Source organism: Candidatus Accumulibacter sp. ACC007 (assembly GCF_907163205.1).
Lineage (GTDB): Bacteria > Pseudomonadota > Gammaproteobacteria > Burkholderiales > Rhodocyclaceae > Accumulibacter > Accumulibacter regalis.
Genome location: NZ_CAJQUD010000001.1, coordinates 687,910 through 744,757 on the forward strand (window position 1 = coordinate 687,910; position 56,848 = coordinate 744,757).

General features: G+C 63.0%; 48 protein-coding genes, 2 tRNA genes and 3 pseudogenes (1 of these 53 cut by a window edge). 34 read left to right on the plus strand and 19 right to left on the minus strand.

The window, feature by feature from the left end; all coding sequences use genetic code 11:
* The first annotated feature begins 85 nt into the window (after positions 1–85).
* Both QZ634_RS02920 and QZ634_RS02925 read left to right on the plus strand, forming a co-directional pair.
* Positions 86–161, plus strand: a tRNA-Gly gene (locus QZ634_RS02920).
* Positions 162–223: 62 nt separating this feature from the next.
* Positions 224–297: transfer RNA gene (locus tag QZ634_RS02925), tRNA-Cys, on the plus strand.
* Between the two features lie 506 nt (positions 298–803).
* Here QZ634_RS02925 and QZ634_RS02930 read toward each other — a convergent pair.
* From QZ634_RS02930 to QZ634_RS02965, 8 genes are all read right to left on the minus strand, one after another.
* Complete coding sequence (locus tag QZ634_RS02930) at positions 804–2,492, minus strand: AMP-binding protein (RefSeq protein ID WP_291985433.1); 1,689 nt, start codon at positions 2,490–2,492, stop codon at positions 804–806.
* 239 nt (positions 2,493–2,731) lie between these two features.
* A complete protein-coding gene (locus QZ634_RS02935) occupies positions 2,732–3,301 on the minus strand; it encodes a GNAT family N-acetyltransferase (RefSeq protein ID WP_291985435.1) in 570 nt (189 codons plus the stop codon).
* A 1,043-nt stretch (positions 3,302–4,344) separates the two neighbouring features.
* Entirely contained in the window at positions 4,345–5,613 is a 1,269-nt protein-coding gene (locus QZ634_RS02940; protein ID WP_291985437.1) for a hypothetical protein, read from the minus strand.
* The gene (locus QZ634_RS02945; protein WP_291985439.1) at positions 5,610–6,182 is read right to left on the minus strand and encodes a sigma-70 family RNA polymerase sigma factor; all 573 of its coding nucleotides are present in this window, start codon (positions 6,180–6,182) and stop codon (positions 5,610–5,612) included. Before QZ634_RS02945 ends, QZ634_RS02940 begins: the two co-directional genes overlap by 4 nt.
* A gap of 129 nt (positions 6,183–6,311) precedes the next feature.
* Positions 6,312–7,790, minus strand: a complete 1,479-nt coding sequence (locus tag QZ634_RS02950) for a VWA domain-containing protein (RefSeq protein WP_291987971.1) — start codon at positions 7,788–7,790, stop codon at positions 6,312–6,314.
* Positions 7,791–8,463: 673 nt separating this feature from the next.
* On the minus strand, positions 8,464–8,643 hold the full coding sequence (locus tag QZ634_RS02955) for a hypothetical protein (protein ID WP_291985442.1): 180 nt from the start codon (positions 8,641–8,643) through the stop codon (positions 8,464–8,466).
* A 330-nt stretch (positions 8,644–8,973) separates the two neighbouring features.
* Positions 8,974–9,348 carry an Hsp20/alpha crystallin family protein gene (locus QZ634_RS02960; protein ID WP_043568652.1) on the minus strand — a complete coding sequence of 125 codons (375 nt, stop codon included), beginning with the start codon at positions 9,346–9,348 and terminating at the stop codon, positions 8,974–8,976.
* A gap of 11 nt (positions 9,349–9,359) precedes the next feature.
* On the minus strand, positions 9,360–9,794 hold the full coding sequence (locus tag QZ634_RS02965) for an Hsp20/alpha crystallin family protein (protein WP_291985443.1): 435 nt from the start codon (positions 9,792–9,794) through the stop codon (positions 9,360–9,362).
* Between the two features lie 155 nt (positions 9,795–9,949).
* Here QZ634_RS02965 and QZ634_RS02970 point away from each other — a divergent pair, with 155 nt between their 5' ends.
* The 8 genes from QZ634_RS02970 to QZ634_RS03005 all read left to right on the plus strand — a co-directional run bounded on the left by QZ634_RS02970 (position 9,950) and on the right by QZ634_RS03005 (position 16,901).
* Positions 9,950–10,903, plus strand: a complete 954-nt coding sequence (locus QZ634_RS02970) for a DnaJ C-terminal domain-containing protein (RefSeq protein WP_291985445.1) — start codon at positions 9,950–9,952, stop codon at positions 10,901–10,903.
* A gap of 3 nt (positions 10,904–10,906) precedes the next feature.
* A complete protein-coding gene (locus tag QZ634_RS02975) occupies positions 10,907–11,215 on the plus strand; it encodes a chaperone modulator CbpM (RefSeq protein WP_291985447.1) in 309 nt (102 codons plus the stop codon).
* A 170-nt stretch (positions 11,216–11,385) separates the two neighbouring features.
* Positions 11,386–11,949 (plus strand): hypothetical protein, encoded by a 564-nt coding sequence (locus QZ634_RS02980; protein WP_291985450.1) that lies wholly within the window; start codon positions 11,386–11,388, stop codon positions 11,947–11,949.
* Positions 11,950–12,074: 125 nt separating this feature from the next.
* On the plus strand, positions 12,075–12,404 hold the full coding sequence (locus QZ634_RS02985; RefSeq protein ID WP_291985452.1) for a PepSY domain-containing protein: 330 nt from the start codon (positions 12,075–12,077) through the stop codon (positions 12,402–12,404).
* Positions 12,405–12,485: 81 nt separating this feature from the next.
* Positions 12,486–13,088: a cytochrome b/b6 domain-containing protein gene (locus tag QZ634_RS02990; RefSeq protein ID WP_291985454.1), complete on the plus strand. Its 603-nt coding sequence runs from the start codon at positions 12,486–12,488 to the stop codon at positions 13,086–13,088.
* Between the two features lie 489 nt (positions 13,089–13,577).
* Positions 13,578–14,513: an alpha/beta hydrolase gene (locus tag QZ634_RS02995; protein ID WP_291985456.1), complete on the plus strand. Its 936-nt coding sequence runs from the start codon at positions 13,578–13,580 to the stop codon at positions 14,511–14,513.
* A gap of 28 nt (positions 14,514–14,541) precedes the next feature.
* Positions 14,542–16,101 (plus strand): AMP-binding protein, encoded by a 1,560-nt coding sequence (locus QZ634_RS03000; RefSeq protein WP_291985458.1) that lies wholly within the window; start codon positions 14,542–14,544, stop codon positions 16,099–16,101.
* The gene (locus QZ634_RS03005) at positions 16,098–16,901 is read left to right on the plus strand and encodes an SDR family NAD(P)-dependent oxidoreductase (RefSeq protein ID WP_291985460.1); all 804 of its coding nucleotides are present in this window, start codon (positions 16,098–16,100) and stop codon (positions 16,899–16,901) included. Before QZ634_RS03000 ends, QZ634_RS03005 begins: the two co-directional genes overlap by 4 nt.
* A gap of 54 nt (positions 16,902–16,955) precedes the next feature.
* On the opposite strand, the gene QZ634_RS03010 is transcribed toward QZ634_RS03005, so the two are convergent.
* Both QZ634_RS03010 and QZ634_RS03015 read right to left on the minus strand, forming a co-directional pair.
* A complete protein-coding gene (locus QZ634_RS03010; RefSeq protein WP_291985462.1) occupies positions 16,956–17,210 on the minus strand; it encodes a hypothetical protein in 255 nt (84 codons plus the stop codon).
* Between the two features lie 574 nt (positions 17,211–17,784).
* Complete coding sequence (locus QZ634_RS03015) at positions 17,785–18,420, minus strand: hypothetical protein (RefSeq protein WP_291985464.1); 636 nt, start codon at positions 18,418–18,420, stop codon at positions 17,785–17,787.
* A 314-nt stretch (positions 18,421–18,734) separates the two neighbouring features.
* Here QZ634_RS03015 and egtD point away from each other — a divergent pair, with 314 nt between their 5' ends.
* Positions 18,735–19,688, plus strand: a complete 954-nt coding sequence (gene egtD / locus QZ634_RS03020; protein WP_291987973.1) for an L-histidine N(alpha)-methyltransferase — start codon at positions 18,735–18,737, stop codon at positions 19,686–19,688.
* 126 nt (positions 19,689–19,814) lie between these two features.
* Here egtD and senA read toward each other — a convergent pair whose 3' ends face one another.
* Positions 19,815–21,110 (minus strand): selenoneine synthase SenA, encoded by a 1,296-nt coding sequence (gene senA, locus QZ634_RS03025; RefSeq protein ID WP_291985466.1) that lies wholly within the window; start codon positions 21,108–21,110, stop codon positions 19,815–19,817.
* A 56-nt stretch (positions 21,111–21,166) separates the two neighbouring features.
* Between senA and senB the strand changes: the two genes are divergently transcribed.
* From senB to QZ634_RS03045, 4 genes are all read left to right on the plus strand, one after another.
* Positions 21,167–22,120 carry a selenoneine biosynthesis selenosugar synthase SenB gene (senB, locus tag QZ634_RS03030; protein WP_291985468.1) on the plus strand — a complete coding sequence of 318 codons (954 nt, stop codon included), beginning with the start codon at positions 21,167–21,169 and terminating at the stop codon, positions 22,118–22,120.
* Between the two features lie 15 nt (positions 22,121–22,135).
* Positions 22,136–24,418, plus strand: a complete 2,283-nt coding sequence (gene selD, locus QZ634_RS03035; protein ID WP_291985470.1) for a selenide, water dikinase SelD — start codon at positions 22,136–22,138, stop codon at positions 24,416–24,418.
* 459 nt (positions 24,419–24,877) lie between these two features.
* Positions 24,878–25,441, plus strand: coding sequence for an acetate uptake transporter (locus QZ634_RS03040; RefSeq protein WP_291985472.1), 564 nt, complete (start codon positions 24,878–24,880; stop codon positions 25,439–25,441).
* A gap of 67 nt (positions 25,442–25,508) precedes the next feature.
* Entirely contained in the window at positions 25,509–26,081 is a 573-nt protein-coding gene (locus tag QZ634_RS03045) for a cache domain-containing protein (RefSeq protein ID WP_291985474.1), read from the plus strand.
* Between the two features lie 203 nt (positions 26,082–26,284).
* Here QZ634_RS03045 and QZ634_RS03050 read toward each other — a convergent pair whose 3' ends face one another.
* The 5 genes from QZ634_RS03050 to pyk form a co-directional block, all read right to left on the minus strand.
* Positions 26,285–27,124 carry an ABC transporter permease subunit gene (locus QZ634_RS03050; protein ID WP_291985476.1) on the minus strand — a complete coding sequence of 280 codons (840 nt, stop codon included), beginning with the start codon at positions 27,122–27,124 and terminating at the stop codon, positions 26,285–26,287.
* A complete protein-coding gene (locus QZ634_RS03055) occupies positions 27,121–28,035 on the minus strand; it encodes an ABC transporter permease subunit (RefSeq protein ID WP_291987975.1) in 915 nt (304 codons plus the stop codon). The genes QZ634_RS03050 and QZ634_RS03055 overlap by 4 nt, the downstream gene beginning before the upstream one ends.
* A 107-nt stretch (positions 28,036–28,142) precedes the next feature.
* Complete coding sequence (gene potA, locus QZ634_RS03060; protein WP_291985478.1) at positions 28,143–29,288, minus strand: polyamine ABC transporter ATP-binding protein; 1,146 nt, start codon at positions 29,286–29,288, stop codon at positions 28,143–28,145.
* 98 nt (positions 29,289–29,386) lie between these two features.
* Entirely contained in the window at positions 29,387–30,559 is a 1,173-nt protein-coding gene (locus QZ634_RS03065) for a polyamine ABC transporter substrate-binding protein (RefSeq protein WP_291985480.1), read from the minus strand.
* A gap of 103 nt (positions 30,560–30,662) precedes the next feature.
* Positions 30,663–32,078: a pyruvate kinase gene (pyk, locus tag QZ634_RS03070; protein WP_291985482.1), complete on the minus strand. Its 1,416-nt coding sequence runs from the start codon at positions 32,076–32,078 to the stop codon at positions 30,663–30,665.
* An 809-nt stretch (positions 32,079–32,887) separates the two neighbouring features.
* Between pyk and QZ634_RS03075 the strand changes: the two genes are divergently transcribed.
* From QZ634_RS03075 to QZ634_RS03085, 3 genes and pseudogenes are all read left to right on the plus strand, one after another.
* Positions 32,888–33,877: a DctP family TRAP transporter solute-binding subunit gene (locus QZ634_RS03075; RefSeq protein ID WP_291987977.1), complete on the plus strand. Its 990-nt coding sequence runs from the start codon at positions 32,888–32,890 to the stop codon at positions 33,875–33,877.
* A gap of 177 nt (positions 33,878–34,054) precedes the next feature.
* A complete protein-coding gene (locus QZ634_RS03080; RefSeq protein ID WP_291985484.1) occupies positions 34,055–34,735 on the plus strand; it encodes a TRAP transporter small permease subunit in 681 nt (226 codons plus the stop codon).
* A gap of 18 nt (positions 34,736–34,753) precedes the next feature.
* A pseudogene (locus QZ634_RS03085) lies at positions 34,754–34,969 on the plus strand (TRAP transporter large permease subunit); the annotation flags it as partial.
* 88 nt (positions 34,970–35,057) lie between these two features.
* Here the strand turns inward: QZ634_RS03085 and QZ634_RS03090 are convergent.
* Positions 35,058–37,289 carry an IS4 family transposase gene (locus tag QZ634_RS03090; protein WP_291984831.1) on the minus strand — a complete coding sequence of 744 codons (2,232 nt, stop codon included), beginning with the start codon at positions 37,287–37,289 and terminating at the stop codon, positions 35,058–35,060.
* A gap of 60 nt (positions 37,290–37,349) precedes the next feature.
* Here QZ634_RS03090 and QZ634_RS03095 point away from each other — a divergent pair.
* The 4 genes and pseudogenes from QZ634_RS03095 to tilS all read left to right on the plus strand — a co-directional run.
* Positions 37,350–38,753: pseudogene (locus tag QZ634_RS03095) on the plus strand (TRAP transporter large permease); the annotation flags it as partial.
* Between the two features lie 221 nt (positions 38,754–38,974).
* A complete protein-coding gene (locus QZ634_RS03100; RefSeq protein ID WP_291985486.1) occupies positions 38,975–39,592 on the plus strand; it encodes a DNA-3-methyladenine glycosylase in 618 nt (205 codons plus the stop codon).
* Between the two features lie 100 nt (positions 39,593–39,692).
* Entirely contained in the window at positions 39,693–40,661 is a 969-nt protein-coding gene (locus QZ634_RS03105; protein ID WP_291985488.1) for an acetyl-CoA carboxylase carboxyltransferase subunit alpha, read from the plus strand.
* A complete protein-coding gene (gene tilS / locus QZ634_RS03110) occupies positions 40,630–42,024 on the plus strand; it encodes a tRNA lysidine(34) synthetase TilS (protein ID WP_291985490.1) in 1,395 nt (464 codons plus the stop codon). The genes QZ634_RS03105 and tilS overlap by 32 nt, the downstream gene beginning before the upstream one ends.
* A 60-nt stretch (positions 42,025–42,084) precedes the next feature.
* On the opposite strand, the gene QZ634_RS03115 is transcribed toward tilS, so the two are convergent.
* Both QZ634_RS03115 and QZ634_RS03120 read right to left on the minus strand, forming a co-directional pair.
* Positions 42,085–42,684, minus strand: a complete 600-nt coding sequence (locus tag QZ634_RS03115; RefSeq protein WP_291985492.1) for a response regulator — start codon at positions 42,682–42,684, stop codon at positions 42,085–42,087.
* Positions 42,681–44,675, minus strand: a complete 1,995-nt coding sequence (locus tag QZ634_RS03120) for an ATP-binding protein (RefSeq protein ID WP_291985494.1) — start codon at positions 44,673–44,675, stop codon at positions 42,681–42,683. The genes QZ634_RS03115 and QZ634_RS03120 overlap by 4 nt, the downstream gene beginning before the upstream one ends.
* Before the next feature lie 323 nt (positions 44,676–44,998).
* Between QZ634_RS03120 and QZ634_RS03125 the strand changes: the two genes are divergently transcribed.
* The 12 genes and pseudogenes from QZ634_RS03125 to bamB all read left to right on the plus strand — a co-directional run.
* Entirely contained in the window at positions 44,999–46,012 is a 1,014-nt protein-coding gene (locus QZ634_RS03125; protein ID WP_291985497.1) for a TRAP transporter substrate-binding protein, read from the plus strand.
* A gap of 79 nt (positions 46,013–46,091) precedes the next feature.
* The gene (locus tag QZ634_RS03130) at positions 46,092–46,796 is read left to right on the plus strand and encodes a TRAP transporter small permease (RefSeq protein ID WP_291985499.1); all 705 of its coding nucleotides are present in this window, start codon (positions 46,092–46,094) and stop codon (positions 46,794–46,796) included.
* A gap of 407 nt (positions 46,797–47,203) precedes the next feature.
* Positions 47,204–48,049: pseudogene (locus tag QZ634_RS03135) on the plus strand (TRAP transporter large permease subunit); the annotation flags it as partial.
* A 228-nt stretch (positions 48,050–48,277) separates the two neighbouring features.
* Positions 48,278–49,291: a TRAP transporter substrate-binding protein gene (locus QZ634_RS03140; RefSeq protein ID WP_291985501.1), complete on the plus strand. Its 1,014-nt coding sequence runs from the start codon at positions 48,278–48,280 to the stop codon at positions 49,289–49,291.
* 349 nt (positions 49,292–49,640) lie between these two features.
* Positions 49,641–50,069, plus strand: a complete 429-nt coding sequence (gene ndk, locus QZ634_RS03145) for a nucleoside-diphosphate kinase (RefSeq protein WP_291985503.1) — start codon at positions 49,641–49,643, stop codon at positions 50,067–50,069.
* Between the two features lie 22 nt (positions 50,070–50,091).
* Positions 50,092–51,207, plus strand: coding sequence for a 23S rRNA (adenine(2503)-C(2))-methyltransferase RlmN (rlmN, locus tag QZ634_RS03150; protein ID WP_291985505.1), 1,116 nt, complete (start codon positions 50,092–50,094; stop codon positions 51,205–51,207).
* A complete protein-coding gene (gene pilW / locus QZ634_RS03155) occupies positions 51,204–52,016 on the plus strand; it encodes a type IV pilus biogenesis/stability protein PilW (RefSeq protein WP_291985507.1) in 813 nt (270 codons plus the stop codon). The genes rlmN and pilW overlap by 4 nt, the downstream gene beginning before the upstream one ends.
* A complete protein-coding gene (locus tag QZ634_RS03160) occupies positions 52,013–53,023 on the plus strand; it encodes a RodZ domain-containing protein (protein WP_291985510.1) in 1,011 nt (336 codons plus the stop codon). The genes pilW and QZ634_RS03160 overlap by 4 nt, the downstream gene beginning before the upstream one ends.
* Positions 53,024–53,069: 46 nt before the next feature.
* A complete protein-coding gene (gene ispG, locus QZ634_RS03165; protein WP_291987979.1) occupies positions 53,070–54,293 on the plus strand; it encodes a flavodoxin-dependent (E)-4-hydroxy-3-methylbut-2-enyl-diphosphate synthase in 1,224 nt (407 codons plus the stop codon).
* Complete coding sequence (hisS, locus tag QZ634_RS03170) at positions 54,293–55,588, plus strand: histidine--tRNA ligase (protein ID WP_291987981.1); 1,296 nt, start codon at positions 54,293–54,295, stop codon at positions 55,586–55,588. The genes ispG and hisS overlap by 1 nt, the downstream gene beginning before the upstream one ends.
* Positions 55,588–56,271 (plus strand): tetratricopeptide repeat protein, encoded by a 684-nt coding sequence (locus QZ634_RS03175; RefSeq protein WP_291985511.1) that lies wholly within the window; start codon positions 55,588–55,590, stop codon positions 56,269–56,271. The genes hisS and QZ634_RS03175 overlap by 1 nt, the downstream gene beginning before the upstream one ends.
* A protein-coding gene (gene bamB, locus QZ634_RS03180; protein WP_291985513.1) for an outer membrane protein assembly factor BamB crosses the window boundary here: on the plus strand, positions 56,271–56,848 show its 5' portion. 562 nt of this gene lie beyond the right edge of the window; only the first 578 of its 1,140 coding nucleotides appear in the window; it begins with the start codon at positions 56,271–56,273; the stop codon falls past the right edge of the window. The genes QZ634_RS03175 and bamB overlap by 1 nt, the downstream gene beginning before the upstream one ends.

Below are 56,848 nucleotides of genomic sequence, written 5' to 3' on the forward strand. Positions count from 1 at the left end.
GGCCAGGGTACCTGTGACGACGGGCGAATTGCGCTCCAGGCATTGACAGGTTCGGGCAGGCCTTTATAATGCGCCTTCGCTTCATGCGGGAGTAGCTCAGTTGGTAGAGCGATACCTTGCCAAGGTATAGGTCGAGAGTTCGAGACTCTTCTCCCGCTCCACATTCCTGCCGAGTGGCCAGTTTTTCCGCCCTCAACGGCAGTTCCTGCCATCAGGCAGGCACGGCGCGATAGCAAAGCGGTTATGCACCGGATTGCAAATCCGTTCAGCCCAGTTCGACTCTGGGTCGCGCCTCCATAAAAATCAAACGCTTAGCCCGGCTCAAAAGGTCGGGCTTTTTGCTGGGCTAGCACCAGGCTAGCATCAGCTCGAAATCGCTCACAAGAAAGAGCGTGCGGGCCTTTGGCTTGGTCTCCGAGAATCCGGCGCCATTCAGGCGTCAGGCGGCTTTCGGACCGGCCAAACACAGGTAAGTCGGCGCCGACGGCCCGGTATCAGCCATTCGTCATCGATGGCCAGTGTGGCAGGCGCCGGAAGGCAGGCGGCGCGCAAGGTCGGCAAGCGTTGGACGCGCCCGGGCGGTTTCGCCCCATGCGCTTGGTCACGAGAGGGGGCCGGCACTGGTCACCAGTCGTCGGCCATCTCTTTTCGGCGGGCGCTCGTTGCCGGTGTTGGTGCTTCGGCCAGCGGTGGGAGCCCGGCGGCGCCGGCTCGGTATCCGGCATCCTTCATCAATGGACAGATCGACGAAGCGACTTGCCCCGGGATCCGTGGTCAGCGACGCGCCGTTCCAATGGTTCAAGCTAGCCAGACGGTGCGTCCCTCAATTCACGACGCAAGATCTTGCCGATGGGTGTCTTCGGCAAGCTGTCGCGGAACTCGACATGGCGCGGGCGCTTGTAACCGGTCAATTGCGTGTGGCAATACTTGACGACGTCGTCTTTGCTCAGCTTGGGGTCTTTCCTGACGATGATCAGCTTGACCGCCTCGCCGCATTTTTCATCGGGCACGCCGATGACGGCGCATTCCTCGACGCCCGGATGCATCATCACGATGTTCTCGATCTCATTGGGATAGACGTTGAAGCCGGACACCAGAATCATGTCTTTCTTGCGGTCTGTGAGGGTGATGTAGCCGCGGGCGTTCATGTGACCAACATCACCCGTTTTCAGCCAGCCGTCCTGGATGACCTTCGCCGTCTCCTCCGGCTTGTTCCAGTAGCCGCGCATCACTTGCGGGCCGCGAACGCAGATTTCGCCGGTGTGTTGAGCGATATCGCCTTCGCCTGTCCACAGCGGCAACTTCTTGAAGTGTTCGTCGCGGATGCTGACTTCGGTCGAAGTGACCGGCAGGCCAATGCTGCCATTCCAGGGGTCGCCAAGCGGTGTGCAGCAAACGCCCGGTGAGGTTTCCGTCAGGCCATAGGCTTCGGTCAGGTGGGTGCCGGTCACTTCTTGCCAACGTTTGGCGACGCTTTCCTGCACCGCTGCGCCGCCGCCGACCACCACTTTCAGCGCGGAAAAATCGAGCTTGCCGAAGCCGGGGGTATTCAGCAGCGCATTGAACAGCGTATTGACGCCGGTCAGGACGCTGAACTTCCATCGGCCGAGTTCCTTGACCAGGCCCGGGAGATCACGCGGATTGGCGATCAAGACGATCAGGCTTCCCCACTTCATGAAACCCAGCGTCGAGGTGAGACAGAAGATGTGGTACATCGGCAAGGGGGCAATGGCTATCTCGCGGCCTTCCTTGAAGCTCGCCGAGATCCACAGGCTGACCTGCTCCAGATTGGCCAGCAGGTTGCCGTGGGTGAGCATTGCCCCCTTCGCGATGCCGGTGGTGCCGCCGGTGTATTGCAGGAAGGCGAGGTCCTCCGGTCCGATTTTCACGGGCGAGAATTCCGACTTGGCCCCATCGGCGAGCGCCTGGTTGAAGGAGCAGGCCTTGTCGATCCGCCAGTCGGGCACCATTTTCTTCACATATTTGATAAGGAAGTTAACGACCCAGCGTTTTGGCGCCGGCAACAGGTCGCCGATCTGCGTCGTGACGACGTGCTCGATCGCCAGGCCGGGCAAGGCTTCCTGCAGCGTCCGTGCAAAGTTTTCGACGACGACAATCGCTTTGGCGCCTGAATCCTTCAACTGAACTCGCAGTTCGCGTGCCGTGTACAGCGGATTGACGTTGACCACGGTCATGCCGGCGCGAAGGATTCCGAAAAGCGCAACCGGATATTGCAGAAGGTTGGGCAACATGATGGCAACGCGATCGCCTTGCGAGACGCCGGGGAGTCCTTGCAGAAACGCAGCAAAATCGCGCGACAGGCGATCCAGTTCGCCGAAGCTCAGTGTCTGGCCAAGGTTGCTGAAGGCCGGCTTGTCGGCGAACTTGCGAACCGTGTTATCGATCAGTTCGGGTAACGATGAAAAAGGGGAGCTGTCAATTTCTGCGGGAATATTTTCCGGATAGCTGTCAAGCCAGACATTTTCGCTCATGGTCGGGTCGCCTGTGGTTATTGAGATCATTGATTCGGAGTCGATACCCTCTTGCGGCCTGGAACCTCCCTCTGCTTGTTGCGGATGAATGCTCCGTGCCTGGTTTTCAGATCACCCCACAGTGCGTCGATGGCGGCTAAAGACGCGAGCGTGCCGGCGATCTTGCTGCACAAAGCAGCGGCCAATTCTGCCTCTCATAATGAACACGCCGCTGTCTCCGGTGGCCTCCTGCGGCGCTGCTATTTCCTCAAGACTTTGCGAACGACGCTTCGCCAGCGAGTAGACGCCGCACCAGGAAGCTCGCGAACGAGCTGCACCACGCCGTCGCCCTGCTCGCCGTCGATCAGCGCAAAGTGTAGCGAACGCGCCAGCTGCAACATCGGTCGGTTGTCGGCGAGGACGTCGCCACGCATCGTCCGCAGACCGCGCAGCGACGCCTCGCGAAGAAGTGCCTTCAAGAGCCGCCGGCCGATACCCTGGCCTTGCCAGGCGTCACCGATGAGCAGCGAAAAGCTGCACTCCGCTTGCTCATCGTGTTCGACAACGCGACCACCGGCGATCGGAACCTCGACCTCGACCTCGCGTCGGACGACGACCAGCAGGTATTTCTTGTGCGGGTCGATGGCGAGCAAGCGGTGCACGGCGGCGTCCGAAAACTCGGCGATCGCGCCAAAAAAACGGTTGCGCCTGGCGTTGGCCGACAGCGTATTCAAGGCCTGCTTGACCCGTGCCTCGTCGTCCGGCCGCATGTGCCGCATGTCGAGCCAAGTGCCATCAGCGGCCTGCCAGCGGTCGATAGTGTCGTTCATCGTTGCTCCTGATCAGTAAGCCGCCATTAAGCCAGAAGGCCCTGATCTTTCTTTGCCTCTTTCAGCAAGAGCTCGTATACGCGCCGGTCTTCCTTGCCCTTTCGTTCCTTCGTACTCTGCAAGGGAGTGATCTTTATCCAGCCCTCGATGCTTGGATTTGCACCAGCGCCGACCAGCAACTCAGCGACCTCGTATAGTAATCCGACGCAACATCACCCAGCGGCGTTTCGCCGATTTGCTCCTCGTCATGGGCACCGTTGAGCAACGCGTCAATAGCTACCACAACCAGTAATGACCGAGCTCGCCGCTTGTCCCGGGCGAGGACGCGATGCCTTCGGACCGTTGGATGGTCAGCCTGCCCTCGGGGAGAGTCGATGAAAGCAGCCCTGGAAGCCCTTACGATAGCGCTGTCCGTGCTTGCTCTGCTGGGAAGCAGAGATGTTGTTGCTGCGCATTTGAATCCGCAACTGATCGCGCCCATCGATGTTCTGAGAAATCGTGGAAGCTGTCGCCGCCCTAGGTTCGGTGACCCTGGTGGCTATCGGCAGCTTCAATTCAGAGCCGTGAGCGGAGCCTGAAGGCAAGAACCGGAAAGTTGGCGCGCGACTCAACACGCACTTGCTATGTGCGAGTCGGCGCATTCAAGAGCTCTCGTTGGCGAGCAAGGCGGAAAAAAAGCAGTGAAAATCAGCGTTATTGGTAGCGGTCTCGTAACTATATGGTTTTAAATATAAATTGCGGATTGCAAATCCGTTCAACCCAGTTCGACTCCGGGTCGCGCCTCCATATGGAACAAACCCTTAGCCCGGCTCACAAGGTCGGGCTTTTTGCTGGGCCAGCAAGAGGCGAGTGTCGTGCGGCCTTCCTCACGGGGCTTTCAGCAAGGCTGAAAGCAGTGCGAAACCCCTGTGGCGGCCGAAATGCGCATTTGCCACACCGCATGCTCCATGCACTCTGCCGTTCGTTGCCATTTTGGCAACGAACGAGACCGTTGCTCGCCCAACGCGACCTTGGACACTGATTCGCTGGGGCTGAGCGGGAAGCTATCGTCTCTCGGGCAGTGCCGGCGGCACGATGCGCAGATCGTTCGGGCCGCCGCTGGCGTCATCCTGGATCAGCTCGAAACGCGCCGGACGGCTGGTTTCCGGTATCTGCCGGCGCAGCGCTTCAAGCCAGCGCTCGAGTTCAGGCTGGCCGATCCGGCTGCTGTAGACTGTCCACACCACGCCCGCCGGGCGGGCCGGCAGCCGGCTGGCGATGCGCGCCGGGTCGTCGGCGAGCGTCGCGCTGGTGCTGGTCTCGGCCGCGTGCTGGCGGGCCATCGGCGTCGGGGCCGGGGCCACTTTCGGCGAAGCGGCCAGCATGGCCGGCCGCGGCTTGCCTGCTGCAGTGCTCACAGCGTCTTCAGCGGCTGCTTTGCGCTCGGCCGGAGCGGCTTCCGGCAGGGCGATATTGTCGCTGGCGAGAGTGCCCGGCCCGGTGGCCTTGCCGTCGAACGGACGTGCGGGTGCCTCGACGGCGTCGGCGAATGTGCGCGGGGCTGGCGGTGACGAGCTGTCGGGCGGTGGGCTGTTTGCCGAGGCGGCAGGGCGTGGGTGTGGCGGCAAAGCGGCTGCCGTGTTTTTTTTGAGCGGGGACGGCGCAGCCTCGGGCTCGCGTGCGGCGAACTCTGTTTTGCTCGGCACGTCTTTCGTTACCATTGCCGTCTGGAAAGCCGCTTGCCCGGCGACCTGCTGCGCGTCGGGATAGTGCGTGAGCACGAGTTGGGTGCCGATTACCGCCAAAAGGCAAGCCAGCGCGGCCAGACGAAGATCGAACCAGCGAAAGCCGAGGAAGGCGCGTTTCTTGACGGCGGGCGATGGCGGGGCGGGCTCGGCCGGCGCCACGGCGGCTGCCTGTGCGCGCAGCCATTCTTCGCTCGCGGGCGCAATCGCGGTGCCCAGCAGGGCCTGCGGGCTACCCCCTTTGGCGACGCCGCTCAGGACGGCCTCGCGCCGGGGCGCCTGCGCAGAGTCAATGCTCGCGGCCATCTCCAGGAAGCTGGCTTCCAGACTGGCGGGCGGTTCAAAAGCCGACGCGATGGCCTCGCGAGGCGCGGCTCCTGGCGCGGCAGGACGCGTGGTCGATTCCGTTTGCGTGGCGGTCCCTGCAGTCTGCGTCGCCATGCGCGCGCCCTGTGCAGCCTGCGCGGCACGTGCCGCGCGCGCAAAAGCGGCCTCGAATTCGGCCGATGGGCTGTAGACGGGCAACTCGCACAGCAGACGGGCCAGGCGGTCGTCGCCGTGCAGGAACTTTTCGAAGGCCTGGCTCACGCCTGAGTTTCCAGTTCTCGGCGCAGGCGCGCGAAAGCGTAGCGCAGGCGGCTTTTTACGGTTTCGAAACCTTCGCCGACGGTGTGGGCGATTTCTTCCAGACTCATTTCGCTGAAAAAACGCAGCACCACCACTTCGCGCTGGTTGGCGGGAAGGGCGAGCAAGGCCTGGTGCACCCGGTCGAGGTTCTGGCGCAGGGAGAGTTCGGCTTCCGGCGCAAGATCCTCGCTGGGCGTTTCGGGGCGGGTTTCATCGACTTCAGCGCGCTGGCTTTCGGGCGAAGAGCGGCGCAAGTCGAGCCACAGGTTGCGGGCAATCTGGAACAGGAAGGTTCTGAAAGCCGCTTGCGGTTGGTAATCGGCGCAGCGCGTCATGAGCTTCTCCCAGGTGCGCTGGGCGATGTCTTCGGCCTGGGCGGTATTGCCCTGGCACTGCCAGGCGATGAAGTTGAACAGCGCCCGGTTGTGGCGGCGGAAGAGCTCGGTAGCGGGTTTCTCGACGAGGCCGTTGGCGACCAGCAGCATCAGGTCTTCGTCGGGCAGCGCGGCAAGTTCGGCGGCAGTGTTCATGGCGCGCAGTATAGACCGGCGGCCCCGCCCGGGGGGCGGCTGCCCCCGTCTCCCGCTTGCCGCCAGAGTGCGCGCGGAGCGGGGAAAACCGGGGCCAACGGGGGCGAAGCCCGGGCCGACGACGCTGGCTCAGCCCCCGGGTCTGGTCGCCAGGGCTGCCGCCAGGTCGACCAGGCGCAGGAACTCGCCGCGGTAGCCGTACCGGTCGCCGCCGGCGTTAGCCAGCGCCAGCTTGCGGACGTCGCCATAGCCCCAGGTGCCGGTGTATTTCCCGCCGCGCAGAAGCTGGCCGTAAGCGGCGACGGCGGTGGCGAAGCGAAATTCGCTGCTCGCCGCGTCGAGCGGTTTGATCGCCTGGCGTCGCAGCGTGAAGTCGATGAGCTGGCTGGTGCTGGCGTCGGGCTCTTTGTAGCGCAGCTTGAGGTGGCCGACTTCATCGCCGCGCGGGCCTTTGCCGCCGGTGTGCGAGGCATAACGCAGCGGGTCGACGCTCGCCTTGCTGCCGGCCAGGGTCAGCTCGTAGAGCGCGGTGACGGTGTGGCCTGCTCCAATGTCGCCGGCATCGACCTGGTCGTTGTTGAAATCCTCGCGCGCCAGTTGGCGGTTCTCGTAGCCGATCAGGCGATACTCCTTGACCGCGGCGGGGTTGAATTCGATCTGCACTTTCACGTCGCGGGCGATGGTCGCCAGGGTCGAGGTCATCTCATTGACCAGTACCTTGTGGCCTTCCATCAGGTTGTCGATGTACGAATAGGCGCCGTCGCCGACGTCGGCAATCTGCTCCATCATCGCTTCGTTATAGTTGCCGGTACCGAAGCCGAGGGTCGACAGCGAGATGCCGGACTTGCGCTTCTCGTCGATCATGCTCTTGAGCTCGCGCGTGTCGGCGATGCCGACGTTGAAATCGCCGTCGGTGGCCAGCAGGATGCGGTTGATGCCACCCTTGATGAAGCTTTGCTGGGCGGCCGCGTAGGCCAGTTGTATCCCGGAGGCTCCGGCCGTGCTGCCGCCGGCCTGCAGGGCGTCGATCGCGGCGCTGATGGTGGCTCTTTCCGTGCCTGGCGTCGGTGGCAGGATCACCCGTGTCCCCGAGGCGTAGGTCACCAGCGAGATTCGATCCTGCGCACGCATCTCGGCGACCAGCAGCTTGAGCGAGGACTTAAGCAGCGGCAGCTTGTCAGCGCTGTTCATCGAGCCGGAGACGTCGACCAGAAAGACCACGTTGGCCGGCGGCAGCGCTTGCTTGGCGACGTCCTGCCCCTTGATGCCGACGCGCAGCAGCACACGATCGGCGTTCCACGGCGCGGGTGCCATTTCGCTATGCACGGCAAACGGACGACCGTTTTTCGGTAGGGCGTAGTCGTACGGGAAGTAGTTGATCAACTCCTCGACGCGTACCGCGTCGGCGGGCGGCAAATGGCCGGCGTTGAGCATGCGCCGCACGTTGCTGTAGCTGCCGGTATCGACGTCGATGCTGAAAGTGGACACCGGCGCTTCGGCGACCTGTTTAACCGGGTTGGCGGTGAGCTGCGTGTAGCGCTCGCGCGCCTCCGGCGGCATGGAGGGAAGCGGATAGGCAGCCGGCTGCGGCAGCACGGCGACGGACATCGTGTCGGCGGCCACCCTGGTGTTTGCCTCACGCTTCGCCTCGTTCTTCCCGATCGCCTTCCCGGACGGACCGTTTGTCGCCATCGTCTCGGCGAGTGGTGGCGCTACCTTGGCCAGCGTCTGGGGCACGTTCGGGGCGACTGCGGCGCCTTGCGCGGTCGGGCGTGCTTCGCTTTCGGCTACGCGTCCGGGCGCAGCCTGCTCGCTGCGTGGCTGAGACTGCTGGGCGGGCGTGCCGTGCTGTTGCGTCGGTGAGCAGGCGGCGAGCAGGCCGGCCAGCAGGGTGGCCAGCAGGGTGGCCAGCAGGGTGGCCAGCAGGCGGGATGGGGTGCGATGTTTCATGATCAGGCTCCTGTATCCGGGTCCAAGTTTCGGTGCGCATTGAGGCGCGATCTCTTGACGCATTCCCGCTCTTTTCTTGGCGCTAAAGGCGGATGCGTGAGAGTGAAACGGACGAGAACAGAAAACCGGGTCAAGTCGAGCCTGATTTCTTTGTCGGTCGACAAGCTGGCGTCTGCACGGGCTCGGGAAGAGAGAGGCTGCCTTTCACCTGCTGGTCTTGGGAGGTCAGCGACGTGCAGAGGCCAGTAAAGGGCAGATATTGCCCATGTCGGCGGCTGGCAGGGCCGCTATGCTGCCAGGTGCGGCCGTAGTGGCCGGAGCGCACCGGTGTTCAGTGGCTGGTGAAGGCCTCGATCGGCGGGAACGTTGCCGCGTGGCGTGTGATCCACTCCAGCGCGGCAGTATCGTCGTCGAGTACCCGTCCTTCGACGAGCAGCACTTCCTGGCGATAGTGCTTGATATGCTGGACCTGCTCGACCATGCGAGTGGCAAATGCGGCTTCGGCTTCCATGTGGCTCCTACCTTTGCGAGTGCTGCACGCAGGTATCGTTAGCAAGATCCGAGCCGAAGCCGTCTGTGTGAATAGAAACAGTATGTTAGGGATTTTTGCCGAGAAGGGGCGGGAAAAGATGTAAAGAACGTCGACAGTTGTCGGCGACGCCGCCGTTGCGGCGGGCGACGACCCTTGTTACAAGGCGGAGGCGGCGCCCGGCGCCCAAGCCGGCGTCTGCGAAGCCCTCCCTGGCTGCCGGTTTCGTCGAACGCCGGAGCGTTGCCTGCACCGCTACGCGCACATGCCGTTCGTCGCCGGGGCGGGGGCGCGAACCCCCGCCCGCGAGGGTCACAAGACCTTGACCTGCACCTTGCGCGGTTGCGCGTGCTCGGCCTTGGGGATGCTGAGCTTCAGGACGCCGTTCTTGAACTCGGCGCCGACCTTGCTCGAGTCGAGTTCCTTGGACAGGGTGAACACGCGCCGGTAGCGCGCCAGGCTGACTTCAGCGTGGTTGCTCTCCATGCCGGCCGGTATTTCCAGGTCGACATCGCCTTCGATGGTCAGCGCGTCGCCTTCGACGTGCAGATGCAGCTTGTCTTTCGGGACCCCGGCGAGATCAGCGTAGAGGGTGATCCCCGAGGCATCCTCAATGACGTCGACCGGCGGCAGCAGGGCGGCGTCGTCACGGGTGTCGGGTTTGCTGACCGCAGTGTTTTCGGACATTTCGATCCTCCTTACTGAATGGTGATGCGGCGTGGTTGGGCGTCGGCCTTGCGGGCGATGGTGATGCGCAGCACGCCGTCGCGGTACTTTGCTTCGACGGCGTTCGGGTCAATGTCGTCGGGCAGGGTGACGACGCGGCGGAAGCGGCCGGCGAAACGCTCGTCGATATGCACGGTTGCCTTTTCGCCGGGTGGCTCGAGCTTGCGCTCGCCGGCCACCGTCAGCACGCCTTTTTCGATTTGCACGTCCAGTGTCGCCGGGTCGATTCCCGGTGCGAAAGCATAGATTTCGACGGACTTGGCGGTGCCACCGACGTTCATCGCCGGAAAGCCGCCGCGGGCTATGCCGCGAATGCTTGGGGAAAAGTGCAGACCCTGCTGCATCTCACGTTGCAGCCGATCGAGTTCCGATAACACATCGCGGGGAAACAGAGAGCGGTACATCATCTTCAATCCTCCATACGGTTGCTTCTAGGGCGCCGGGTTTGGCGCTTCCCCACCTAACTGGGGATTTTTTTGCGCACTTCAATAGCTTGATTTCAGCGCCAATCGTCTCCATTTGCTATGGTTATTCGACCACCGCTGCAGATCGAGGAACAGGTATGGAATTCAAGGACTATTACAAGATTCTCGGCGTCTCGCGCGATGCGACGGCTGACGAGATCAAGAAGGCGTACCGAAAACTGGCGCGCAAGTATCACCCGGACGTTTCCAAGGAAGCCGACGCCGAAGCGCACATGAAAGAGGTCAACGAGGCGAACGCGGTGCTTTCGGACCCCGAGAAGCGCGTGGCCTACGATCAGTTGGGACGCGGTTACCAGCCGGGCCAGGATTTTCGTCCGCCACCGGACTGGGATGCCGGTTTCGAGTTTTCTGGACGGGGTGCTTCGCCGGGAGAAGCCGCCGATTTCTCCGACTTCTTCGCCGAGCTGTTTGGCCGCATGGGCGGTGCACGGGGCTTCGCTGGCGGTCAGCGGACGCAATTCCAGGTCCGCGGCGAAGACCATCACGCCAAGGTGCTACTGGATATCGAAGACGCTTTCAGTGGTGCCACGCGGCAGATTTCGCTGCGCGCGCCGAAGAGCGACGCGCAGGGTCGGGTGACGCTGGAAACGCGGACGCTGAACGTCAGAATCCCGCAAGGCGTGCATGCCGGCCAGATCATTCGTTTGGCGGGGCAGGGCGAGCCGGGGTTCGGCGGCGCGCCCGCCGGCGACCTGATGCTTGAGGTGCAGTTTCGACCCCATCCGCGTTTCCGCGCGCAGGGGCGCGACCTTCACCTGAGCTTGCCGGTTGCGCCCTGGGAGGCGGCCCTGGGAGCGGTGGTGCAGGTCGATCTCCCGCAAGGGGGCGTCAAACTGCGCATTCCCGAAGGGACGCAGAGCGGACGGCAGTTGCGGGTGCGCGGCAAGGGGATTCCCGGTACTTCACCGGGCGATCTACTGCTCGACATCCAGGTGCTGCTGCCGCCTGCCGACACGGCCAAGGCACGGGAAATCTATCAAACCATGGCGCGGGAGCTGGCCTTCGACCCGCGTTCGCAGCAGAGGACATGAGCAATGCGTGACGACGAGATCCTGACTGGAAGCCCGCTTGAAGAGAGCTGGCTGACGCTAGAACAACTTGCCGCCGCGTGCCCCGTCGAACCCGCCTGGCTGCGCCACCATCTCGAGGAGGGGCTGATCCCGCACGCTGGAAGCGTTGCCGGCGTATGGTGTTTTACCAGCACCAGCCTGGTGCGGGCAAGACGCATGCGGCAACTGGAACGCGACTTCGACGCGGTTCCCGAGTTGGCGGCACTGGTTGCCGACCTGCTCGAGGAGCTCGACGAACTGCGTGCCCGCGTCGGCAGCACCGGTCCGGGGTGATCTGGTAGCGACACGCCGATAGCAACCGGCTGCGAGCCGTTGCTGCTGCTTGCCACTGTGCTGGCCGAAGGCGCTGCAATCGCGGAGGCTGCTGGAGCTGATGGCTGGCCCCCGACCGGCTCCGCCTTCCGGCTGATGAGCACGATTTGCCGGAGTAAGGAGGAGGGTGAGTGAAGGGAATCGCCGGGAACAACGAGGTCCAGCGTGCTGACACGGTAGGCCAGGGTTCTCCCTGGCAGCCGCTTGCCGGCTGGCAGGTGATCGCCGTCGTCGTCGTCGGGATGCTGATTCTTTACCTGGGCAATACCGGCGAGCGCTGGATTCCCGTCCTCGACTCGGCCAACCTTGCTTTTCACGAGGCCGGGCACCCGCTCTTCTGGCTGCTCAACAGCCGCCTGGGTGTCTACGGCGGGACGCTCGGCCAGCTCGCGCTGCCGCTGGTCGTTGCGGCGAGTTTCTGGCGCCGTGGCGATGTCTTCGCCACCTCGTTCGCGCTGCTCTGGTTGTTCCAGAACTTCTTCAACATCGCTCGTTACATGGCTGATGCACGGGCGCAGATGCTGCCGCTGGTCGGCGGCGATCACGACTGGACCGAGATCTTCACGCGCTGGCAGGTGCTTCATCTCGATACACGCCTGGCCGGGCTGGTCAGTCTGCTCGGGTGGGCTGGCGTGCTTCTCGTCTGTTGTGCACTGGCGCGGATTTGGTGGCGGGGGCGTGGCCAGGGCTCCTAAGACTGAATTAAGGATGCCACTCTAGACTGGCGCCCGCGCCTGCCGATCTGGCACGCAGGCCGTTGCAGGCCGCAAGCAGCGGTTTCTTCCGAAAATCCGACAATTCCTATCGAGAGATCAAGCGTATGAAAAAGCCTATCGCGTTGTCCGCCGCCGCCCTGGTGGCGATTTTCAGCACCTTCTCCGGCGCTGCCATGGCTGCCGACACCGCCAGCCCGGCCCCGGCAGCCGTGCCGATGAGTACCGGCGCGCGCGCGCCGGCGACTGAAATCAGCAAGGAGCAGGCGGTCGAGATGGCGCTCAAGGCGCATCCGGGCGAAGTCATCAAGGTCTACCAGGACACCAAGAAAGGCAAGAAGACCTGGGAGGTGAAGGTCCTCGGCAAGGATGGCAAGAAGTGGGAGCTGCACTACGAGATCAAGAGCGGCGCCCTGGTGTCCGAAGAAAGCAAGTAGGCCACCCGCGATCGCTTGATCCATGCACAACCAGTCGCCTGCCGTCGGCAGGCTTGCCACAGGGGTAGCCGCATGCGGGCCATGAAGGCGAAAGAAATCAAGGTCTGGGATCCGTTGCTGCGGCTTTTTCACTGGACTTTGCTCGGCAGCTTCTGTGCTGCCTGGTTTTCACAAGGCGAGCTGTTCGAAAGCCTCCAGGACCGCCTGAGCGGCGAGTTGCTGCAAGAGTTGCACGTCTGGGCCGGCTATGCGATCGCCGCGCTCCTGCTCTTTCGCCTGTTTTGGGGCTTCGTCGGTCCGCGTTACGCGCGCTTCAGTGACTTCGTGCGCCGCCCGGGGGAGACTCTCGCGTATCTCAAAGCAGTGCTGTCCTGGCGTGCGCCGCGCCACCTCGGCCACAATCCGGCGGGCGGCGCGATGATCGTCGTCCTCTTGCTCAGCCTGTCGGTGACCATCGTTTCGGGGCTGGCACTGTACGCTGCCGACAAGGGGCTCGGACCCCTGGCCGGCTGGCTCGCCGACGCCGGCGACGGGATGATCGACGCCATCAAGGAGACGCACGAGCTGGCGACAAACTTCACCCTGTTGCTGGTGGTCGGACACTTGCTCGGCGTCCTCTGGGAAAGCCTGTTGCACCGCGAGAACCTCGTCCGGGCGATGTTTACCGGGCGCAAGCGCGCCTGAAACGCGGCGTCGCATTCGCTCTGGCTGCCTGCGCGCGCGTTTGCAGGCAGGGCGCTATTTGACTTCCCCTGCCGCTTGCGTGGATACTCGCACGGATACCGTTCAAGCTTCGCTTGCCGCCTGAGCGCGGGATCGAATCGGCCGTCGAGGTCGATCGATTGATCGATTCCTCGATTAGCCGGCGGCGACGCTTGCCGATGACGGCAGGCGCTGACGACGATGTCGCAGCGAGCGCCGCGGGCAGGAAGGGGCAAACACGAGTCGCTGTGGGAGCCTCCGCGGGGCATGGGGTCATGTTCTCGGCGCAAGGCGGGTGCCATTTCCGCAGGGCTTCGCTCGGCGGGGTGAACATTCCGCCAATCTGGCCAGCGTGCTGGCGCCAGAGTTCGTCGTCAAGGCCCGCTCGCCGCCGGCTGGTCGTCGGCTAGTCGTCGACGTTTGTCACGGCGTTTCTTCGCTCTACATAATCAACGAGATCGGGGTTCAATCATGGTGATACTCAAGGAATTCGACGAACTGCTCGTCACATCGCGGCCCGGGCAATCTGGCGGTGTGCGCGTAAACGAGATGCGCGAGAACGCGGTGCGTTGTCTTGGGCCGCATGGCCTGCACACGATGGCCTATACCGAGTGGGGCGATGCGGCCAATCCGCGCGTCCTGGTCTGCGTACACGGCCTGACCCGCAACGGGCGCGATTTCGACGTCCTGGCCAACGCCCTGGCCAGCGACTACCGGGTGATCTGTCCGGACATCGTCGGCCGCGGGCGCAGCGATCGCCTCTTCTTCCCCGACGACTACGCCTTGCCCACCTACGCCAACGACATCATCACGCTGATTGCCCGCCTCGGTGTCGAGTCTGTGCACTGGCTGGGGACTTCGATGGGCGGGCTGATCGGCATGTTCCTGTCGAGCCTGCCGGGTTCGCCGATCGCGCGCATGGTGCTCAACGACGTCGGGCCGCTGATCGCCCTCGATGCGTTGCAAAGGATCGGTGAGTATCTCGGCAAGGCCCCCGACTTCGCCAATCTCAGAGAGGCGGAAGCGTACGTGCGTACCGTCTGCGCGCCGTTTGGCAGGCTTTCCGACGCGCAGTGGCGGTTCATGACCGTCGTCGGCACGCGTCCAAAAGCGGAGGGCGGTTTCGAGATGAACTACGACCGTGCGCTTGCGCAGCCGTACCAGAAGGCTTTCCTCGAAGCCAAGGAAATCAGCCTGTGGCCGATGTACGACGCCATTCGCTGCCCGACGCTGGTGCTGCGCGGCGCTCAATCAGACATCCTGCTGCACGACACGGCGGTCGAGATGACCCTGCGTGGACCAAAGGCAAAGCTCGTCGAACTGCCTGACGTTGGCCATGCGCCGATGTTTCTCGACGAACCGCAGGTACGTGCAGTCCAGGACTTCCTCCTCGCCGATCGAGGCTGACGCGCCGGCCGTGTAGCGTTTCCCGGCGATGAATCTCGCTCACCTGCTTGCCCGCACGGCGCGCGTTTTTCCGCAGCGCAACGCGGTCACGCTCGCCAAGCGCGAGCTCTGGTCTTACGGCGAGTTGTCGCGCCGCGCGGCGGCGATCGCCGGCTCGCTGCGCGGCGTTCACGGCCTGCAGGCGGGTGACCGGGTCGCCCTGTGCATGGCCAATTGCCCGCAGTACCTCGAACTGCTCTACGGCGTCTGGCACGCCGGGCTGGTCGCGGTGCCGATCAACCACAAGCTGCACCCGCGCGAAGTCGCTTTCATTGTCGACAATTCGGCGGCGTCGCTGCTTGTTGTCGCCAGCGAGCCGGTTGGGCCGTGTGGGCCGGGCGGCGATCAGGCATTTTGCGCCGGCGGCAGGGGCGGGCCGCGTGTGCTGTCAATCGACTCGCGCGAATATCGGCAACTTGCCGACGGCGAGACGATCGACGTCGTTGCGCGCGCGCCCGACGATCTGGCCTGGTTGTTCTATACCTCGGGAACTACCGGCCAACCGAAAGGCGTGATGCTTTCGCAGCGCAACCTGCTGGCCATGACCCTCTGCTATTTCACCGATGTGGACCAGGCGACGCCAGCGGACAGCATCCTCTACGCGGCGCCGATGTCGCACGGCGCCGGGATGTACAATTTCGCGCACGTGCTGGTCGGTGCGCGGCACGTCGTTCCCGAGTCGGGTGGCTTTGACGTCGGTGAGATTCTGTCGCTGGCGCAGCATTTCGGCCAGGTTTCGCTGTTCGCCGCGCCGACGATGGTGCGGCGTCTGGTCGAGCACGTCGCCGCGCGCGGCGCCGACTGCAGCGGCATCAAGACCATCGTCTACGGGGGTGGGCCGATGTATCTCGAGGACATCCGGCGCGCGCTCGACGTGCTCGGCGATCGGCTGGTGCAGATCTACGGCCAGGGCGAGAGCCCGATGACGATCACCGCGCTGGCGCGGCGGCACCTCGCCGATCGCGCCCATCCCCGCTATCTGGAACGTATTGTCTCGGTCGGCGTTGCGCACAGCGTCGTCGAAGTCGTCGTCGCCGATGGCGACGGTCAACCGCTTCCCGCTGGCGTCGCCGGTGAAGTGCTGGTGCGCGGCGAGACCGTGATGCAGGGCTACTGGCAGAACCCCGAAGCGACAGCAGCGACGCTGCGCGACGGCTGGCTATACACCGGCGACGTTGGCGTTCTCGACGACGACGGCTTCCTGACGCTCAAGGACCGCTCGAAGGACGTGATCATCAGCGGCGGGTCCAACATTTATCCACGCGAGGTAGAGGAAGTGCTGCTCCAGCACGCGGCGGTCGACGAAGTGTCGGTGGTCGGGCGGCCGAGCGCCGAGTGGGGCGAGGAGGTCGTCGCTTTCGTCGTCTGCCGGCCGGGGCTGGCTGCGCCAACTGCGGAGCTCGATCAACTGTGCCTGCAATCGATGGCGCGCTTCAAGCGGCCGAAGGACTACGTTTTAGTCGCGGCCTTGCCGAAAAACAACTACGGCAAGGTGCTGAAGACCGAGCTGCGGCGCAGCTGGGCTGAACAAGGGGAGAAGGGGAAATGAGCGGACGTTTGCAGGGCAAGGTGGCGATCGTCACCGGTAGCGGCTCGGTAGGGCCGGGTTGGGGCAACGGCAAAGCGATTTCGGTGCTCTTCGCACGCGAAGGCGCCAAGGTTGTTGGCGCCGACATCAACGCCGACGCCGCCGCGGCGACACAGGCGATCATCCGCGACGAAGGCGGTGAAAGCGTTGCCGTGGTTGCCGACGTGAGCCTTGCCGCCGACGTCGAGCGGCTGGTGGCGGCTGCACTGGATGCTTACGGAAGGATCGACATCCTGGTCAACAACGTTGGCATGGCCATCGTTGGCGGTCCGGCCGAACTCGACGAGGCGACCTGGGACCGGGTGATGGCGGTCAACGTCAAGAGCGCCTACCTCACCTGCCATCATGTGCTGCCGGTGATGACGCGCCAGCAGTCGGGGGCGATCGTCAATAACGCCTCGGTCGCGGTGCGCGGCTGGGCGGGGGTCAACTACGGTTTCTACGCCGCCAGCAAGGGGGCGATGGTGGCCATGACGCGGACCATGGCCATCCGCCACGCGCCAGAAGGCATCCGCGCCAACTGTGTACTGCCGGGACTGATGAACACGCCGCTGGTGCATGCTGCGCTGACCCGCGTCTATGGCGAGGAAGGCGATATCGCGAATCTTATTCGTACGCGCGACGCGCAATGCCCGATGGGCCACATGGGCGACGCCTGGGATACCGCGTATGCGACGCTGTTTCTGGCCTCCGACGAGGCCAAGTACATTACCGCCACCGAACTTCTCGTCGATGGCGGCTTGTCGGCGCGCTTCGCCTGAGCACGCTTCGAACCGCGACTTCCTCTGACTGCCGCCGGCGCGAGCAGCGGATGTTCAGGCGAAGGGAATGATCAGCTTGTCCCAGCCCGAACCATTGCCTTCAAGGTGATCGCCTTGCTGGCGAATGGCCGCGGCGACGCGCCTCTCGAGTTCGCTGATCAAGGCTTCGCTGTCGACGGTTCTGCGGCGCTCGGCAGTGTGGCGTCGGTCGCTACCTGCACGTCGATCAGGCACCGACCGGCGATCAGCCACTCCCAGCGACGGTAGTGCCGCTTTATGGCGAAGCTCTGGCCGGCTGTCGTTGACCATGGGGTATCTCCTTGAATTCTGGCGGCCTGGACAGGTCGGCATGCCGTCATTCTGCCATGGGGACGCTGCTTGCGCCGCTGGCAGAAACCCTTTCAGGGAGAGTGCTCCAGGCGTCAGAACGTCGACCAGTTGGGAAATCCGGTATGCCACCATGATCCACCAGACCTTTGCTTGTTGGCGTCGAAGAGTGGGTCGTCCGCAGGCTCTGGCTGCCGCTGGCCAATGGTCTGGCTTGAATGGCCTTGGTTGAGGCCGGAAAACAGGAGCCTGAGACGAGGGACGTCGGCGAACGGTCGCTGGCGACCGGGTTTCCTCGGCGTACCACACATCAGGTAGTCGAGGGTGCGCCAAGCCTTCAGCTTGCGAGGTGCCGGAAACCGCAATGTGCTCATGTGAAACCTCGGAAGTGGTCATCAAGAAGGCGATTGACGGTGTTCATGGTAAATAGCAGCCGTCAGCCGCACAACAAGCGTTACACAGCTTTTACAAATCGCTGTGACGTATTTCACGATGTCGCTTTTCTTGCCCAGCCAGGTCACGGTGAGCGTGCGCAAGGACGCGTTGCTGCCGCGGCTCAGCGCATCAGCAGCCCGGCGGGTGCCAGCAACTGTTCGCCGGGCTGCGCGCAGCGGATCTGTGCCGGGTCGGCCGTGCCCGTCTCGGCCCGAACCGGTTTCGCCTGCCGGGAAGCGGGCGCGGTCGCGCGTGCGGACTGCGTGGGGATGGTAAAAGCCGGAACGATCTCGACCCTGATCACGCGTACCGTTTCATCAACCTCGCTGGCCCTCAGGTAGCCAATCGCTCCGGGCGTCGAAGCAACTCGGCGCAGCATCTCCTGCGCCGAAGCCAGCTGCTCGGGGTAGGCACTGTTGCCGGACAGGACGCCGCGCTCCCAGGCGTGGCGCAACTGATGCGGAAAGACCCGGAGCACACCCTTGCTGAACTGGCGATGGTCGACCGTGCCATCGGCCAGAACGAACACCTTGACCGGCGTGCCGGCTGGCCATTTTCGCTGGACCATACCGAAGATGGCACGCAGTGTGGTCAGTGAAATCGTCGCTTCGCTGGTCGCAGGGAAGCCGACAGCGACCATCTCCGGCGGGCCAGGCGCTGCATGAGCGGTGCTGGTCAGGAGGGCAAGCGCCAGCATGCTAAGCGCAAAGGCTCGCGCAAGGGAGGTTCCGAAGTTGCCTGCTGCAGGCTTGTTCATTGGGGCGTATCCCGAGGGATAGCGTGGCTGCGAAAACACTCTTGTTTGGCGGCCGGAGGCACGGCCTCGGTGGCGTAGCCATTTGCAGCGGAAGCGATGAGCATGCTGGTGCGAGCCGGTCCGTGACCGTGCTCGCGATCAGGCGGTATCATGGGGACATCCAGGGAGTGGGTCCTTGGCCAGGTTTTGATTGATGATCATCATAGGGAGCGGCGGCAGCGCCAGCCAAGAACCGTGATCAGGCTTTTACAATCCATTCGCTATGGTATTGCGGTGAGCACTCGCAACCGGCAGGCGCGGCGGGGGTGCTGACGGTGCGCTCGCCGCGACTGATCGAGATCGATCGGCAGGACCCGACGACTGCGGTTCGCGACGACTTGTTGCGCGGACTGTCGGCATGTCCGGCACGCGTGTCGCCGAAGTACTTCTACGATGAGCTGGGTTCACGTCTCTTCGCCGCGATCACCCGCTTGCCCGAGTACTACCCGACGCGCACCGAAGCGGCGATCTTCGCGCGCCATGTCGATGACATCGCCGCGCAGCTTGCGCAGGGCTTGACGCTGGTCGACATCGGAGCGGGCAATTGCGAAAAAGCGGCAGGTCTCCTGATACCGTTGAGGGTGGGCTGCTACGTGGCCGTCGATATCTCGGTGGACTTCCTGGGCGATTCGCTCACCCGCCTGCAGCTGCAGCACCCGGACCTGGCAATGCTCGGCGTCGGCACCGACTTCTCGCAGCGCCTGCTTTTGCCCGCGGAGGTCGGTGACGGACAGCGCCTGCTTTTCTATCCGGGTTCGAGTATCGGTAACTTCACGCCAGCGCAGGCGCTCGACTTCCTGCGCCAGCTGCGCGACGCGGCGCAGGGTGGTGTGCTGTTGATCGGCGTCGACCTGTGCAAGCCGGTCGCGGTGCTCGAAGCGGCTTACGACGATCCACTCGGGGTCACCGCCGCGTTCAACCGCAATCTGCTGCGCAACCTCAATCATCTGATCGGCAGCGATTTTTCCCTGGCCGATTGGCGGCATGTGGCCTTCTTCGACGAGGCACAGTCACGTATCGAGATGCACCTCGAAGCGCTGCGCCCGCTCTGCGTGCGCTGGCCTGGTGGCGAGCGGGGGTTCGCCGCCGGCGAACGCATTCATACGGAGAATTCCTACAAGTGGCGTGGCGACGACTTCACGGCCCTGCTCAGCGAGGCGGGCTTTTCGGAAATTCGGCAGTGGACCGACGAGCGTTGCTGGTTTGCCGTTTTTCTGGCGCAGGCGTAGGGAGCGGCGATGCTCGAGCATCGCCATGAGCTGTCAGTTGCCGAGCATCCTGCCGGCGTTCGCCGCCTTGGGCCGGGCTCGGCAGGCGAGAAAGCGGGACTGCCGGCGGCGCTTGGCCAACCGCGCTCAGCAGGCGATCGCACAGCTACGGAAGCCGCTGAAAATGTCGTTGCGTTCCGGCGTAAAGTAGTTTCGGTAGCGTGGGTGTACCATTTCCGGCGCCGTCGCCAGGCTGGCGCCGCGCAGGACCTGGCGGCTGGCGAACCATGGCGCCGAGTAGTCGCGGTAGGGGTGGGCGCGAAAAGCGGGGAAGGGCAGGAAGGGGCTGGCCGTCCATTCCCAGACCTGGCCCCATTCGTAGCTGCCGCTGCCCGTGGCAGCGGGCAAGGCGCTCGTGACGAGCGCCGGGAGTTCGGTAAGCGCTGCGTACTCCCATTCGGCTTCCGTCGGCAGCCGCCGTCCCGCCCAGCGACACCAGGCATCGGCCTCGAAGTAGCTGAGATGAACGGCCGGGGCAGCGATCGACAGCGGCCGCCACTGACCGAAACGGCGCTGCTGCCACTGTCCGCCGCGCTGGCGCAGATAACGCGGTGCGGCGATCTTCCCGGCTTCGCGCCAGTGCCAGCCGGCGGGGGACCAGTAACGCGCGTCACGGTAGCCGTCGGCGGCGACGAACGGCAGGTAGCGCTCCCAGGTGACCGGCCGGGCGTCGATCTCGAACGCCGGCAAGCTGACCTCATGCGCTGTCAGCTCGTTGTCGAAGGCAAAGCCTGGCCGCTCGTAGCCCAACCGCCACGCGCCACCCGGCAGGTGCAGCGGCGGCGCATCCTGGGCTCGTCTCGCGGCGTGTGGCAAGCCCCTGCGCGCCGCGCCTGGCAGCGCCTCCGGCAGTGCAATTCCAAGTGCCTGCGCCATGTAGGTCGCCGCTTCGGCGTGCATCTGTTCGTGGAACAGGACCAGACGGAAGAAATACAGATCGGCTGCCGCCGCAGTGGTCTGTGCCAGCAGCACCAGGGTCTCCCCCAGACCTTCCTCGAGGTAGGCTCGGGTTGCGGTCAGATCGGGCAGTGGCAGCTGCCAGCGCGTCGGCTGGGCAACGGCGCTGGAGTTGTAGAGCGCGTCTTCTTCGGGCAGGCGCCCGGCTGGGCGGGGCGCTTCCGCATCGGCTCGATCGCCGTGCGGGCGCTGCGCGTTGCGCGCGATCCAGTAGTCCTGAAACCAGCCAATATGTCCGACTTCCCACAGCGGTGGATTCAGCTGCGGCGAAAATGGGACCTGCAGCGCCGGCCCCAGCGCCTGTTCGTAGGCGGTCAACAAGGCCAGGGTGCGCTGACGCGCCGCCAGCAAAGCCGCGAGCAGTGGCTGCCGATCGCCTTCGCGGGCGGCGTCGGCCGCTGCCCACTGCCCGGCTGGTTTCATCATCCTGGTTCGCCTCGGTGAAAGAAGACAGGTCGCAGCAAGTTCCTCAGGTGGTCATTGTGAGCCCGGCGCTCGCCGCTGCCAACAACGGCAACTGGCAGACCGCGCGGCGCTGGCAGCGCTTTCTGTCCTTGCCGACGCGGATCATCAAGCAATGGCCGGACGAGTTTTCCGATCGGGATCGCGTCATGCTCGCCTTGCATGCGCGCCGCTCGTCGCCGTCGATTATCGCCTGGCGGGAAATGCGTCGCTCAGCGGGTCTGGCTGTGATTCTTACCGGCACCGACCTCTACCGCGACATCGAAAGTGACGTCGGCGCGCAGCGCTCGCTGCACCTGGCCGATGCGCTGGTGGTGTTGCAGGAACGCGGTCCCTTGGCCTTGCCCGGAGCAGTGCACGCCAAGACGCGGGTGATCTTCCAATCGACCGGCCGTCGGACAACTCTGGCGAAGAGCCAAAGGCGCCTGCGTGCGCTGATGGTCGGCCACCTGCGCGCCGAGAAGGATCCCGAAACGCTCTTCGCTGCCGCCCGGCTGCTCGCCGGGCGCGACGACATCCGCATCGATCATATCGGAGACCCACTCGATGCGTGGCTCGGCCAAGCGGCAAGGGCGACGATGGCCGCGTCGGCCAGCTATCGCTGGCTTGGCGGTCAGCCGCACGCGGCCACCCGGCAGCGCATCCAGCGCGCCGACCTGCTGATTCACGCCAGCCGCATGGAAGGCGGCGCGCACGTGGTGATGGAAGCGGTGTGCAGTGGCACGCCGGTGATCGCCTCAGCGATCGACGGCAACATCGGCATGCTCGGCGATGCTTACGCGGGCTATTTTAGCTGTGGCGACGCGCCGGGCCTGCTTGAACTGCTCGTCCGGTGTCGGGCCAGCCAGGGCCGCAGCGACGGTCTTCTGGCCCACCTCGCCGACCAGTGCCGGCAGCGCGCCGCCCTGTTTGCGCCGGCTGCCGAACGCGCCGCCGTACGACGACTGGTCGCCGACCTCATCGCCACAGCCTAGAAAGGAGTCTTCGCGATGCATGCTGCAGAACAAGCGGTGTTCAGGGATATCGTCCTTGTCGGCGGGGGGCACAGCCACGTCGTGGTGCTCCGGCGCTTTGCCATGCGACCGTTGCCCGGCGTTCGCGTGACACTGATCTGCAGCGATACCCACACCCCATATTCGGGCATGCTGCCGGGTTACATCGCCGGGCATTACAGCTACGACGAAGTGCACATCGATCTGCGCCGCCTGGCCGAGTTCGCGGGCGCACGCTACTTTCGCGAGCAGGTGATCGGTCTCGACCGGGAGCAGCGCAAGGTGCTCTGCGCGCGTCGCCCTCCGGTCGCTTACGACCGCTTGTCGATCAACATCGGCTCGATGCCGGCGGTGAACCAGGTCGAAGGTGCGGCCGAGCACGCCATTCCGGTCAAGCCGATCCGCCGCTTCAACGAGCGCTGGCTGGCCTTGCTGGAGCGCGTTCGCCAGCACCGCGGGGCGAAGACCATCGCCATCGTCGGCGCCGGTGCCGGTGGTGTCGAGCTGACGCTGGCGATGCACCATCGCCTGCGCAACGAGCTTCGCCTGCTCGGGCGCGACCCCGACGAACTGTGTTTTCACCTCTTTTCCGCCGAGCACGAGATTCTGCCGACGCACAATGCCCGCGTGCGGCGTACCTTCGAGCAGGTGCTGGCCGAGCGCGCCGTCGTCGTCCACCGTGGTGCCGAAGTGAGCGCGGTGACCAGCGGGCAACTGCGCACCGCTGGCGGCGAAACGCTGGCCGCCGACGAGATCGTGTGGGTGACGCAGGCCGCTGCTGCGCAGTGGCTGCGCGACACCGGTCTGACGCTCGACGGCAGCGGCTTCATCCAGGTGCGTGACAGCCTGCAGACACTTAGCGACGCGCACATCTTTGCGGCTGGCGACTGCGCGGCGATGGTCGATCGAGCGCTGGAGAAAGCCGGCGTTTTTGCCGTTCGCCAGGGCCGGCCGCTGGCCGACAACCTGCGGCGCTCGGTGCTCGAGCAGCCGCTGCGCGCTTACCGCCCACAAGCGCGCTGGCTGGCCTTGATCAGCACCGGCGACCGCTACGCCATCGCCTCGCGCGGCGTGCTGCATACGGCAGGCGCCTGGGTGTGGCGCTGGAAGGACTGGATCGACCGTCGCTTCATGCAGAGGTTCAACGATCTGCCGGCGCAGCGCATGGTGATCGCCAGGCCGCTGGGCCAGGAAAGTGCCGTCCCGCTTGACGCGGCCGAATCGGTGCAAGCCATTTCCGCGCTGGCCATGCGTTGCGGCGGCTGTGGCGCCAAGGTCGGCGCGACGGTGCTGTCGCGCGCGCTGGCGAGCGTGCACCCGGTCGAGCGCGATGACGTGCTGATCGGCTTGCACGCACCCGACGACGCCGCCGTCGTACGCGTGCCGCCGGGCAGGGCGATGGTTCATACGGTCGATTTCTTCCGTGCTCTTATCGACGACCCCTGGCTGTTCGGCCGCATCGCCGCCAACCACGCGCTCGGCGACATCTTCGCCATGGGCGGCGAAGCGCAGTCGGCGACGGCGATCGCCACCGTGCCGCCGGGGCTCGAAAGCCAGGTCGAGGAGACACTGTTGCAGATGATGTCGGGTGCCGTCGAAGTGCTCAATGAAGCCGGCTGCGCGCTGGTCGGCGGGCACAGCGGCGAGGGCCGCGAACTGGCACTGGGTTTTGCCATCAATGGCCTGGTCGACGAAGGGCTGGCGGGCGTGATGTGCAAGGGGGGCATGCGCCCCGGCGACGAGCTGATTCTCGGCAAGCCGATCGGCACCGGCACGCTGTTCGCCGCGCACGCCCGCCTGCAGGCAAAAGGCCGCTGGATCGACGATGCCCTGGCGTCGATGGAGCAATCGAATCGGCTTGCCGCCAGTTGCCTGCGCGAGCACGGCGCGACGGCGTGCACCGATCTCACCGGCTTTGGCCTGCTCGGTCACCTGGTCGAAATGACCCGTGCGTCCGGCGTCGACGCCGAGATCGATCTGGCCGCCTTGCCGGTTCTCGATGGTGCCGCCGAAACCAGCGCGGCGGGAATCCTCAGTTCGCTGCAGCCGGCGAACCTGCGCCTGCGCCGCGCCCTGCGTGACCAGGAGCAGGCGCGCAGTCATCCCAACTATGCGCTGCTCTTCGATCCGCAAACCGCGGGCGGGTTGCTGGCCAGTGTGCCGGCAGGACGGGCGACTGCCTGCATTGCTGCTCTGCGCTCGCTGGGCTACGGAAAAGCCGCGTGCATTGGTCGGGTGCTACCGCACGCTGATGATCTGGCGCCGATTCACCTGAAATGATAGGGCTGGCGCGGCTGGCCGGTGTCAGCGCTGAGCCCGCCACCGTGGTGCACCGGTGGCCCGCGGGATCAGCGTTGCAGAGCATCGCCGGTGGCTGGCCGCGGTCTTCCGCTGGTGTCGGATGCGTTCACTTTCCCTGCCCTGCGGGGTGCCGCTCGTCCTTCGGTGTGCCGTTGATTTTCTTCGGGAAACCAAGCCGTGGGCAGTACGCCATTCGGGAGAGACTGTTCGCAACGCCGTATCGTGATGGCCAATCGCTGATTCCTGGAGGGCCTGTATTTACCATGCGAAAAGGATAATGGCCGGCGGATTGGCGGGCTCTTGTGCGGCCACGGTGAGCGTATATAATCCCGCCCCGTTGCCATCGCTGGAAACGGCATGGCACGACAGGCTTGTTATAGCGAGCGGTCGGGTGGCAGACCCGACCGCCCTTTCTTATGTCTTTTCAGGGGGTAGGATATGGCGGAGCAGAAGCTGGGCAATCCAGCGGTTGTCGGTCTGGCGGGTTTCGGGTTGACGACTATGATCTTGCAGTTTCACAACGTTGGCTGGATGGGCCTGGGCCCGGTGATCTGGGTGGGGCTCATTTTCGGTGGCCTGGCGCAAATGATTGCCGGCCTGCAGGAGATGAAAACGGGGAATAATTTCGGCTATTGCGCGTTCACCGCCTACGGTTGTTTCTGGCTCGCCCTGACCCTGCTCCTGATCGGCAACCACTACGATATCTACACTTCAAGCAAGACCGACATCGGCTGGTTTCTCGTCGCCTGGACGGCGTTCACGGCCATCCTGTGGGTCGGGTCGATGCGCATTCACGGCGCACTGGCGCTGACCTTCACGCTGCTGTTGATTGGCTTCATTCTGCTCGATCTCGCGCACTTCGGTTATCCGGCCCTGACCGTTGTCGCCGGCTTTGAGCTGATGGCGACGGCAGCGATGGCGTGGTACATCATGGCGCACATCATCTATGCGGACGTCTTTGGCCGGGATATCCTTCCGGTTGGCAAGCCCTGGATCAACTGAAACCCGCGCGGCATGTGTCTGGCACGACGATTCGGTCAGAGCAGCGCTGCGTACCTGAGCAAAACTGATGACGGAGCAAGATGTTATGAAAGCTGGGAAGACAATTGGCTGGCTGGTGGTCCTGCTTGCCTGTAGCACTGGCCGCGTAGCGATGGCGGCAGAATCAGGTACGGCTACGGCCGAAGAAGCAATCAGCAAAGTGCGGGCGGCAGCGCGCTTTCTGCACAACAAGGGAACTTCCGGCTATGCCGAGTTCAACAACAGGGACGGCAACTGGGTGTGGAAGGATAGTTATGTCTTTGTCTATGATTGCCGGCAGGACAGGATGATCGCCCACCCGATGCGGCCGGATCTGGTCGGCAAGCCGATCATGCAGATTACCGATAACTCGGGCAAGTACATCTTCAAGGAGCTGTGCAAGGCTGGCAACGAAGCTCATGGCAACTGGGTGGAGTACGCGTGGTCGAAGCCGGGCGCGGGTGCGCTGTCGCGGAAGATCTCCTATGCTCTGGCCGCGGATATTTCCTTCGCCAGTGGCATTCAGGTAAGCGCCGGCATCTATGACGAAACAATGACCGTCAAGCAATTGGACGCGGTCCTCGAAAAGATGTCGGATCCGTCCAGGTATCAGGCGCTCTGAGCGCTTGGCTGGCCGACGGTGACGGGTGAAAGTCTCGTCTGCCTGAAGGAAACCGCGCTGTCCGTGCCTTGAACGCGGGCAGCGCGGCAGCGTCTCGCGAGGCGATGATGAGGCGCGTTGGTCGCGCGAACTCGCAGGCCGGGGATTTCAGGAGGCCCTTACGGTTCCGGAGGTGCTTCCCTCACCATCAACGGCCCAGTTGATCAGTCCGAGCCAAGCGCCAGTCGCAGGTCCCGCTGACGTGCGCGGTCTCGGTGCAGCATCACGAATCCGGCGATGAGTACGCCCAGCGTGACCAGCGAAACCATGATCGTCGCCAGGGCGTTGATGTCCGGGCTGACGCCCAGGCGGACTTTCGAGAAGATCACCATCGGCAAGGTGCTGGACCCCGGTCCGGAGACGAAACTGGCGATCACCAGGTCGTCGAGCGAAATGGTGAACGCCAGCAGCCAGCCCGAGATCAGGGCCGGCGAGATGATCGGCAGGGTGATCAGAAGAAACACCTTGGCGGGGCGCGCGCCGAGGTCCATGGCCGCCTCTTCGAGTGAGACGTCGAGCGACGATAGCCGCGATTGCACGATCACCGCCACGTAGGACAGGGTCAGCGTGATGTGCGCGATGGTGATGGTGCTGACGCCGCGGCCCTCGGGCCAGCCGAAGGCGTGTTCGCTGGCGACGAACAGCAAGAGCAGCGACAAGCCGGTGATTACTTCGGGCATCACCAGCGGGGCCGTGATCATGCCGGCGAATAGTGTGCGTCCGCGGAAGCGGCCAAAGCGCGCCAGCGCCAGACCGGCCAGGGTGCCCAGAATTGTGGCGCCGGTGGCATTGATCGCTGCGACGCGCAGCGACAGCCACGCGGCATCGAGAATCTGCGTGTTCTCGAACAGCCGGCCGTACCACTCGGTCGAGAAGCCTCCCCAGACGGTTACCAGGCGCGACTTGTTGAAGGAGTAGAAGACCAGCGACAGGATCGGGATGTACAGGAAGGCAAAGCCGAACACCAGGAACGACAGCCTGACCGGCGAGCGCTTTCTGTTCATCGTCGACCGCCACTTTCGCGTCCCCGTGCGCGCTGGAAATACATGATCGGTGCGACCAGGATGAGCAGCAGGACGATGGCCACCGCGCTGGCCACGGGCCAGTCGCGGTTGTTGAAGAACTCGGTCCATAGCACCTTGCCGATCATCAGCGAATCGGATGGCCCGAGCAAGGCGGGAATGACGTACTCGCCGACGGCGGGAATGAAGACCAGCATGCAGCCGGCAACGACGCCAGGCAGGGAAAGGGGCAGGGTGATGCTGGCGAAGGCGCGCAATGGCCGGCAACCAAGGTCTTCGGCGGCTTCGAGCAGGGTCACGTCCATCTTCTCCAGATTGGCGTACAGCGGCATGACCATGAACGGCAGGTAGCAGTAAACGATACCCAGATAGGTGGCGAAATCGGTCTGCAGCATGACGATCGGCTGATCGATGACGCCCAGCCAGAGCAGGAAGTTGTTGAGCAGGCCGTTGTTCTTGAGGATGCCGATCCAGGCGTAGACGCGCAGCAGGAAGGACGTCCAGAAGGGCAGAATCACCAGCATCAGCAGAATGCCGCGCCAACGGGGATCACTGCGGGCGATGGCGTAGGCCAGCGGATAGCCGATCAACAGCGCCAGCAGGGTGGACACTGCCGCCACCTGCAGCGAATTGACGAAGGCGCGCAGATAGAGGCTGTCTGCGAAGAGATACAGGAAATTGCCGAGATTGACGTTCAGCCGGATATCCGACAGCCGCTCGCCAGCCCATTCCAACAAGGGCTGATAAGGCGGCATGGCGATCTGCGTTTCCGAAAAGGAAATCTTCAGCACGATGACGAAGGGGATGACAAAGAAGAGCAGCAGCCACAGGTAAGGCAGCGCAATGACTGCCGTGCGACCGTTCATTCCCCACCTCGTCAGGCGTTCCTGCATCCAGCGATAGAGCGGCAACTCTCCGATTGCGTCGAGCAAGCGGCGGCTACGGCCAGCGAATCGCTCTGCCGCGGGTGGCGTCGCATTGCCCGAGCGCATGTTCTGCTTCAGGCGCTGACGACGAGCGGACTGCTGGCGTGCCAATGCAGGTAGACCTCCTGTTCCCAGGTGATGCTCTCTTCTTCGTGACGCCAGACGTTGGGACGGGTGACGCGGACGGTCTTGCCCGACGGCAGCCGAATCAGGAGTACCGACAGATTTCCCTGGTAAGCGATCTCCTTCACCAGACCGCGCGTCCAGTTAGCCGCTGCTTGTGGCGGCTGCACGGAGAGCTGGATCTTTTCCGGGCGGATCGCCACCCAGAGCGTCGTTTGCGGCGCGGCAACGGAGCTCTCGTCCACATGGACGGGTTGTTCGAGTTCCGGACAGGTGATGCGCAGGTGATCGGGCTCGCTGGCCGTCAGCTGGCCGGCGAAGAGATTTACGGAGCCGACGAATTCGGCGACGAAGCGGCTGCGCGGGGACTCATAGATCTCCTGAGGTGTCCCCACCTGCACGATCTTGCCGTGGTCCATGACCCCGATGCGCGAGGAGAGAGTCATGGCCTCTTCCTGGTCGTGGGTGACGACGACGAAGGTGACGCCGAGATCTTCCTGCAGATTGACCAGTTCGAACTGGGTGTGCTCGCGCAGCTTCCTGTCCAGTGCGCCCAGCGGCTCGTCGAGCAAGAGCAGTTTGGGTTGCTTGATCAGCGCCCGCGCCAGCGCGACTCGCTGACGCTGCCCGCCTGACAACTGGTCCGGCTTGCGTTTGCCGAACTCCGAGAGGCGCACCAGCTTGAGCATGTGAGCCACGCGGTCGGCGATCTCGGAGCGGCAACGGTTTTCCATCTGCAAGCCGAAACCGACGTTCTGGTCGACGGTCATGTGCGGGAAGAGGGCGTACGACTGAAACATCATGTTGACCGGCCGTTCGTACGGCGGGATGCCGCTCATGTCCAGGCCGTCGATGAAGATCTTGCCGCCGCTCGGTTCCTCGAATCCGGCGAGCATGCGCAGCAGCGTCGTCTTGCCACAACCCGAGCCACCAAGCAGGCAAAACAGTTCGCTGCGATAGATGTTCAGCGAGACCTCATCAACGGCAACGAAGCCGGCGAAGCTTTTGCTTACCCGCTCGATGCGGATGTAGGGTTCGGCCGCGGGATCGTTCCACGGTCGACCCGGGCCGGCTGAATCAAGGGCAGATGAAGCCATTCAGAGTCCAGCTTGAAGGGTCCCGACAAGGCTGGCAGGCGCGCGCGAAAGAGGCTGGCGAAGGGGGCGGCGAGCGGTCGGCGGCCATTTCCCCTGCCTCATTGGCCGGTCTGGAAGCGCGTCCAGGTACGTGTCAGCAGGCGGTTGTAGTCGTCACCCACTGCCAGTTCAGGCGACAGCTTGCCCTTCACTTCGGCGCCGGGGAAGACGCTCGGGTCATTCCTTACCTGGGGATCGATGAATTGCTCTGAAGCGAGGTTGCCGTTCGGGTAGTGCACCGCGTTCGAGTTGTTCGCCGCCACCTGCGGCTGCATCAGGTAGTCGATGAACAGATGCGCATTGCGGGGATGTTTGGCGTCGGCGGGAATGACCATCATGTCGAACCAGATGATGCTGCCTTCCTTCGGCAAGGAATAGGCCACCTGCACGCCCTTGCCGGCCTCCCTGGCGCGATCGCGTGCTTGCAGCACATCGCCGCTGTAACCGACGGCAATGCACAGGTCGCCGTTGGCCAGGTCCTCGATGTATTGCGATGAATTGACCTTGCGTACGTAGGGGCGGATTTTCATCAGCTGCTCTTCGACCCGCTTCAGATCGTTGGCGTCCTGGCTGTTGGGATCCTTGCCGAGGTAGATGAGGACAATACTGCGAATGTCGGATGCAGCATCGAGGATCGAGATGCCGCAATCCTTGAATTTGGCGGCGACCTTCGGATCGAGCACCAGTGCCCAGGAATCCAGCGGCGCGTCGGGCATGATCTGCCTGACCTGGTCGACGTTGTAGCCGATGCCATCGGTCCCCCACATATAGGGAATGGCGTGCTCGTTGTTCGGATCGTGCAGGGCGACACGCTGCATGATCGACGGATCCATGTTGCCGAGATTGGGCAGCAAGGCCTTGTCCAGCTTCTGGAACACGCCGGCCTTGATCTGACGTTCCATGAACTGTGCCGAGGGCATCACCAGGTCGTAGCCGGTATTTCCTGCCAGCAGCTTGGTTTCGACGACTTCGTTGGCATCGAAGACGTCGTAGTTGACCTTGATGCCGTACCTGGCCTCGAAGTTCTTGACGGTCTCCGGGTCTATGTAGTCCGACCAGTTGTAGACATTGAGCACCTTTTCGGCGTCGGTGGCGCCGGGAGCAGCGGCAACCGCTGCCGGTGGCGCAGCGGTTGCCGGTTCCTTGCCGCAGGCAGCCAGCAGAAAGCTGGCAACGCCCAGGCAGGCGATCGTTATGGCAGCGGAACGGCGCGAAGCTGATGAAGAGACCATGATCTGGTTTTTCCGTCCTGGGGTGGCGACAGGTGAAGCGTAACCCAGCGCCAGCGGCAGGCCAAGGGCTAGATCAACGAGAACCGGCCCCGGCGATTGTCCCTCAGACGCGAACGATGCGTACGCTGTCTGTGCTGCCGGCACGCGGCCCGGTGGACCCGAAAACGACCGCCACCAGGTCGCCATCACGAACCAGTCCGGCTGTCCGCGCCGCGGCGATGGCCAGGCGCAACTGATCACCGTCGGAATTGTCGGGAACCAGTAGCGGCTGCACGCCCCAGACCAGACTTAGGCCGCCAAGGACCTGCGGCGAGGTCGAGATGCCGGCGATCGGCATCCTGGGACGGAAGGCCGCGACGCGATGCGCGGTCAGGCCGCTGCGTGTCGGGCAGAGGATGGCGGCGACGCCGAGATCCTCTGCCGCCTGCACGGCGGCGTGTGCCACGGCCCAGGCCACTCGGTCGGAGGCAGCAGCCGAGATCGCGGCGGGATGGAGGTGCTCGTGTGGCGAGTCCTCGGCCGATTCCGCGACTTCGCCCATCATGCGCACGGTTTCGTACGGGAATCGCCCGACGGCCGTCTCTTCCGAGAGCATCAGGGCGTCCGTGCCGTCGAGAACCGCGTTGGCGACGTCGTTGACTTCGGCGCGTGTCGGCAAGGGTGAGCGAGTCATCGACTCGAGCATCTGGGTGGCGGTGATTACCGGCTTGCCGGCCATGTTGCAGGCACGGATGATTTCTTTCTGGAGTAGAGGCACGCGTCGCGCCGGCATCTGGATGCCGAGGTCGCCGCGCGCGACCATCACTGCGTCGGCGGCTTCGATGATGCCGGCGAGGTTGTCGACCGCCGCGGCGGTCTCGATCTTGGGCACCAGCGCCGGGCGCACGCCGCGCTTGGGGAGCATGGCACGCACCCGTTCCACGTCTTCGGCGCGGCGCACAAACGACAGCCCGAGGAAGTCGACCTTTGCGGCGATCGCCATTTCCAGGGCCAGGGCATCGCGGGCGGTGAAGGGTTCCACGTGGGCCTCGGCGCGCGGCAGATGCATGCCTTTTCGCGAGCGCAGCGTCCCTCCGCGCACGACTTCGGTACGTACGTCGTGGCCCACCGATTCGAGCACATGCAGTACGATCGCGCCGTCGGCGAGGTACACCTCGTCGCCGCGGCGGGCCCATTGCGCAAGGTCGGGCAAGGTCGTCGACACGTGCCGCGCATCGCCAAGGCCGTCGTCGTCGCTAGCGGTCAACACGAACTCGTCGCCGTTCTCGAGCTCCACCTCGTCGCCCTCGACGAGGCCGGTACGGATTTTCGGGCCGGGCATGTCAACGAGAATCCCGACACTGCGGCCAAGATCGTTGGCCAGTTCCCGTACCAGGCGTGCGTTGTTGCCGTGCGTCGTCATGTCCGAGTGCGCGGCGTTGAGCCGTACCACATCGACACCGGCTTCCAGGAGTCTCCGCAGCGTACTCGGCGTGGCGGTGGCGGGGCCGATCGTGGCCACAATCTTCGTTCGGCGCATCAGGGTGTCCTCAATGACTTCGAGATTCGGTCCGCATCCCGTGCTCTTCGTACCACCGCACACCAAGCGTTGCCGCGGGGCGGGGCATTCGGGGGGTCGGGCGGCAGTATAGGTAGCGGTCGCGGCCGGCGTCAATCGGCAGTCGGGCAGCGGCGCGCCTTGACAAGCATGCGAACGCTTGCGGCTGGCCGCCAGCGGCCGCCTTCGGCGGCATGTTGTTGGCCCCATTGTCCTCGCTTGCCGGCGCCGGCTAGGGCGTGGCCTTTCCTGTCTTGCTCCTTGGTCAGAGGCAAGCCGGTGCCCGCCTGATCCGGGCTTTGATCGCATAGTAGCGACTCCTGCTGGCGCGGCGCTCTACGCCAGGTCGGCTGCTGATCCGAAACTGACAGATGGCTTGTATAGATCTGTCCAAGAGCTTGCGCAGGGCGGCCATTGCGGTAATCCACAATGGCCGTTGAGTAAGTGATCGGTCAGAATCTGCGCCGTACCGGAGGGGTGTCGATCCCACAAATGCTTGCTGCCGAACAACTTTTTTCTCAGCACCGGCACCGTGGCGCGTTCGGCGAGCTGGCAGTGCGGTTGCCAGAATGCTCGCAGCAAGGGGTCCCTGCACGGTGCGGGACAGGGGCGGGCTGTGGAAGGCGCGACCGTCGGCGAGGCGCTTGACCGAGCGCGAGGAGCGCGCAGGTGCTTGCGCTTGCGCAATCGTAGTGATTATTCTTTGCGTGGCAGGCGGCGCGCCTGTCGCAGCGACAAGACAAAACATTCACACGTAGTAACTTTCCTTAGGAGGAGATCGCATGAAGCATATGAAGAAGATCAGCGTTGCCCTGACAGCCCTTGCCATGGCTTTTGCCGCCACGTCGGCATCGGCGAAATGTGAAAAGGGTGAAGTTGTTGCCAAACTCAGCCACGTGACCGGTGGATCCACGCATCCCAAGGTGGTCGCATCCAACCACCTGGCAGAACGTGTCAACAAGGAAATGAAGGGCAAGCTGTGCATCGAGGTATATCCCAACAGCACCTTGTTCGGCGACAGCAAGGAACTGGAGGCGCTGCTGGTCGGTGACGTGCAATTGCTGGCCCCTTCGCTGTCCAAGTTCGGTTCGTACACGCCCAAGCTAGGCGTCTTCGATCTGCCGTTCATCTTTGTTGATATTGACCAGGCGATCCGCTTCACCAACTCGCCCGAGGGCAAGAAGCTTCTCAAGTCGATGGAGGGTGTCGGCTTCGTCGGTCTCGGTTACTGGATGTCGGGCATGAAGTATTTCTCGGCGAACAAGCCGTTGATCGCGCCCACTGACGCCAAAGGCATGAAGTTCCGCGTGCAGACCTCTGACGTGGCCAAGGCGATGATCGAAGCGATGGGTGCCTCACCGCAACCAATGGCCTTCGCTGAAGTCTATGGCGCACTGCAGACCGGTGTTGTCGACGGCCAGGAAAACACCTGGTCGAACATCTATACGCAGAAGTTCTTCGAGGTTCAGAACAGCACGACGGAAACCAACCATCAGTTGCTGGCGTATATCTTGCTAACTTCGGCGGACTGGCTCAACAGCCTGAAACCGGCTGTTCGCGATCAGTTCCTGAAGATCGTCGACGAGATCTCCAACGAAACCAATCAGAAGGTCAAGGCGGATGAAGCGCTCAATCGTGAGAACATCATCAAGGCCGGCGGAAAGGTCAACAAGCTGACTCCCGAGCAACGCAAGAAGTGGGTGGAGGCCATGACCCCGGTGTGGAAGAAGTTCGAGAAAGAGATTGGCGCAGACACAATCAAGGCTGCGGCCGGCTCATAACTCGCCAGATCGAAAAGGGCCAGATTTTTTCTGGCCCTTTTCTGTACGCCAGCAAGGACAATTGTCACCAATTGGATTCGTCGAGTGTCCTTCATGTTTTCTCGGCGGCGCAATCTGGCGACGGCGTGATTCGTCCCGATTGACGGGAAGTCTTTTCAAACTGACTGGGAGTTTGCCATGGGAGCCTACTGGTTTCACGGTGTCTTGATAATTTTCATAGTGATCCTCTGGGCGCTCGAAAAGAAGTTTCCGAAAGCGATGGCCAGCGCAGAGGAGTCACTTCTGGTTTTGGTGATCACCTCGATTATGGCGGTCTCTTTCTTCCAGGTGATTGCCCGCTACGGATTCAATACCGGCTGGTCCGCGGCGCTGGAATACAATACCACGGCTTTTTCCTGGCTGATCCTTCTGGGTATGGGTTATGGCCTGAGAACCAGCCTGCACCTGGGGGTCGACATCATCATCAAGGCCGTGCCCGCACCGATGACCAAAGCACTGTCGTTGTTCGGCGCAGCGTGTTGCATGCTTTATGGCCTGGTATTGCTCGATTCATCCTGGGTTGCCTTGCTCGGCGTCGATACCAAGGGCGGCGCCATCGACTACTGGCTGAAGATGTACAAGATCGGCATTGGCTCGGAAGAGCTTCATTATCCGGGATTCATACAGGACGCCTTTGGTGTTCAGTCGCGGATTCATCGCTGGCTGCTGTTGCTGATTCTGCCGCTGGGCCTGGCGCTGATGGCATTCCGGTCGTTGCAGGCTTTTGTCGATATCGCAACCGGTCGCCGTAAACTTCTCATCAGCGGCCATGAAGCAGAAGACATGGTCGAAGAGAACAAGCACATCTTGAAAGACTAAACGACTAAGGACCCTAGGATGAACTCTCTCTTTCTTTTTGCGATGGTGCTTGCGCTGCTCTTTATCGGCGTCCCGGTGGGCGTTGCCCTGGGGCTGTCGTCGATTCTTTTCGTTGCGTTCTTTTCGCATGACTCGCTGTCGTCGGTGGCCATTCAGCTTTTTGGCGCCGGGCAGAACTACACGCTGCTGGCGATTCCCTTCTTCATCCTGGCCTCGGCGTTCATGTCCACGGGCTTACCCTTACCCACATCGTGCCAGCAGACGGTAGCGAGTTGTTATTACGCTGGTCTGTAAGGTGACTGGGCATGGGTTGGCGCGGGGCTCAAGGAGCTTGTGGTGGAGGTGTAGCGAAGACGCGGTACATGCTGGTCAGGTCATCGAGTCGCTGGATGCCGATCCAGAGGACTTGAGCGCCGGGTTCGCCGTCGCTCTTACGGCCGAGGAAACCACCGAGGCGAGCGACCATTTGCACCGCCTGATGAAGAGTCGGTGGCGTGTCCGGGGGGATGGGCGTGCGGTGCACGAAGCCGTAGAGCGCCTTCCAGTGATCGTCATCGAAATAGGTGGTGCAGGGCAAGTCGGGGTGCTGGCGGGAGAGATGGACGAGGTGGAAGATCCGCCAGGCAACGACCATGTCGATCGCCAGACAGGCCTTCAGTGATTTGGCCGAGCCGAGTTGGCGGTCCTCGATGCGGCAGCCGCTTTTCAGCGTGCGGTGATAAATCTCGATTCCCCAGCGGCGACAATACCACTCGATACGGCTACAGGCTTCATCGAAGGTACGGGTCGGCACGGTGGTCAGCAGCATCCATTCCAGGGCAGAGCTGCCCTCGGGCGGATGTTCTTCGTGCGCCCAGATGGCCGACACCGGCACGTTTCCCAGTCGCGTCTGGTCGCGTGGCGGTTTGAGGGTGACGGCCTGCACACGCACGGTGAGGGTGGCCTCGCGCGCTGGCCTGCCATTGCCGGCCGCGACTTGCACGGTGAAGGTTCCGGCGACCGGCGCGGCGGCCAGGGCCGGCCACAGATGCGCCTGCTCGTCCGAGCACAGATGGCGGTTTGTCTGCGCCCGGACCAGCACGCCGGCCGTGGCGTCGCTGGCCTTGACAAAGAATTCATAGATGTCCGACTCGCGGTCGGCGACCATCACCCATCGGGTTTGCGGACAAGCGCGCTGGGCGGCCTCTATCCGGTCGAAGCTCTTGAGCCATTTGCCGCTTTCTTTTTCTTCGATCGGCCGCTTCTTGCGCGTGCGCTTCTTGCCATGCTCCGCCGGGTCACGCCGCCAATGCTGGACGTCGATCAGCCCGAGCGGGACGCCACTGGGCGTAAAGACCAGGGTCTCATGCAGCCACAGTCCGACCGGCCCATTGACCGTCGTGCCGATCAGTCCCAGCCCGTCGGTGGCCGGATGAGCCGAGTAATTTAACGCCGAGCTGTCGACGGCCGCCAGGACCAGCGGTTCCTGGGCAGCGCGTGCCTGGGTGGCCTGATAATGAGGAGCAAGCAGGGTATCGATGGTGACCTTCTCGTGCTGGAACAAGCGATAAGCGCCTCTGAGCTCGGCCAGGTGGCCTTCGCAGGCCTGCGGCAGGCTGGCCGTCGGACGGGCCTGAAAGCGGCGCGCCAGGGCCACTGTACGACGCTGCAAACGCGCGTCCAGTTCAAGGCCCGCAAACTCCGCGGCAGCCCAATCGGTCTCTGGTGTCGCGGGCGGTCCGGCACGCGGAAAGCGGCGCGGCTCGATGAGATGGAGAAACACCCGCTTCCTTGTCCGCTCGGCCGTATGCTGGCCGTCCTGCCGGCCACGACCGCGGCTTTCCCCGATCTCGCGCCAGTTCGCGGCGCGGTAGCTCGTGCCCAGACGCGGCGGGGCAACGAAGGTCTCGAGCGCCCACAGGGCGATACCGTAACGCTTCGGCCAGTCACGGACCAAGCGTCGGACGGCCAAGCCAAGCACATGCGAAGCCAGGTTGGGCACGCGAATCCCGGGAAGAATGAGAAAGCGCGAATTGCAGGCCACGTGCTGGAGTTGCTCACGACGCTCGTCCTCGCTCCAGCCCAGCCAGGCTTCTCGGTCTGCCAGACGGCGGGCGGCCGCCGAGAAGGCCAGACCACCGAGCCAGCCGAAGTGCTCGCAGCGAATCAGATAGCGCAACTGTGCGCCACACAACGGGCCACTGCCCAGTTCGTGGTGAGTGTCCATGAGGCCATTCCACACCGGCGACAGCGCTGCCTCACCGGTAACGTCGACCAGCTCGACCCGACCCAGTTCGGCCAACTCGCAGGTCACCGCGCCGCTCTCCACCACGGCCAGCGCTCCTCGCGCTGGAATGCTGCGCTGCGTCCCCGGCAGAACGACATCCCCCCGCGCTGCCATCTTCGCCAGAACTTTGCGACACGTCATCTCGCGCAAGCGCCCCAAGGGGTCCCGAAAATCGAAGGCTTCGCAAACGACTTGCGACAAGCGCGTGCGCGTCATGCCGATACGCGCGGCCATTTCCCGTACGTACGCCAGGGCATCACCTTCCCACAGCCGCTTCGCCATATCCATAGGCGAAACCATAGCGAAAAGTTGCTACGGTGTCCAGCGGAGATCTGGGAAAAGGTAAGGTCCACGGGGGGGGTGGCGAAGCGCCTGATCAACTTCGCCATCGCCAGCGTCGGCCATTTCCAGGGTGGCCTGGCCATGGCATCGGTCCTGGCCTGCATGATGTTTGCGGCGCTGTCGGGGTCATCGCCTGCAACCGTGGTGGCGATCGGTACGATCGCCATCGCCGGCATGCGTCAGGTGGGCTATTCGAAGGAGTTCGCGGCGGGCATCATCTGCAACGCAGGAACGCTGGGTATTCTGATTCCGCCGTCGATCGTGATGGTGGTCTACGCCGCTGCCACTGACGTTTCTGTCGGACGGATGTTCCTGGCTGGCGTCATTCCCGGATTGTTGGCGGGTCTGATGCTGATGTTGGCGATCTACGTTGTGGCCCGGATCAAGGGTCTGCCGAGCGAAGAATGGCGTGGTTTCGGCGCGATTCTGGAGGGTGCCAAGGAAGCGGGCTGGGGCCTTTTTCTGGTGGTGATCATCATGGGTGGCATCTATGGCGGCGTGTTTACGCCGACCGAAGCCGCTGTCGTCGCCGCCGTATACTCGATCCTGGTCGCGTTGTTTGTCTACCGCGACATGGGGCCTCTGAAGGAAACGCCCTGGGTCGCGTCCACGGACAGCCATGCGGCGCGCATCGGCTTCAACGCCGGTGTCTACGCCGTGTCCTTCTTCATGGTCTGGATGATCCTGTCTTTCTTTGCCACCGACGGAATGGAAGCCACCGGAAAGATCCGCGCGTATTGGGGGCTGGGAATGTCGCTCGCCATTTTCGTCGGCTACCTGTTCAAGGCTGGACGTGAGCATGGATCAGTCCAGAAGTGCTTCATGGGTGGCCTCGGTATCTGGCGTCGGAATCTGGTCGTGCTGGCAAAGAACTTTTTCCCGGCGCTGTTTGGCACCGAGTCGCGGGCGACGATCCTGCACGCGACGCGGACCACGGTGATGTTGATGTTCATCATCGCCAACGCCATGTTGTTTGCGCATACCCTGTCGGCGGAACGTATCCCGCAGGACATCACCGCATGGATGCTGCAAGCGGGTTTCACGTGGTTCACCTTCCTCATCGCGGTCAACATTCTGCTGCTCATCGGGGGTCAGTTCATGGAGCCCTCGGGTCTGCTGGTGATCGTCGCGCCGGTGGTCTTTCCGATTGCCATGGAGCTCGGAGTTGATCCGATCCATCTGGGCATCATCATGGTCGTCAACATGGAGATCGGCATGATTACGCCGCCGATCGGGCTGAACCTGTTCGTCACCTCCGGTATTACCAACATGAGCCTGGCGACCGTGGTGAAGGCGGCGATGCCCTTTGTCGGCGTCCTGATGATCTTCTTGATCATCGTGACCTATGTGCCGTGGCTGTCGACGGCGTTGCCTTACGCCCTGATGGGACCGGAACTGGTCATCAAGTAGGCAAGTAGGCATCGGGGCGCAGGCAAAAGCTCGCAGCGTCCGAATGCAGCATCCGTCCGCCGCTGATCTCCCTTGAGGTCAGCGGCGGTATCCTTTTCGGCGGCTTACCACGAGATTTGTCGCTGCTGGCCGCCCTCGGTTTCCGTGGCGGCAGTGGGCCAGCCGTACGTGGCTTGCTCGTGCGGCTCCGCTCGGGTGGCCGCTATGGGTACAATCTGTGCATGACTCCCCTCTATTGGCAGCAAGCGTCGGCCGCCCTGGCGCACCGCGATCCCATCCTGGCCACCCTTGTTGAGCGTTTTTCGGGGGCCGCCCTGGCGTCACGCGGGGACCCCTTCGCGACGCTCGTCCGTTCGATCGTCGGCCAGCAGATCTCCGTGAAAGCGGCCGACAGCGTCTGGGCGCGCTGCCTGGCGGCTGTGCCCGAGGTCACGCCTGTCGGCGTTCTCGAGAGCGAACCTGAAACCCTGCGTGCTTGCGGTCTGTCGGCCCGCAAGGTCGAATACGTGCTTGACCTCGCGCGCCATTTCGACGATGGCCAGATTCAGGTGCAGCACTGGTCGTCGCTGAGTGATGCCGAGATCATTGGCGAGTTGACCGCGGTGCGCGGCGTCGGCGTGTGGACGGCGGAAATGTTCCTGATCTTTAATCAGCTGCGTCCCGATATCTTCCCGCTCGACGACATTGGCCTGCAGAAGGCGGTGGCCCTGCACTACTGCCATGGCGAACGTCCCGGGCGTCGTTTCCTGGTGGAGCAAGGTGAACGCTGGCGTCCCTGGCGTTCGGTGGCGACCTGGTACCTTTGGCGCAGCCTCGACCCGCTGCCCGTCGAGTACTGAGTTTGCCGAGATCCTTGTTTGCAGCAAAGCCCGGCACGGTGTTTCCGGTAGAATAACGGGTTATTGAAAACCAGCATGCTTACAGATACGGTTGGGCCTGATGAAAACCAGTTTCCTCGACTTCGAACAACCGATCGCCGATCTCGAAGGCAAGATTGAAGCACTGCGCTTTGCGCAGGACGACTCGGCGGTCGATATCTCGGACGAAATCGGCCGCCTGGAGAAGAAGAGCCAGGCCCTGACCAAGGACACCTACGCCAAGCTATCAGCCTGGCAGGTGTCGCAGGTGGCACGCCACCCGCAACGCCCTTACACACTGGATTATCTGTCGCTGATCTTCACCGACTTCGAGGAATTGCACGGCGATCGCGCCTTTGCTGACGACCATGCGATCGTCGGCGGGTTGGCCCGCTTCAACGGTGAGCCGGTGATGGTGATTGGTCACCAGAAGGGGCGTGACACCAAGGAGAAGATCTTCCGCAACTTCGGCATGCCGCGTCCGGAGGGTTATCGCAAGGCATTGCGCCTGATGCGACTGGCCGAGAAGTTTCGTATCCCGGTATTGACCTTCATCGATACGCCTGGCGCCTACCCGGGTATCGACGCTGAAGAGCGCGGACAGTCCGAGGCGATCGGCCGCAATCTCTACGTGATGGCCGAGCTGAAAGTGCCGATCATCGTCACTGTCATTGGGGAAGGTGGCTCGGGTGGTGCGCTGGCCATCGGTGTCGGTGACGTCGTGCAGATGCTGCAGTACTCGACCTATTCGGTGATTTCTCCCGAGGGGTGCGCGACGATTCTCTGGAAGAGCGCCGAAAAGGCAAGCACAGCGGCAGAAATCATGGGCATCACCGCTCCCCGCCTACAGGCGCTCGGTTTGATCGACAGCATCGTCGAAGAACCGACCGGTGGTGCGCATCGTGCCCATCAGGCGATGGCGAGAAACCTCAAGGAGGCCTTGCAGGACGCCTTGCACAAACTGGCGTCGGTGCCTACCCGCGACTTGCTCAAGACGCGCCTTGAGCGCTTGATGGCCTATGGCCGGGTCAAAGAACCGACACGCCGCTGAGGCAAGCCAGGAGGAAGCTGCAGCGCCGATTCTGCACACGCTTTCGGCGTTTCTGGAGGCGCGACTGCTGCCCGGGGCCGGTCTATGCGTCGGGCTCTCCGGTGGTGTCGACTCGGTTGTCCTGCTGCACGCGCTCGACTGCCTGCGTCGCTCCGGATTGCCGATCGATCTCTCAGCGACCCACGTTCATCACGGTCTGAGCAGCAACGCCGATGCCTGGTCCGGTTTCTGTCGCGACTTCTGTCGCGACCACGCGGTACCGCTCGAAATCACGCGCGTCGAAGTGCCGCGGACCAGTGGCGAGGGACTGGAGGCGGCGGCACGGCGTCTGCGTCATGCGGTGTTTTCTGCTTCTCCAGCCGACTGGTTGGCGCTGGCGCATCATCGTGACGACCAGGCCGAGACGGTTCTCTTCCGGTTGCTGCGCGGGGCTGGCGTTGCCGGTGCTGCCGGAATGCCCGCCGAGCGGCCTCAGCCCGGCGGGCCACGTCTGATTCGCCCGCTGCTCGACGTGTCGCGGTCGCAGATCATGCGCTATGCCGAGATGCATTCTCTGGCGTGGGTCGAAGACGAGAGCAATGCCGATTCTCACTATCGCCGCAATCACTTGCGGCGCGAAATCATGCCGCGCCTTGAGGTGCATTTTCCCGGCGCGGTTCAGGCGCTTGCGCGTGCCGCGCACCATTTCGCCGAGGCGGCAGAGCTTGTCGAGGAATTGGCGAAGGCCGATCGGGGGAGTATGGCCGGTGATGGCGGGCGCATCGATCTGGCGCGTTTCAACGCACTTTCCCCGGCGCGGGCGCGCAATCTGTTGCGCTCGGAGTTGCGGGCGAACGGTTTTCGTGCCCCCGACACACGCTGGCTTGATGAAGCGCTACGGCAGTTGAAGACGGCAGGGGCCGCCGCGCAGACCTGTATCGCGACCGCGGACGGCGAGGTGCATGTCTATCGCGGCGAGTTGTACGTCTTTGCGCAGCGCCCGGCCGTTTCAAGCCTTGCGCTGAGCTGGAATGGCGAGTCGGCGTTGCCGTGGGGCGAGGGGCGGGTGCGCTTCGCTGAGCGCACGGGAAAAGGCATCAGTCGCCGCTTGCTTGCCAGTGCTCGGGTGTTTCTCCGGGTCAGGCAAGGCGGCGAGCGCTTGCGGCCCGACGCACGGCGGCCGGCAAGGACCTTGCGCAACCTCTTGCAGGAAGCCGCCATACCCCCCTGGGAGCGGGCTCGTTTGCCACTGCTGTGGTGTGGCGAGCGACTGGTGTGGGTTGCCGGGCTTGGCGTTGACGCTGCCTTCGCCTGCATCCCGGGTGAGCAGGGCGTCGAGCTGCTTTGGGAGACCTGTGACGGCCGTCCGCTGCTTGCTGGCTAAACCCGGTTGGGGAAGCAGGCTGCCGGCGCTGCCAAGCCGGCGCGATGATCGTTGTTCTGCTCAGCGCTTGCCGGCCAGCAGCTGCGCGAGCTCGACGGCCGTGCGCACCCCCATCTTCTCGAACAGATTGGCTCGATGCACTTCGACCGTGCGCATGCTGATCTGCAGTTCGTCGGCGATCACCTTGTTGAGGGTGCCGGCGAGAACCAGTTCCATGACCTGTTTTTCGCGTGTCGTGAGTCGGCTCGTCAAGCTGTTGACCGAAACGGCATCGGAGGCGGCGAGGCGCTGGTGTTCGTCGAGCTGCAGGGCCTCGATGACGCGATTGACCAGCTCGTTGTCGTTGCAGGGCTTTTCGACGAAGTCGAAAGCACCTTGCTTGAGGGCCGAGACGGCCATTGGCACGTCGCCGTGGCCGGTCAGAAAGATCACCGGCAGCGTGCTGCCACGCTCGCACAAGAGATCAAAAAGCTCGGGTCCACTCATCCCGTCCATGCGGATGTCGAGGAGAACGCAGCCAGCAAGCGTGGGGTCCCAGGCGGCCAGGAAGTCTTCAGCCGAGGGGTAGCTCAGGCAAGGTACACCACGTGACTCGAGCAGCCAGCCGAGTGAGTCACGGATGGCGTCGTCGTCGTCGACGAGGTAGGCATGTGGGGTCATTGCATGACAATCGGAAGGGTGATGATGAAAATCGAGCCGCCATCCGGGTTGGCTTCAACCCACAGACGGCCGTGGTGGACCTCGATGATCGAGCGGCAGATGTTCAGGCCCATGCCCATGCCCTCGGCCTTGGTCGAAAACAAGGGGGTGAATAGCTTTTCTTCGACCGCGGGGGGAATGCCGGGGCCACGATCGATGACCCGGATCTCCATCTGCTGTCTGTCGAGCTGGCTGAGCTTGACGGTCAGCCGGCGCAGCTCGGACGGCGTGTGGCGCATCGCTTCGATGCCGTTGCGCATCAAATTGAGCAGCACCTGTTCGAGCATCACGGGGTCGGCCAGGAGCTCAGGGCGCATACCCTGAATCTCGCGGACGATACGCACGCCGCGCGCCTTGGCTGCTCCGTCGATGAAGCCGACGCTGTCATCGATCACTTCGGCCAGGTCGCAGGGCACTCGCTTGGGTTCACTCTTGCGCACGAAGTCGTGTACCCGCCGGATGATGTGGCCGGCGCGTTGCGCCTGGACGGCGAGCTTTTCGAGTGCTTCCTTGAGCTGTTCAGCGCTGAAGTTGCCTGACTCCAGCTTGTTCAGGCAGCCGGTGTTGTAACTGGTGATCGCTGCCAGCGGCTGATTGAGTTCGTGCGCCAGGGTCGAAGCCATCTCGCCCATGGTCACCAGTCGTGCGGTGACCTGCAGTTTCTCCTGCTGTTGCTGGGCGAGTTCCTCGGCGTGTTTGCGGGCGGTGACGTCGATGATCGACGCCATCCAGCCCGCCTGCTCGCCGTCCGCGCCAATCAGAGGCGCTTCGTAGACGAGGGCGTCGAAGCGGCTGCCATTCTTGTGCATCAAGCGGATTTCGAACCCCTCGTGCGGGGCTTTGCCTTCGAGAACGTCGTTATGCAGTTGCAGCGTTCTTTCCATTTCTTCTGGTGCCCAGTAGGGCATTGGTGGCGCCAGGCCGATCAGCTCGTCGGCACTGAAGCCGACCATCTGCAGGAAAGCCGGGTTGACGTAACTTACCCGGCCTTCCATGTCGCGCGCGCGCATCCCAACCATCAACGAGTCTTCCATCGCCTTGCGGAAGGCGTACTCCGAGCGCAGCGCCTGTTCGGCGTCGATCCGCCTCTGGATCAAGCCGCGTACAGCCCACAAGCTCCAGAAAACGGCTGCTGCAAGAATGACGATCAGCGCGGCGATCAGCGTTTGCGCAAGATTGCCGGCAGCGCGATAAGCGGTGACCTGCAGCACCATGCCGAAACCGGGAGGGTCGAAAATCACCGGGTAGCTGAGCGTTGTCGAGGCGGCATCGATCTTCGACTTGCTGGCCAGGAGATTGCCGTTGCCGTCGAGAACGCGTACCTGATACTTTGCAGCGAACCACCAGGGAACCTGCTGCTTGAGCAGGCGATTCAGCGAGTAGACGGCGAGTAGCGTGCCGCGATGCTCGCCTTCGTCGAAGATCGGCACGTAGACTTCGAACTGCGCGACGTCATCGACCCAGTAGGCATCGCTGTAGGTTGGCTTGCCAAGCTGGGCGAGTTCGATCGAGCGGTTGACCGGGTCCTGGCCCGAAGCGTCCTTGCCGTGTCGTGGCAGGCTTCGCGTTGGCATGCCGTGCACCGCTTCGGCCGCGGCATCAAGCCAGAGCACTTGCAGGAGTTCAGAGTTGTTCTTGAGGATGTGTCGTGCACGCAGAATGAAGAGCGCGTCTTGATCTTTTGTCCGGGTCAGATCGAGGGCCAGTTGCCGCAGCTGTTCGGAATTCCCCTCAAGGTGAAAGCGGACGCTTTGCTCGAGCCAGAGGACGTCGGCAATAAGGGTCGAGCGCTGCTCGTCGATGTCGTTCTGGCGTAGCAGCCAGAGCAGGGCGATGAGCAGGATGAGAAGCAGGCCAACCGCCCCTTTCAGAATCGAGAGATACCACTGCGACCAGTTCAGCGACGCCGGCCGGCGCAGCGCATTCTGGTGCAGGAGGGGGACGTCTTTCATGGCGCTCCATCTTACGCAAGTTATCGCCCGCGGGGTGTGCATAAATCCCGGCATCCGGACCGGACCGTACGCTTCGCAGGGGCTTCGTTGGCGACCGCGATACCGCTTGTCGCAGTGTCGATCGCAGCTTCCCGAAGTGTATGACCATGCCCTGAATGGGTGGGCTCGCGTGCGCCGCGCACCGGTTCGCAAGCGCCGCCTTTCCTCGCTGCCGCGCGCTGTGGATTTCCACAATGTTCGCCGCCAGCAGTCTCTGTAATATGCGCCCTCGCAACCGGCTAATAATTTTGTTAACGAAACGTTTTGCACATAAAGGAGAGACCATGAAAGTTTCAAATTTGCTGTTCGGAATGCTCGCTTGCGCCCTCTCGGCGACCCCGCTGGCGGCCTTGGCCGAAGGACCGATCGTTATCAAATTCAGCCACGTCGTGGCCAACGATACGCCCAAGGGGTTGAGCGCAGAATTCTTCGCCAAGCGCGCCAGCGAACTGACCAAGGGCAAGGTCAAGGTCGAGGTGTATGGCAACTCGACCTTGTACAAAGACAAGGAGGAACTTGAAGCGCTGCAACTTGGCGCCGTGCAGATGCTCGCGCCGTCGCTTGCCAAGTTCGGCCCGCTTGGCGTCAAGGAATTCGAAGTCTTCGACTTGCCGTACATCTTCGACAACTACGCCGATCTGCATAAAGTGACGCAGGGTGCATTCGGGAAAAGTCTGCTCGCCAAGCTGGAGCCAAAGGGTGTCACCGGCCTGGCGTTCTGGGACAACGGCTTCAAGTCGTTTTCGGCGAACACGCCAATCCTGATGCCGGAAGACCTGAAGGGCAAGAAGATGCGCATTCAGTCGTCCAAGGTGCTCGAAGCGCAGATGCGGGCACTGAAGGCGATTCCTCAGGTGATGGCCTTCTCCGAGGTCTATCAGGCGCTGCAGACCGGCGTTGTCGACGGTACCGAGAACCCGATGTCGAACCTGTTTACGCAGAAGTTCTTTGAAGTTCAGAAGCATTTGGCGATTACCGATCACGGTTACCTGGGTTACGCCGTGATCGTCAACAAGAAGTTCTGGGATGCCCTGCCGGCGGATGTTCGCGGGCAGCTCGAAACAGCCATGAAGGATTCGACCGAGTACGCCAACAAGATCGCCAAGGAGCAGAACGACAAGGATCTGGACGCGGTCAAGAAGAGCGGCAAGACGGCGGTGCACGTGCCGACACCGGAACAGCGCAAAGCCTTCAAGAAGGCGCTTCTACCGGTGCACGAAGAGATGGCCTCACGCATCGGCAAGGACCTTCTGCAGTCGGTATACAAGGAAACTGGCTTCGATCCTAGCAAGCTCTAGGCGACGCGGATACTGGAGGGATAGCCCGTTGGGACGCCTGGCCCAGCGGGTTTTTTTCAGGCAGTCGGGGGACTTGCGAATGAAAATACTTGACCACCTGGAGGAATGGCTGATCACCTTCCTCATGGGGGCGGCAACGACGATCATCTTTATTTCGGTCGCGCATCGCTACGCGGCTGGTTACCAGATTCCGATCGTGCAGGACTGGCTGCTCTCGCTGAACGTCGGATGGGCGCAGGAACTGTGCATCATCATGTTCGTGTGGATGGCCAAGTTCGGCGCGGCCTATGGTGTACGCACCGGTATCCACGTGGGTGTGGACGTGCTGATCAACAGCTTGAGCGAAGGAACCCGCGGCAAGTTCATTGTCTTCGGGATGTTGTCCGGCGCGCTGTTTACCGGCGTGGTCGGCTCTCTTGGGGCGGCGTTCGTGTGGGACAACGGTGCCCACTACGCGATCTTGCAGTTCCTCGGCATGGACACCGCGGACATGTTCTCGGGGCCGACGACCCCCGATCTCGAGTGGCCCACCTGGGTTGTATACAGTGCCATTCCGCTGGGTTCGTCGTTGATGTGTTTCCGCTTTCTGCAGGTCACAGTGAGTTTCCTCAAGACCGGCGAGCTGCCACACCACGACCACGGGCACGTTGACGGCCTCGAGGAAGAAGAGATTCCGGAGGAGGTGCAGACCTTTGCCGTGGAAGACAAGCCGCATCCCCATGAGCGGACTCACGAGAAGCGGCATCCGGACGATCATTCGGGCAACGGAGACCAGAAACCATGAACGCCATCATCATTTTCACGATTCTCCTGTGCCTGATGCTGACGGGCATGCCGATCTCGATTTCGCTTCTCCCAGTGGTTTCTCGCTTGGACTACCCTTTGTCCCAGCTATTCCTGTTCCTATTTTCCTGCAATTGCCTACTTGGCAGCCTCGCGCTCTCACAGACTGTGCGTGGGAGAAGAAAAAGAGTGGAAGTGAGAGAAGAGATGGGACAAGGGGGGAGAGGATAGGATCAGGAGAAGTGTAAATGTGTGAGGAGAGGGAGAGCGGCAGAGGTGAATGATCTCCCATATGTGGACGAACGTGTGTGTGGACGGAAAGTAGGGAAGAGGCGGCTCGTTCTATGCAATGCCCTGGTCATCTGGTTTCCCGAAAGTAGTCCACCCACGGTGTCCGGTCGCCATTGGGGCATTCTGATTCCCCCTTCGATCGTAATGGTCATGTATTCGGTCGCCACCAACACCTCGGTTGGCGCTCTGTTCATGGCCGGCGTGATTCCGGGTATCGCTCTGGCCATGGTCCTCGGTGGCGTGACCTGGTATCGGGCGAGGAGCAACAACTACCCGCGCATGGCCAGGGCATCTTTCACCGAGCGCCTGAAGGCGTTCCGCGAATCAGCCTGGGGTTTGCTGTTGATCGTCATCGTCATGGGCGGTATCTACAGCGGCATGTTCACGCCGACCGAGGCGGCGGCGATGAGTGCGGTTTATGCCTTCATAGTCGCGGTCTTTGTCTACAAGGATCTTTCGCTGAGTGACGTGCCGCGGGTCTTGCTCAACTCGGCCAATATGTCGGCGATGCTGCTCTACATTATCACCAACGCCGTGCTTTTCTCGTTCATCATGACCAACGAGAACATCCCACAAACCCTCGCTGACTGGATGTTGGGTCACGGTTTGGGCGTGATCGCCTTCCTTCTGGCGGTCAACGTGATCCTGTTGCTGGCGGGCAACTTCATGGAGCCGTCGTCGATCGTGCTGATCTTTGCGCCGATCCTTTTTCCGGTCGCGATGAAGCTGGGAATTGACCCGGTGCACTTCGGCATTTTGATGGTGGTCAACATGGAAGTGGGCATGTGTCATCCGCCGGTCGGCCTCAACCTCTACGTTGCTTCGGGGATCACCAAGATGGGCATTACCGAGCTGACCATCGCGGTCTGGCCATGGCTGTTGTCGATGCTGGCTTTCCTTGTGCTGATCACCTATGTGCCGATCATCTCGACCTGGTTGCCGACGAGGCTGGGCATGATGTAAGTGAGGCAACGACGCTCGGCATCGGGTGCGGGCGCGCGTACAGGCAATCTGTACGCGCGCCATTTTCTTGATGCTCCTTGTCATCGACCTCGCGGCGGTTGATGGCGCTCGCACGGGGTGCGGATCGCGGATTTCCACAATACTCAGCGCCCCTGCTTTTTGTCATGTTGACGTCGCCAGCAAGGTAATAGTCCGATTGCAGGACCGCTTCTGGAACGGAGGGACGACATGACATTTCGCGATCTGCTGTTTGGCTTGCTCGCTTGCACGCTCTCGGCCGTGCCCTTTCCGGCGCAGGCGGAAAGCCCGATCGTTATCAAGTTCAGCCACGTCGTGGCTGAGGATACGCCGAAGGGCCTGGGCGCAGCGTTCTTCGCCAAACGGGCCGCAGTGCTGACCAAAGGCCACGTCAAGGTCGAGGTCTACCCCAACTCGACGCTGTACAAGGACAAGGAGGAACTCGAAGCGCTGCAACTCGGTGCCGTTCAGATCGTGGCGCCGTCGCTGGCCAAGTTCGGCCTGCTGGGGGTCAGGGAGTTCGAGATCTACGACCTGCCGTACATCTTCGACAGCTATGAAGATCTGCATAAGGTAACGTTGGGGCCGATCGGCAAGAGTCTCTTCCGCAGGCTGGAGCCGAAGGGGATAAGGGGGCTGGCCTACTGGGATAACGGCTTCAAGTCCTTTTCAGCAAACACGCCGATCCACATGCCGGATGAGCTGAAGGGCAAGAAGATGCGCATTCAGCCGTCCAAAGTGCTCGAAGCACAAATGCTGGCACTTAATGCTATCCCGCGCGTGATGGCGTTTTCGGAAGTCTACCAAGCCTTGAAGATGGGCATTGTCGACGGCACGGAAAACCCGATTTCCAACCTTTACACGCAGAAGATGTTCGAGGTCCAGTCGCACCTGACGCTGACCGAGCACGGTTACCTGGGTTACGCGGTGATCGTTGACAAGAAATTCTGGGAGGCTTTACCGACGGACATTCGCGGCCAACTAGAAATGGCGATGAAGGAGGCTACCGACTACACCAACAGGATCGCCAAGGAAAAGAACGACAGCGATCTCGAAGCGTTGCGCAGGAGCGGCCAGATCGAGATCCACGTGCCCACGCCGGAGCAGCGCCGTGCGTTCAAGAAGGTTCTCGTTCCAGTGCACAAGGAACTGGCGTCGCGTATCGGCGACGACCTTCTGCAGTCGGTTTACCGGGAGACCGGTTTCAATCCGGCGAGGCTCTAGAGCAAGCGTTGGAGGAGGTCGGAACCGGGCGAGTCGGTAGTCCCCGGCCGGCCGGGCGTCATCGCGCAGAGAGCGGTGGTCGGCCGTGCCTCGTCTTGCTTCCCCTTTCATGGTCACCGTGGCGCCAAGGCGGGCATCATCCTCCGCCCGCGGAAGACGCTGCGCGGACGTCGCGCGCATCGCGTCGCTGCGCTGTTGGGAGCGGGTGGGAAAGGGGTGCCCGCGCCCGGCTTTTCGTTTCCCGCCAGTTCGGATTTGGACCCGGGTGTTGGTATAATATGAGGTTGTGTTTCTAGCGATACGATTTGCTGTTGTTTTTATTGACCTATTTCCGTTTGGAGAATCATTCATGGGCATCGAACGTACTCTTTCCATCATCAAGCCAGACGCCGTCGCCAAGAACGTGATCGGCAAGATCTACTCCCGTTTTGAAACCAACGGCTTGACGGTAATTGCCTCCAAGATGGCTTGGTTGTCACCCCAGGAGGCTGGCGCCTTCTACGCGGTGCACAAGGAGCGTCCGTTCTTTAAGGACCTGGTCTCGTTCATGATCTCCGGACCGGTGATGGTGCAAGTGCTCGAAGGCGAGAGTGCGATTGCCAAGAATCGCGAGCTGATGGGCGCAACCGACCCGAAGAAGGCCGAGGCGGGAACGATTCGTGCCGATTTTGCCGAATCCATCGACGCCAACGCGGTGCATGGTTCCGATGGCGAAGAGACGGCGAAGAACGAAATCGCCTTCTTCTTCCCGGCCATGTCCGTCTATTCGGGCCGCTAGGTCGCACTCCTCTGCTGGCAAGATGATCAATCTGCTCGATCTTGATGCCGCTGGCCTGACGGCTTTCTTCTCCGGACACGGCGAGAAGGCCTTTCGTGCCCGGCAGGTGCTGCGCTGGATGCATCGTTTCGGGCAGGCTGATTTCGACGCCATGAGCGACATTGCCAGGAGCCTGCGCGAGAAGCTCAAGACGCTGGCCTTGGTGACGCCACCGCTGGTGGTTGCCGACCGCCTCGGCGAAGACGGTACGCGCAAGTTTCTCTTCGATGTGGGCGGTGGGAACGCCGTCGAGGCGGTGTTCATTCCCGAGGACGACCGCGGCACGCTTTGTATCTCGACTCAGGCCGGCTGTGCGCTCGATTGTTCCTTCTGTTCTACAGGCAAGCAGGGTTTCAACCGCAACCTGACGGTGGCGGAGATCGTCGGTCAGTTGTGGCAGGTGCGGCATGCGCTTGGCGCTTACCAGCCGGCAGCAACGGTTGGCGAGCGGGTGGTCAGCAACGTTGTGCTGATGGGCATGGGTGAGCCGCTGGCCAACCTCGACAATACCGTGATGGCCTTGCGTCTGCTCCTCGACGATAATGCCTATGGCCTGTCGCGGCGCCGGGTCACGGTTTCCACCTCGGGTCTGGTGCCGGCGATGGACCGTTTGCGCGACGAGTGTCCAGTGGCCCTGGCGGTTTCCCTGCATGCGCCGAATGACCGCTTGCGCGACGAGTTGGTGCCGATCAACCGGAAATACCCGCTGCATGAACTGATGGCGGCTTGCCGCCGCTACCTGGAAAAGGCGCCGCGTGATTTTGTCACCTTCGAGTATGTGATGCTGGACGGCATCAACGACTCCGAAGCGCACGCCCGCGAGGTGCTGGCACTGACCCGGGACGTCTCCTGCAAGTTCAACCTGATCCCCTTCAACCCGTTTCCGGGCACTTCCTATCGCCGCTCGCCAGCGCCGCGGATTCGGCGTTTCGCCGAGCTTCTGATGGCCTCGGGCGTGGTGACCACGACCCGCAAAACGCGCGGTGACGACATTGATGCCGCCTGCGGTCAGCTTGCCGGACAGGTGCTCGACCGCACGCAGCGCACGGCACGGCGCAGCTTCGTTGTCCACCAACATCGTCAGGAGGCTTGTGGATGAGGCGAGCAGTCCTCGGGCTCATCGCCTTGTTGAGTGTAAGTGCCTGCTCGTCGGGACTCTTCTCGTCTTCGCCAGGCACGACGACGCAGAAGGCGGCTGAGGAGGAGCCGGACTCGCGACGGCCGACGCCGCCGCGCGACAAGCGCACGCGTGCCAAACTGCATACCGAGTTGGGCTCTCTCTATCTACAGAAACAGAACTACTCGGTGGCACTCGAAGAGCTGACCATGGCTATCGTCGTCGATCCGGACTACGCGCCGGCGCATGGTGCGCGCGGACTGGTGCTCTACAACATCCGCGAGATGGCGCTCGCCGACCGGGACTTTCAACAGGCCCTGAATCTTGACCCGAACGATCCCGAGCTGAACAACAACTATGGCTGGTTTCTCTGTCAGATCGGCAGAGAGAGGGAAGCGATGCCGTACCTGCAACGAGCGATGAAGAACGCCTTGTACGAGACGCCGGATCGGGCCTATCTGAATGCCGGTGCCTGTCAGGTGAAGCTCGGCGATCTGGATGCCGCCGAGGGTTTCGTGCAGCACAGCCTGCTGATCCGGCCGAACAATGCGCAGGCGTTGCTGCAGCTCGCAGAAATCAATTACCGCCGCGGTCAGCTGGAGCTTGCCAGTCAGCAACTTTCGGATCTGCTGCGCAAGGCGGAGCCAAATGCCGAGGCGCTCTGGTTGATCGTGCGTGTGGAGCGGAAGCGGGGCGATCGCCTGGCTGAAGCCCGCTATGGCGCCCAGTTGAAGCGAAAATTCCCGCTTTCACCCGAGGCTCAGGAACTGCTGAAAGGCAACTTCGAATGAGTGAACAATCTGTGTTTTCCAATAGTAGCGAGCCGAGTTTGCCGGCAGTGAATTCCTCCCGGGAGTTGTTGACCGACGCCGGTGGCGTCGGTCAACAACTGCGTTCGGCGCGCGAAGCCAGAAATATTACCCTGGCCGAGGCAGCCCAGTCCCTCAAACTGGCGCCCAGGCAGGTGGCAGCCATCGAGAGCGAGGACTGGGCATCGTTGCCCGGCAACACGATGATTCGCGGTTTCGTCCGCAATTACGCCCGAGTACTCAATCTGGACGCCGATGCCCTGATGCGCGCGCTCGATGCGACACGCATGCAGCGGACCCTGCAACTGGAGGCGTCCGCGGGAACCAGCTCGCACCTGCCGCAGGCCAGCAACCAGGCTGAAAGACGCGACTATCTGGCAGTAATCGGGGGGCTGGTGCTGCTGGTCCTGGCACTGCTGGCGTATTTCTATGTTCCGCAGAACTTCTGGGAGGAGCAGTTGGCGGCGCTCACGGGTAGCGAGCCTTCGCAAACCGCTGCCGAGGCGCAGACCGTGGTTAGTGAGCCTGCCGCGACACCCTCGGCACCGGTGACGGTGGTTGGCACAGTTGCCCCGACCGAGGAGAGTGCTGCAGCGAAGCTGACAGCCCCCCTCGTGCCGAGCGCGACGGCACCTGCTGGGTCGGCACCCGTTGTTGTGGCGCCCGCTGCCGCGAAGCCCGACGGCAAGCAGGAGGGCACGTCAGCGGCCACGCTGGAGACGACAGCGGAAGCCAAGAAGGAAGCCAAGCCGGCGGACGTCCTCAAGCTCAGTTTCACCCAGGCAGCGTGGGTAGAGGTGCGTGACGCGGCTGGCGAGGTCGTCGCTTTCGGCGTCAAGCCGGCGAACAGTCAGCAGGAAATCAAGGGGCAGCCGCCGTTTTCGCTTGTCCTTGGCAACGCCAGGTACGTGACGGTGGAGTACAAAGGCAAGCCTGTCGATCTCGAACCGCACACCACCAAGGGCGTGGCGCGGCTCTCGGTCAAATGACGATCTGGCAAGCGGTGGTCCCGCTGTGAGCAATTCGCTGTCCGCGATGGCGCGGCGACGGACGCGCGCCGTCCGCGTTGGCCCGGTTACCGTCGGCGGTGACTCGCCGGTGGTCGTCCAGTCGATGACCAATACCGATACCGTAGACGTCGTGCGCACCGCGATCCAGTGTGCCGAGCTGGCGGGCGCCGGGTCGGAACTGGTGCGCATCACGGTCAATACGCCCGAGGCTGCCGCTGCAGTGCCGGCGATTTGCGCGCAGCTCGACCGGATGGGTGTCGCTGTGCCGCTGATCGGCGACTTTCACTATAACGGTCATCGCCTGCTCGCGGAGCAGCCCGACTGCGCCCGCCTCCTGGCCAAATATCGGATTAATCCGGGCAATGTCGGCCATGGCCGGAAGCGTGACGAACAGTTTGCGCAGATGATCGAGACCGCCTGCCGCTACGACAAGCCGGTACGCATCGGTGTGAACTGGGGCAGTCTCGATCAGGATCTGCTGGCGCGGATCATGGACCAGAATGCTCGTCGTGCCGAGCCGCGCGATGCCATCGAGGTGATGCGCGAGGCAATGGTGGCCTCGGCACTGGAGTCGGCCGCGCGGGCCGAAGTCATCGGTCTGCCGGGTGACCGGATCATCCTCTCGTGCAAGGTGTCCGGTGTCCAGGACCTGATCGCCATCTATCGCGAGCTGTCGCGGCGTTGCGATTATCCCTTGCATCTCGGCTTGACCGAGGCCGGTATGGGTTCCAAAGGCATCGTCGCGTCTACCGCGGCGATGGCGGTTCTGCTCCAGGAGGGCATCGGCGATACCATCCGCGTTTCCTTGACCCCGGAGCCTGGCGGCAAGCGCACGCAGGAGGTGATCGTCGCCCAGGAAATGCTGCAGACCATGGGTCTGCGGGCTTTCAGCCCGATGGTCGTCGCCTGTCCTGGTTGCGGCCGTACGACCAGCAGCTTTTTTCAGGAGTTGGCGCAGTCGATCCAGGAGCACGTCCGCGAACGCATGCCGCACTGGCGCGGCGAGTATGATGGCGTCGAAAACATGACCCTGGCGGTGATGGGCTGCGTGGTCAACGGGCCGGGCGAGAGCAAGCATGCCAACATCGGCATCAGCCTGCCCGGCACCGGAGAAACGCCGGCAGCGCCGGTGTTCGAGGACGGGGCCAAGACGGTTACCTTGCGCGGCGAGCATATTGCCGCGGAGTTCACCGCCATTGTCGATGCCTACGTGGCACGCAGCTACCAGAGGAAGTGTGTCGCCAAATGATCAGTCAGAAGATTCAGTCCGTTCGCGGCATGAACGACATCCTTCCGGACGAGGCCGAATTCTGGGACCTGTTCGACGAGACCATTCGCTCGTGGCTGAAGAGCTACGGCTATCGTCCGTTGCGCCTGCCGATCGTCGAGCCGACGCCACTCTTCAAGCGCGCCATCGGCGAAGTCACCGACATCGTCGAGAAGGAGATGTATTCGTTTGTTGATAGTCTCAATGGCGAGCCGCTGACGCTGCGTCCGGAGGGAACAGCGGGCTGCGTGCGCGCCGTCATCGAGCACAATCTGATTGCCCAGCAGCCACAGCGCCTTTACTACATGGGTCAGATGTTTCGTCACGAAAGGCCACAGAAAGGCCGCTATCGCCAGTTCCACCAGGTCGGCGTCGAAGCACTGGGGTTTCCCGGACCGGACATTGACGCCGAGCAGATCCTGATGGGCGCTCGCCTGTGGGATGATCTGGGGCTTGACGGCATCAGCCTGCAACTCAACACCCTGGGACAGTCCGCCGAGCGGGCCAGCCATCGTGCCGAACTGATCACCTATTTCGAGCGGCACAGCGAGTCGCTCGACGCCGACGCCACGAGGCGCCTGCACAGCAACCCCTTGCGCATCCTCGACAGCAAGAACCCCGCGCTGCAGGAACTGATTCTCGGTGCGCCGAAGCTGGTCGATCATCTGGGTGCCGAGTCGATGGCTCATTTTGAAGGCGTGCAGCAGGTCTTGCGCGATGCCGGGCAGCCCTTCGAGATCAACCCGCGCCTGGTGCGCGGACTCGACTACTATAACCTGACGGTTTTCGAGTGGGTGACCGATCGCCTGGGGGCGCAGGGGACAGTCTGCGCCGGTGGTCGCTACGATGGCCTGGTGCAGCAATTGGGTGGCAAGCCGGCGCCGGCCTGTGGTTTCGCGATGGGAGTCGAGCGCTTGATTTCGCTGATTCGCGACGCCGGGGGCGAGGTCAGGGCGGCGGCAGTCGATGTGTACCTCGTGCACCAGGGTATTGCGGCTTCGCGCCTGGCGGCTCGGGTCGCCGAGGGCTTGCGCGACCGCGGTATCGATGTGCTTTTTCACTGCGGTGGCGGCAGTTTCAAGTCGCAGATGAAGAAGGCCGATGCATCGGGTGCCGGCTTTGCCGTGGTTGTCGGCGACGACGAGGCCGCGGCCGGCGAGGTGACGCTCAAGCCGCTGCGCGCGACCGGCGAACAGCCGAACCCACAAAAGCGGGTCAGCGTCGATGCTGTCGCCGACGAAATCATGAGTTCTATTTTGGATTGGGACGAAACGTAATGGCTACCTATGACCTCGAAGAACAGGAACAGATCGCGGAGATCAAGGCCTGGTGGAAACAGCATGGCAATCTGGTAGTGGGCATCGTCACCGCAGCTTCGATCGGGGTTATCGCCTGGCAAGGCTGGAACTGGTATCAACGCGGTCAGGCGGCCAAGGCGTCGATGGTCTACGGAGTCCTGCAGAAAGCGGTCGCTGATCAGGATTCACAGCGGGTCAAGGCGGCGAGCGGTGAACTGCTGGAGAAGTTCGGAGGCACGGCTTACGCGCCGTTGGCTGCACTGTCAGCGGCGAAGGTGATGTTCGACGCGGGAGATGCGAAAACTGCCAAGTTGCAGTTGCTATGGGTGGTCGACAACGGCGAGCATGAGCTGCGCGATCTGGCACGTTTGCGGGTGGCGGCGGTGCTCCTTGATGAAAAGGCCTACGACGAAGCGCTGCGCCAGCTCGAAGGGGGGGCCGGCGCCGGCTTCTCGACCCTGTACCTGAACATGCGGGGTGACCTGTTCAGCGCTCAGGGCAAGAAAAGCGAGGCGCGTGAAGCCTACCAGGGCGCCCTGGCCAGACTCGACCAGGTCGACGCTGGCGGCAAGGGGAAAAATACCCTGCAGGCGTCGCAAGCCAACGCCGCCTACCGCGAAGTGCTGCAGCTGAAGCTCGATGCACTCGGGGAGAGCAGCTGATGAAGCGCGTTCTGTTCGCGGCCTTGTTGCCCGTATTGCTGGCGGGCTGCTCGACGTTCGACGCGCTGAATCCGTTTGCCAGCAGCGGACCAAAAATGGCCGAGTTGCAGCCCATACAGGCGACAGCTCGGGCGCGCGTGGTCTGGCAGGACGGAGTCGGCAAGGGCGATCCCTATACTTTCTCTCCCGCGGTAGTGGGTTCCACCGTATACGCTGCAGCGCGTGACGGCACGGTCGTTCGCTTCGACGATGGCCGGCCAGTGTGGCGGATCAAGGCGGAGAAACAGCTCGCGGGGGGCGTTGGCGCGGATCAGCGCCTGCTTGCGGTGGGCACCGCCAAGGGCGATGTTCTGGCCTTTGACGCCACCGACGGCAAACTGCTATGGGAGGCCAAGGCGAGCAGCGAGGTGTTGGCGCCGCCGGCGGTTGCCGGCGGGCTGGTGATCGTGCGCAGTGGCGATCATCGCCTGGCTGCCTACGCCGCGGCGGATGGAAGCCGCAAGTGGATCTACCAGCGCCCGACACCACCGCTTGCGGTGCGCGTGATGGCCAGCCCGGTGGTGGTCGACAAATATGT

What these genes read in the sequence shown, in the direction of transcription:
- QZ634_RS02945 (WP_291985439.1), bottom strand. Translation starts at nt 6,182, where the DNA reads ATGAACACTGCCGCCGAACTTGCCGCGCTGCCCGACGAAGACCTGATG.
- selD (WP_291985470.1), top strand. Translation starts at nt 22,136, where the DNA reads ATGCATGCTGCAGAACAAGCGGTGTTCAGGGATATCGTCCTTGTCGGC.
- QZ634_RS03080 (WP_291985484.1), top strand. Translation starts at nt 34,055, where the DNA reads ATGGGAGCCTACTGGTTTCACGGTGTCTTGATAATTTTCATAGTGATC.
- QZ634_RS03125 (WP_291985497.1), top strand. Translation starts at nt 44,999, where the DNA reads ATGAAAGTTTCAAATTTGCTGTTCGGAATGCTCGCTTGCGCCCTCTCG.
- QZ634_RS02970 (WP_291985445.1), top strand. Translation starts at nt 9,950, where the DNA reads ATGGAATTCAAGGACTATTACAAGATTCTCGGCGTCTCGCGCGATGCG.
- QZ634_RS03040 (WP_291985472.1), top strand. Translation starts at nt 24,878, where the DNA reads ATGGCGGAGCAGAAGCTGGGCAATCCAGCGGTTGTCGGTCTGGCGGGT.
- QZ634_RS03140 (WP_291985501.1), top strand. Translation starts at nt 48,278, where the DNA reads ATGACATTTCGCGATCTGCTGTTTGGCTTGCTCGCTTGCACGCTCTCG.
- pyk (WP_291985482.1), bottom strand. Translation starts at nt 32,078, where the DNA reads ATGCGCCGAACGAAGATTGTGGCCACGATCGGCCCCGCCACCGCCACG.
- QZ634_RS03120 (WP_291985494.1), bottom strand. Translation starts at nt 44,675, where the DNA reads ATGAAAGACGTCCCCCTCCTGCACCAGAATGCGCTGCGCCGGCCGGCG.
- QZ634_RS03050 (WP_291985476.1), bottom strand. Translation starts at nt 27,124, where the DNA reads ATGAACAGAAAGCGCTCGCCGGTCAGGCTGTCGTTCCTGGTGTTCGGC.
- QZ634_RS03105 (WP_291985488.1), top strand. Translation starts at nt 39,693, where the DNA reads ATGAAAACCAGTTTCCTCGACTTCGAACAACCGATCGCCGATCTCGAA.
- tilS (WP_291985490.1), top strand. Translation starts at nt 40,630, where the DNA reads ATGGCCGGGTCAAAGAACCGACACGCCGCTGAGGCAAGCCAGGAGGAA.
- QZ634_RS02955 (WP_291985442.1), bottom strand. Translation starts at nt 8,643, where the DNA reads ATGGAAGCCGAAGCCGCATTTGCCACTCGCATGGTCGAGCAGGTCCAG.
- QZ634_RS02960 (WP_043568652.1), bottom strand. Translation starts at nt 9,348, where the DNA reads ATGTCCGAAAACACTGCGGTCAGCAAACCCGACACCCGTGACGACGCC.
- QZ634_RS03160 (WP_291985510.1), top strand. Translation starts at nt 52,013, where the DNA reads ATGAGTGAACAATCTGTGTTTTCCAATAGTAGCGAGCCGAGTTTGCCG.
- QZ634_RS03000 (WP_291985458.1), top strand. Translation starts at nt 14,542, where the DNA reads ATGAATCTCGCTCACCTGCTTGCCCGCACGGCGCGCGTTTTTCCGCAG.
- QZ634_RS02990 (WP_291985454.1), top strand. Translation starts at nt 12,486, where the DNA reads ATGAAGGCGAAAGAAATCAAGGTCTGGGATCCGTTGCTGCGGCTTTTT.
- QZ634_RS03100 (WP_291985486.1), top strand. Translation starts at nt 38,975, where the DNA reads ATGACTCCCCTCTATTGGCAGCAAGCGTCGGCCGCCCTGGCGCACCGC.
- ndk (WP_291985503.1), top strand. Translation starts at nt 49,641, where the DNA reads ATGGGCATCGAACGTACTCTTTCCATCATCAAGCCAGACGCCGTCGCC.
- QZ634_RS02935 (WP_291985435.1), bottom strand. Translation starts at nt 3,301, where the DNA reads ATGAACGACACTATCGACCGCTGGCAGGCCGCTGATGGCACTTGGCTC.
- rlmN (WP_291985505.1), top strand. Translation starts at nt 50,092, where the DNA reads ATGATCAATCTGCTCGATCTTGATGCCGCTGGCCTGACGGCTTTCTTC.
- QZ634_RS03055 (WP_291987975.1), bottom strand. Translation starts at nt 28,035, where the DNA reads ATGCAGGAACGCCTGACGAGGTGGGGAATGAACGGTCGCACGGCAGTC.
- QZ634_RS02950 (WP_291987971.1), bottom strand. Translation starts at nt 7,790, where the DNA reads ATGTCCGTCGCCGTGCTGCCGCAGCCGGCTGCCTATCCGCTTCCCTCC.
- QZ634_RS03010 (WP_291985462.1), bottom strand. Translation starts at nt 17,210, where the DNA reads ATGGTCAACGACAGCCGGCCAGAGCTTCGCCATAAAGCGGCACTACCG.
- QZ634_RS03090 (WP_291984831.1), bottom strand. Translation starts at nt 37,289, where the DNA reads ATGGATATGGCGAAGCGGCTGTGGGAAGGTGATGCCCTGGCGTACGTA.
- QZ634_RS02930 (WP_291985433.1), bottom strand. Translation starts at nt 2,492, where the DNA reads ATGAGCGAAAATGTCTGGCTTGACAGCTATCCGGAAAATATTCCCGCA.
- QZ634_RS02965 (WP_291985443.1), bottom strand. Translation starts at nt 9,794, where the DNA reads ATGATGTACCGCTCTCTGTTTCCCCGCGATGTGTTATCGGAACTCGAT.
- QZ634_RS03175 (WP_291985511.1), top strand. Translation starts at nt 55,588, where the DNA reads ATGGCTACCTATGACCTCGAAGAACAGGAACAGATCGCGGAGATCAAG.
- QZ634_RS03065 (WP_291985480.1), bottom strand. Translation starts at nt 30,559, where the DNA reads ATGGTCTCTTCATCAGCTTCGCGCCGTTCCGCTGCCATAACGATCGCC.
- QZ634_RS03130 (WP_291985499.1), top strand. Translation starts at nt 46,092, where the DNA reads ATGAAAATACTTGACCACCTGGAGGAATGGCTGATCACCTTCCTCATG.
- pilW (WP_291985507.1), top strand. Translation starts at nt 51,204, where the DNA reads ATGAGGCGAGCAGTCCTCGGGCTCATCGCCTTGTTGAGTGTAAGTGCC.
- QZ634_RS03075 (WP_291987977.1), top strand. Translation starts at nt 32,888, where the DNA reads ATGAAGAAGATCAGCGTTGCCCTGACAGCCCTTGCCATGGCTTTTGCC.
- QZ634_RS03015 (WP_291985464.1), bottom strand. Translation starts at nt 18,420, where the DNA reads ATGAACAAGCCTGCAGCAGGCAACTTCGGAACCTCCCTTGCGCGAGCC.
- senA (WP_291985466.1), bottom strand. Translation starts at nt 21,110, where the DNA reads ATGATGAAACCAGCCGGGCAGTGGGCAGCGGCCGACGCCGCCCGCGAA.
- QZ634_RS03005 (WP_291985460.1), top strand. Translation starts at nt 16,098, where the DNA reads ATGAGCGGACGTTTGCAGGGCAAGGTGGCGATCGTCACCGGTAGCGGC.
- ispG (WP_291987979.1), top strand. Translation starts at nt 53,070, where the DNA reads ATGGCGCGGCGACGGACGCGCGCCGTCCGCGTTGGCCCGGTTACCGTC.
- QZ634_RS03115 (WP_291985492.1), bottom strand. Translation starts at nt 42,684, where the DNA reads ATGACCCCACATGCCTACCTCGTCGACGACGACGACGCCATCCGTGAC.
- QZ634_RS02985 (WP_291985452.1), top strand. Translation starts at nt 12,075, where the DNA reads ATGAAAAAGCCTATCGCGTTGTCCGCCGCCGCCCTGGTGGCGATTTTC.
- QZ634_RS03045 (WP_291985474.1), top strand. Translation starts at nt 25,509, where the DNA reads ATGACGGAGCAAGATGTTATGAAAGCTGGGAAGACAATTGGCTGGCTG.
- potA (WP_291985478.1), bottom strand. Translation starts at nt 29,288, where the DNA reads ATGGCTTCATCTGCCCTTGATTCAGCCGGCCCGGGTCGACCGTGGAAC.
- QZ634_RS02995 (WP_291985456.1), top strand. Translation starts at nt 13,578, where the DNA reads ATGGTGATACTCAAGGAATTCGACGAACTGCTCGTCACATCGCGGCCC.
- QZ634_RS02975 (WP_291985447.1), top strand. Translation starts at nt 10,907, where the DNA reads ATGCGTGACGACGAGATCCTGACTGGAAGCCCGCTTGAAGAGAGCTGG.